Origin of the sequence: Schleiferilactobacillus harbinensis (assembly GCF_008694105.1) — a bacterium.
Classification (GTDB): Bacteria; Bacillota; Bacilli; order Lactobacillales; family Lactobacillaceae; genus Schleiferilactobacillus; species Schleiferilactobacillus harbinensis.
In genome coordinates this window covers 3,037,052-3,094,722 of the sequence record NZ_CP041364.1, presented here as the reverse complement: position 1 = coordinate 3,094,722, position 57,671 = coordinate 3,037,052, and the positions used below count along the sequence as shown (strand labels likewise).

At 53.1% G+C, this 57,671-nt stretch carries 51 protein-coding genes and 2 pseudogenes (2 of these 53 running past the window's edge); 24 read left to right on the top strand and 29 right to left on the bottom strand.

Annotated elements, in window-relative coordinates; genetic code table 11:
- Window positions 1-1,340, top strand: partial view of an adenine deaminase C-terminal domain-containing protein gene (locus FMM01_RS15245; RefSeq protein WP_150393093.1) — the 3' portion only. Its footprint begins 364 nt before the window's first position; the window shows 1,340 of its 1,704 coding nt (coding positions 365-1,704); its start codon lies off the left edge, out of view; the stop codon is at window positions 1,338-1,340.
- 100 nt (window positions 1,341-1,440) lie between these two features.
- Here FMM01_RS15245 and FMM01_RS15240 read toward each other — a convergent pair.
- The 13 genes and pseudogenes from FMM01_RS15240 to FMM01_RS15180 all read right to left on the bottom strand — a co-directional run bounded on the left by FMM01_RS15240 (window position 1,441) and on the right by FMM01_RS15180 (window position 18,306).
- Window positions 1,441-2,446 (bottom strand): annotated as a pseudogene (locus FMM01_RS15240) (aldo/keto reductase).
- Window positions 2,447-2,666: 220 nt separating this feature from the next.
- Window positions 2,667-4,172: a xylulokinase gene (gene xylB, locus FMM01_RS15235; RefSeq protein ID WP_146994878.1), complete on the bottom strand. Its 1,506-nt coding sequence runs from the start codon at window positions 4,170-4,172 to the stop codon at window positions 2,667-2,669.
- A gap of 63 nt (window positions 4,173-4,235) precedes the next feature.
- Window positions 4,236-5,579 carry a xylose isomerase gene (gene xylA, locus FMM01_RS15230; RefSeq protein WP_150393092.1) on the bottom strand — a complete coding sequence of 448 codons (1,344 nt, stop codon included), beginning with the start codon at window positions 5,577-5,579 and terminating at the stop codon, window positions 4,236-4,238.
- Window positions 5,580-5,673: 94 nt separating this feature from the next.
- Window positions 5,674-6,840 (bottom strand): ROK family transcriptional regulator, encoded by a 1,167-nt coding sequence (locus FMM01_RS15225; protein ID WP_150393091.1) that lies wholly within the window; start codon window positions 6,838-6,840, stop codon window positions 5,674-5,676.
- Window positions 6,841-6,927: 87 nt separating this feature from the next.
- Entirely contained in the window at window positions 6,928-8,391 is a 1,464-nt protein-coding gene (locus FMM01_RS15220) for a glycoside hydrolase family 1 protein (protein WP_150393090.1), read from the bottom strand.
- Window positions 8,392-8,404: 13 nt separating this feature from the next.
- Window positions 8,405-10,678 (bottom strand): alpha-xylosidase, encoded by a 2,274-nt coding sequence (gene yicI, locus FMM01_RS15215; RefSeq protein ID WP_150393089.1) that lies wholly within the window; start codon window positions 10,676-10,678, stop codon window positions 8,405-8,407.
- Window positions 10,679-10,690: 12 nt separating this feature from the next.
- Window positions 10,691-11,569 (bottom strand): ROK family protein, encoded by an 879-nt coding sequence (locus tag FMM01_RS15210; RefSeq protein WP_146994883.1) that lies wholly within the window; start codon window positions 11,567-11,569, stop codon window positions 10,691-10,693.
- The gene (locus tag FMM01_RS15205) at window positions 11,566-12,396 is read right to left on the bottom strand and encodes an alpha/beta hydrolase (RefSeq protein ID WP_150393088.1); all 831 of its coding nucleotides are present in this window, start codon (window positions 12,394-12,396) and stop codon (window positions 11,566-11,568) included. The genes FMM01_RS15210 and FMM01_RS15205 overlap by 4 nt, the downstream gene beginning before the upstream one ends.
- Before the next feature lie 14 nt (window positions 12,397-12,410).
- Window positions 12,411-13,874: an alpha-L-fucosidase gene (locus FMM01_RS15200; RefSeq protein WP_150393087.1), complete on the bottom strand. Its 1,464-nt coding sequence runs from the start codon at window positions 13,872-13,874 to the stop codon at window positions 12,411-12,413.
- A complete protein-coding gene (locus FMM01_RS15195) occupies window positions 13,864-14,544 on the bottom strand; it encodes an SGNH/GDSL hydrolase family protein (RefSeq protein WP_150393086.1) in 681 nt (226 codons plus the stop codon). The genes FMM01_RS15200 and FMM01_RS15195 overlap by 11 nt, the downstream gene beginning before the upstream one ends.
- Window positions 14,545-14,636: 92 nt before the next feature.
- Window positions 14,637-16,385, bottom strand: coding sequence for an extracellular solute-binding protein (locus FMM01_RS15190; RefSeq protein ID WP_150393085.1), 1,749 nt, complete (start codon window positions 16,383-16,385; stop codon window positions 14,637-14,639).
- Between the two features lie 13 nt (window positions 16,386-16,398).
- Window positions 16,399-17,313 carry a carbohydrate ABC transporter permease gene (locus FMM01_RS15185; protein ID WP_150393084.1) on the bottom strand — a complete coding sequence of 305 codons (915 nt, stop codon included), beginning with the start codon at window positions 17,311-17,313 and terminating at the stop codon, window positions 16,399-16,401.
- A gap of 21 nt (window positions 17,314-17,334) precedes the next feature.
- Window positions 17,335-18,306, bottom strand: a complete 972-nt coding sequence (locus FMM01_RS15180) for an ABC transporter permease (protein WP_146994241.1) — start codon at window positions 18,304-18,306, stop codon at window positions 17,335-17,337.
- A gap of 91 nt (window positions 18,307-18,397) precedes the next feature.
- Between FMM01_RS15180 and FMM01_RS15175 the strand changes: the two genes are divergently transcribed.
- From FMM01_RS15175 to FMM01_RS15165, 3 genes are all read left to right on the top strand, one after another.
- A complete protein-coding gene (locus FMM01_RS15175; protein WP_190973396.1) occupies window positions 18,398-19,003 on the top strand; it encodes a YesL family protein in 606 nt (201 codons plus the stop codon).
- 236 nt (window positions 19,004-19,239) lie between these two features.
- On the top strand, window positions 19,240-20,403 hold the full coding sequence (locus tag FMM01_RS15170) for an ROK family transcriptional regulator (RefSeq protein WP_150393082.1): 1,164 nt from the start codon (window positions 19,240-19,242) through the stop codon (window positions 20,401-20,403).
- Between the two features lie 33 nt (window positions 20,404-20,436).
- Window positions 20,437-21,981 (top strand): glycoside hydrolase family 43 protein, encoded by a 1,545-nt coding sequence (locus tag FMM01_RS15165; protein ID WP_150393081.1) that lies wholly within the window; start codon window positions 20,437-20,439, stop codon window positions 21,979-21,981.
- On the opposite strand, the gene FMM01_RS15160 is transcribed toward FMM01_RS15165, so the two are convergent.
- Window positions 21,982-22,782 carry an AraC family transcriptional regulator gene (locus tag FMM01_RS15160; RefSeq protein WP_063515745.1) on the bottom strand — a complete coding sequence of 267 codons (801 nt, stop codon included), beginning with the start codon at window positions 22,780-22,782 and terminating at the stop codon, window positions 21,982-21,984.
- Between the two features lie 120 nt (window positions 22,783-22,902).
- Between FMM01_RS15160 and FMM01_RS15155 the strand changes: the two genes are divergently transcribed.
- On the top strand, window positions 22,903-24,930 hold the full coding sequence (locus FMM01_RS15155) for a beta-galactosidase (RefSeq protein WP_150393079.1): 2,028 nt from the start codon (window positions 22,903-22,905) through the stop codon (window positions 24,928-24,930).
- A gap of 55 nt (window positions 24,931-24,985) precedes the next feature.
- Here the strand turns inward: FMM01_RS15155 and FMM01_RS15150 are convergent, their stop codons facing one another.
- Window positions 24,986-26,563 (bottom strand): IS1096 element passenger TnpR family protein, encoded by a 1,578-nt coding sequence (locus FMM01_RS15150; RefSeq protein ID WP_190973395.1) that lies wholly within the window; start codon window positions 26,561-26,563, stop codon window positions 24,986-24,988.
- Between the two features lie 318 nt (window positions 26,564-26,881).
- Between FMM01_RS15150 and FMM01_RS15145 the strand changes: the two genes are divergently transcribed.
- The 6 genes from FMM01_RS15145 to FMM01_RS15120 all read left to right on the top strand — a co-directional run bounded on the left by FMM01_RS15145 (window position 26,882) and on the right by FMM01_RS15120 (window position 34,324).
- Window positions 26,882-27,646, top strand: coding sequence for a DeoR/GlpR family DNA-binding transcription regulator (locus FMM01_RS15145; RefSeq protein WP_027828154.1), 765 nt, complete (start codon window positions 26,882-26,884; stop codon window positions 27,644-27,646).
- Complete coding sequence (gene pfkB / locus FMM01_RS15140) at window positions 27,643-28,557, top strand: 1-phosphofructokinase (RefSeq protein WP_027828155.1); 915 nt, start codon at window positions 27,643-27,645, stop codon at window positions 28,555-28,557. Before FMM01_RS15145 ends, pfkB begins: the two co-directional genes overlap by 4 nt.
- A gap of 17 nt (window positions 28,558-28,574) precedes the next feature.
- Entirely contained in the window at window positions 28,575-30,578 is a 2,004-nt protein-coding gene (locus FMM01_RS15135) for a PTS fructose transporter subunit IIABC (RefSeq protein WP_150393077.1), read from the top strand.
- A gap of 193 nt (window positions 30,579-30,771) precedes the next feature.
- Window positions 30,772-31,014: a hypothetical protein gene (locus FMM01_RS15130; RefSeq protein ID WP_150393076.1), complete on the top strand. Its 243-nt coding sequence runs from the start codon at window positions 30,772-30,774 to the stop codon at window positions 31,012-31,014.
- Window positions 31,015-31,137: 123 nt separating this feature from the next.
- Complete coding sequence (locus FMM01_RS15125) at window positions 31,138-32,565, top strand: MFS transporter (RefSeq protein WP_027828158.1); 1,428 nt, start codon at window positions 31,138-31,140, stop codon at window positions 32,563-32,565.
- 82 nt (window positions 32,566-32,647) lie between these two features.
- Window positions 32,648-34,324 (top strand): ABC transporter ATP-binding protein, encoded by a 1,677-nt coding sequence (locus FMM01_RS15120; RefSeq protein WP_150393075.1) that lies wholly within the window; start codon window positions 32,648-32,650, stop codon window positions 34,322-34,324.
- A gap of 38 nt (window positions 34,325-34,362) precedes the next feature.
- On the opposite strand, the gene FMM01_RS15115 is transcribed toward FMM01_RS15120, so the two are convergent.
- Entirely contained in the window at window positions 34,363-35,307 is a 945-nt protein-coding gene (locus FMM01_RS15115) for a helix-turn-helix domain-containing protein (protein WP_150393074.1), read from the bottom strand.
- Between the two features lie 142 nt (window positions 35,308-35,449).
- Here FMM01_RS15115 and FMM01_RS15110 point away from each other — a divergent pair, with 142 nt between their 5' ends.
- The 6 genes from FMM01_RS15110 to FMM01_RS15085 all read left to right on the top strand — a co-directional run bounded on the left by FMM01_RS15110 (window position 35,450) and on the right by FMM01_RS15085 (window position 39,871).
- Window positions 35,450-36,739, top strand: a complete 1,290-nt coding sequence (locus FMM01_RS15110; RefSeq protein WP_150393073.1) for an MFS transporter — start codon at window positions 35,450-35,452, stop codon at window positions 36,737-36,739.
- Between the two features lie 5 nt (window positions 36,740-36,744).
- A complete protein-coding gene (locus tag FMM01_RS15105) occupies window positions 36,745-37,701 on the top strand; it encodes an ABC transporter ATP-binding protein (protein ID WP_190973394.1) in 957 nt (318 codons plus the stop codon).
- On the top strand, window positions 37,679-38,455 hold the full coding sequence (locus tag FMM01_RS15100; RefSeq protein ID WP_150393071.1) for an ABC transporter permease: 777 nt from the start codon (window positions 37,679-37,681) through the stop codon (window positions 38,453-38,455). Before FMM01_RS15105 ends, FMM01_RS15100 begins: the two co-directional genes overlap by 23 nt.
- 90 nt (window positions 38,456-38,545) lie before the next feature.
- Window positions 38,546-39,046, top strand: coding sequence for a hypothetical protein (locus tag FMM01_RS15095; protein ID WP_150393070.1), 501 nt, complete (start codon window positions 38,546-38,548; stop codon window positions 39,044-39,046).
- Between the two features lie 19 nt (window positions 39,047-39,065).
- A complete protein-coding gene (locus tag FMM01_RS15090) occupies window positions 39,066-39,569 on the top strand; it encodes a hypothetical protein (RefSeq protein WP_150393069.1) in 504 nt (167 codons plus the stop codon).
- Window positions 39,570-39,655: 86 nt separating this feature from the next.
- The gene (locus FMM01_RS15085; protein ID WP_027828877.1) at window positions 39,656-39,871 is read left to right on the top strand and encodes a zinc ribbon domain-containing protein; all 216 of its coding nucleotides are present in this window, start codon (window positions 39,656-39,658) and stop codon (window positions 39,869-39,871) included.
- A 45-nt stretch (window positions 39,872-39,916) separates the two neighbouring features.
- Here FMM01_RS15085 and FMM01_RS15080 read toward each other — a convergent pair whose 3' ends face one another.
- The 3 genes from FMM01_RS15080 to FMM01_RS15070 all read right to left on the bottom strand — a co-directional run bounded on the left by FMM01_RS15080 (window position 39,917) and on the right by FMM01_RS15070 (window position 41,734).
- Window positions 39,917-40,723 (bottom strand): Cof-type HAD-IIB family hydrolase, encoded by an 807-nt coding sequence (locus FMM01_RS15080; RefSeq protein WP_150393068.1) that lies wholly within the window; start codon window positions 40,721-40,723, stop codon window positions 39,917-39,919.
- A gap of 72 nt (window positions 40,724-40,795) precedes the next feature.
- Entirely contained in the window at window positions 40,796-41,029 is a 234-nt protein-coding gene (locus FMM01_RS15075) for a hypothetical protein (RefSeq protein ID WP_150393067.1), read from the bottom strand.
- A gap of 123 nt (window positions 41,030-41,152) precedes the next feature.
- Window positions 41,153-41,734, bottom strand: a complete 582-nt coding sequence (locus FMM01_RS15070) for a TetR family transcriptional regulator (protein ID WP_150393066.1) — start codon at window positions 41,732-41,734, stop codon at window positions 41,153-41,155.
- A gap of 93 nt (window positions 41,735-41,827) precedes the next feature.
- On the opposite strand from FMM01_RS15070, the gene FMM01_RS15065 reads away from it, so the two are divergent.
- The 5 genes and pseudogenes from FMM01_RS15065 to FMM01_RS15045 all read left to right on the top strand — a co-directional run bounded on the left by FMM01_RS15065 (window position 41,828) and on the right by FMM01_RS15045 (window position 46,398).
- Window positions 41,828-42,319, top strand: a complete 492-nt coding sequence (locus FMM01_RS15065; RefSeq protein ID WP_150393065.1) for an HXXEE domain-containing protein — start codon at window positions 41,828-41,830, stop codon at window positions 42,317-42,319.
- A gap of 141 nt (window positions 42,320-42,460) precedes the next feature.
- Window positions 42,461-42,631 carry a fructose-bisphosphatase class III gene (locus FMM01_RS15060; RefSeq protein ID WP_150393064.1) on the top strand — a complete coding sequence of 57 codons (171 nt, stop codon included), beginning with the start codon at window positions 42,461-42,463 and terminating at the stop codon, window positions 42,629-42,631.
- A pseudogene (locus tag FMM01_RS15055) lies at window positions 42,597-42,890 on the top strand (fructose-bisphosphatase class III); the annotation flags it as partial. The gene FMM01_RS15060 and the pseudogene FMM01_RS15055, both read left to right, overlap by 35 nt.
- 230 nt (window positions 42,891-43,120) lie before the next feature.
- Window positions 43,121-43,741, top strand: coding sequence for a hydrolase (locus tag FMM01_RS15050; protein WP_146994262.1), 621 nt, complete (start codon window positions 43,121-43,123; stop codon window positions 43,739-43,741).
- Window positions 43,742-43,857: 116 nt separating this feature from the next.
- Window positions 43,858-46,398 (top strand): AAA family ATPase, encoded by a 2,541-nt coding sequence (locus FMM01_RS15045; RefSeq protein ID WP_150393062.1) that lies wholly within the window; start codon window positions 43,858-43,860, stop codon window positions 46,396-46,398.
- Window positions 46,399-46,458: 60 nt separating this feature from the next.
- On the opposite strand, the gene rsgA is transcribed toward FMM01_RS15045, so the two are convergent.
- Entirely contained in the window at window positions 46,459-47,502 is a 1,044-nt protein-coding gene (rsgA, locus tag FMM01_RS15040; protein ID WP_223849976.1) for a ribosome small subunit-dependent GTPase A, read from the bottom strand.
- 380 nt (window positions 47,503-47,882) lie between these two features.
- On the opposite strand from rsgA, the gene FMM01_RS15035 reads away from it, so the two are divergent.
- Both FMM01_RS15035 and FMM01_RS15030 read left to right on the top strand, forming a co-directional pair.
- Window positions 47,883-49,586 carry a M3 family oligoendopeptidase gene (locus FMM01_RS15035; protein ID WP_150393061.1) on the top strand — a complete coding sequence of 568 codons (1,704 nt, stop codon included), beginning with the start codon at window positions 47,883-47,885 and terminating at the stop codon, window positions 49,584-49,586.
- A gap of 163 nt (window positions 49,587-49,749) precedes the next feature.
- The gene (locus FMM01_RS15030; RefSeq protein ID WP_150393060.1) at window positions 49,750-51,138 is read left to right on the top strand and encodes an MATE family efflux transporter; all 1,389 of its coding nucleotides are present in this window, start codon (window positions 49,750-49,752) and stop codon (window positions 51,136-51,138) included.
- 47 nt (window positions 51,139-51,185) lie between these two features.
- On the opposite strand, the gene FMM01_RS16375 is transcribed toward FMM01_RS15030, so the two are convergent.
- From FMM01_RS16375 to FMM01_RS14990, 9 genes are all read right to left on the bottom strand, one after another.
- On the bottom strand, window positions 51,186-51,341 hold the full coding sequence (locus FMM01_RS16375) for a hypothetical protein (protein WP_162261540.1): 156 nt from the start codon (window positions 51,339-51,341) through the stop codon (window positions 51,186-51,188).
- 20 nt (window positions 51,342-51,361) lie between these two features.
- Window positions 51,362-52,171: an SLAP domain-containing protein gene (locus FMM01_RS15025; protein ID WP_150393059.1), complete on the bottom strand. Its 810-nt coding sequence runs from the start codon at window positions 52,169-52,171 to the stop codon at window positions 51,362-51,364.
- An 86-nt stretch (window positions 52,172-52,257) separates the two neighbouring features.
- A complete protein-coding gene (locus FMM01_RS15020) occupies window positions 52,258-52,692 on the bottom strand; it encodes a hypothetical protein (RefSeq protein ID WP_150393058.1) in 435 nt (144 codons plus the stop codon).
- Between the two features lie 14 nt (window positions 52,693-52,706).
- Window positions 52,707-53,339: an ATP-binding cassette domain-containing protein gene (locus FMM01_RS15015; RefSeq protein ID WP_150393057.1), complete on the bottom strand. Its 633-nt coding sequence runs from the start codon at window positions 53,337-53,339 to the stop codon at window positions 52,707-52,709.
- A 17-nt stretch (window positions 53,340-53,356) separates the two neighbouring features.
- Window positions 53,357-53,902 (bottom strand): hypothetical protein, encoded by a 546-nt coding sequence (locus tag FMM01_RS15010; RefSeq protein WP_150393056.1) that lies wholly within the window; start codon window positions 53,900-53,902, stop codon window positions 53,357-53,359.
- Entirely contained in the window at window positions 53,895-54,686 is a 792-nt protein-coding gene (locus tag FMM01_RS15005; RefSeq protein ID WP_150393055.1) for a hypothetical protein, read from the bottom strand. The genes FMM01_RS15010 and FMM01_RS15005 overlap by 8 nt, the downstream gene beginning before the upstream one ends.
- A 140-nt stretch (window positions 54,687-54,826) precedes the next feature.
- On the bottom strand, window positions 54,827-56,167 hold the full coding sequence (locus tag FMM01_RS15000; protein WP_150393054.1) for a dihydrolipoyl dehydrogenase family protein: 1,341 nt from the start codon (window positions 56,165-56,167) through the stop codon (window positions 54,827-54,829).
- Complete coding sequence (locus tag FMM01_RS14995; RefSeq protein ID WP_027828890.1) at window positions 56,164-57,147, bottom strand: ABC transporter ATP-binding protein; 984 nt, start codon at window positions 57,145-57,147, stop codon at window positions 56,164-56,166. The genes FMM01_RS15000 and FMM01_RS14995 overlap by 4 nt, the downstream gene beginning before the upstream one ends.
- A 1-nt stretch (window position 57,148) precedes the next feature.
- A protein-coding gene (locus FMM01_RS14990) for an ABC transporter permease/substrate-binding protein (RefSeq protein WP_150393053.1) crosses the window boundary here: on the bottom strand, window positions 57,149-57,671 show its 3' portion. Its footprint extends 1,004 nt past the window's final position; only the last 523 of its 1,527 coding nucleotides appear in the window; its start codon lies beyond the right edge, outside the window — the gene reads right to left on this strand; the stop codon is at window positions 57,149-57,151.

Sequence of the window (57,671 nt, the reverse complement as noted above, 5' to 3'; positions counted from 1 at the left end):
TTCCTTCTTCGGTGCCCTCCACCAAGCCAGAGCTGGAGACCACCGGCGGCATCATTGGAGTCGCTGAGACCAAGGAATTGTTGAAGGACCCGCGCATTATTTGTCTGGGCGAAGCCATGAACTTCAAAGGCATCACCTCCGAACCGGATTCGCTGATTCGCCAACTGATCGCGGAATGCCGGCGGGAACGGCCGACGATGCCCTTGGAGGGCCACTGTCCCAAGTACACCGGGGAAGACCTGGCCAAGTTTATCTACAGCGGGATCACGTCGGACCATACACAGCAGACGCCCGCGTCGATTTTGGAAAAGGTCACCAACGGCATGTTTGTCCAGCTGCAGAAGAAATCCCTGACCGCAGAAAATATTGCTGCCGTCAAGGATCATCAGTTATTTGAGAATGTCGCCCTGGTCACCGACGATGTCATGGCCGACGATCTGCGCCACGGCCATCTGAACAAGATCGTCCAGCAAGCCATCAGCCTTGGGCTGGATCTGGTGGACGCCATTTACATGGCCACCTACACCCCGGCTCGGCACATGGGCTTATGGGATCGCGGCAGCATCACCCCCGGCCGGGTCGCCGACTTTATTATTCTCCGCGACCTGCAGGCCTTCGACGTGGTCGCCGTCTATAAGAACGGTCAACTGGTCGAACCGGCTGCGGACCAAAGCCCCGCCGATCCTCACGCGTTCAGCGCGGATCTTCGGCACTCGGTCCAGGCGAAGCCCATTACCGCTGCCGATTTGCAATTGCGCGTACCGGATGACGTCTCAGCAGTCACCGCGAACGTCATCGAGATCGCCGCGGTGGGGACGTTCACCAAACGCGTCCCAGTTAAACTCACTGTTAAGGATCATTTGGTACAGTGGCAGGATGCCGACTTGGCATTGCTCATGATCCAGGAACGTTACGGTCACGGCGGCCATATTGCTTTCGGTTTGGTGAAAGGCGCGCTGAGCCGCCCCGGCGCAGTGGGGGCCACATGGGCCCACGACCACCACAATGTCATGGTCATGGGCACGACTATTGCCGATATGGTTGCTGCCCAAAACGAATTGATTGCCGAACAAGGCGGCTATGTCGTTGCGCAGCACGAGCAGATCGTCGCCAACGCCCCGTTGCCCATTGGCGGCGTGGTCAGCGATGCCCCGATCCCGGTGCTTGGCAAACAAATTGCGGATGTCCGGCAGGCGATGCAAAACCTCGGGTATCATAACACCAACGAAATCATGTCGTTCTCCACCTTGTCGCTCCTGGTGTCACCGGCTTTCAAGATGTCGGATAAGGGATTGTTCGACGTGAAGAGTCAGGTCAAGATTCCACTATTTGCTGAATAAAAATAGGCGCGAACGTCAGCCGTCCTCACCCTTTAATGAACAACTAATCAGTGCTGTCACCGTGGTCTTACGTCACGCTGGCAGCATTTTTTCCTGTCCTCTACTTTTTCTCATCGATCAAGACTGTCCCCGCCGGCGGATTCTGATTCAGGGCGCCGACAATGGGATGGGGCAGGTAAAGGGCCTCCAAATAATCCACATCGGCGGGTGTTAAATGCACGGCCAGAGCGCCCGCCGCTTCTTCCAAATGGGCCGCCTTCGTCGACCCGACAATTGGCGCGGCGACCCCTTTGGCCCACTGCCAAGCCAATGCGATCTGGCTCATGGATACCTGATACTTGGCCGCCAATTCAGCGACCCGTTGGACAATACGATAATCCTCTGCTTCCGTCTTATCGTACTTGCCCATCGCCACTTTATCCGTCCGACTGCGCAGCGTATCGGTACGCCAACCAGTGTGGCTCAAATGTCCCGCCGCCAGTGGGCTATAGGGCATTAAGGACACATTCATCTGCCGACAGATCGGGATCAATTCCCGCTCATCTTCCCGATATAGAAGATTGTAATGGTTTTCCATGGTTTGGAACTGCGCCCAACCATGATCCCGGGCCGCCAGCTGCATGTTATAGAACTGATAGCCATACATCGCCGACGCGCCAATGGCCCGCACCTTCCCAACTTTGACCAGATCGTTCAGGGCGGCCATCGTTTCTTCAATCGGCGTGTCGTAATCAAACCGGTGAATAATATAGAGATCCAGGTAATCTGTGCCCAGCCGTTTCAGCGACCCGTCAATTTCCCGCTGGATCGCTTGGCGGGACAGCCGGCCAGGATTGAAGTAAACCTTTGACGCGAGCACAACTTTGTCCCGGGCAATATTCTGGTGTAATGCCCGCCCTAGGTATTCTTCGCTCGTACCCTTGGAGTAGACATTCGCGGTATCGAAAAAATTGATACCTAACGCCAATGCATCCTTAATCACTTTCTCGCTGGCCGGATAATCCAACGTCCATTCGTGCATCGTGCCGGGGCTGGCCGAAGCTCATCGCGCCGACACAGATCTTTGAAACTTTGATATCGGTGCTGCCTAGTGTTGTATAGTCCATATCAATTAACGCCTCTCTGTAGTCGTTTACCAGTTGCCAATGGTCTTTTCCTGACCATCCTTCAGTGTAACTGGTCCTTGCTGTTATTAGAAATACCAATTCTCAATGACCCGATATAGAGTGCGGTTATCAATTAACTTTGGCATATGTCCCGGCGCAAAAAAACATGGCCCCGTAATGGCGACCATGACTGGCGAACAGAAACGCAGCTGCGCTCCTCTTATTTTGCTTGACGGTACTGTAACAACTGCCGGCTCAGGTCTTTCGTTTGACCATAAACCTGACGATAAATCTGGTGCAGTGCCGCATACCGCTGGGCATTATCTGCATTCGGCTGATAGGTCTGGCCGTAGTGGACAAATTCTTTGGCACAATCCGCAAAGGAAGCGAACCAGCCCAATCCGACAGCAGCCAGCATTGCTGCCCCCATGCCGGGCCCCTGTTCGTTTTCCAACCGGACCACCGGCGTGTTGAACACATCGGCCTGGATCTGCAGCCAGAGCGGGCTCTTGGCGCCGCCGCCGACGGATACGATCGTGTCGTACGTCTGGTGCTGGGCATCATAAATATCCAGCAGGTCGCGGAAAGAGAAGATGATGCCCTCCAGCACGGCGCGGGTGAAGTCGGGGCGCTGATGGGTACCATCAATGCCGATGAACGACCCGCGGATATTGGCATCAGCGTAGGGCGTCCGTTCGCCCATGATGTACGGGGTGAATAGCAAACCATTGGCGCCGACCGTGGATTGGGCCGCCTCGTTGACTAGATGGGTGAAGTCTTCGTGGGCAGCGAAGGTCCGTTTATACCAGCTCAGGGAATACCCAGCGGCCAGCGTCACGCCCATGGAATACGACTGGCCGGTAACCGCGTGATCCTCCATTTGGAGAACACCGTGATAGGCCGTATCCGCCGAAGCCTCGTGCTTGAGGATCACCCCGGAGGTGCCGATACTGCACAGCACCATGTTCGGAGCAATGATCCCAGCCCCTAAGGCCGCGGCCGCGTTGTCGGCGGCGCCGCCAAAGACCCGGGTGGATTGATGCAGGCCGGAAAAGATCGCGAAGGCCTCGCTGATTGGCCCGACTTCCGTCACGGAGTTGATTAGCGGCGGACACATGCTGGCGGGAATATCGAAGGCATCCAGAATTTCTTGACTCCATGCGCCCTGCTTAATATCCAACATCACGGTCCCCGTGGCATCGGAATAATCAATGGCTAGCTTCCCGGTCATGCGATAGCGGACATAATCCTTGGGCAACAGGAACGTCGCGGCTTTGGCCCAAATATCCGGTTCATTCTCCTTCACCCACAAGATTTTCGGCAGGGTAAAGCCTTCCAGCGGCCGGTTTCCAGTGATTTCAATGAACCGGTCTCCCAGTTTGGCTTCGATCTCCTGACACTGGGCCGTAGTCCGGGTATCGTTCCACAGCATTGCCGGCCGCAATACTTTATGCTGCGCATCCAGCAGAACCAGCCCGTGCATCTGACCCGAGTAACTGATTCCGGCGATTTCTTCTGGTTGAATATGGTGGTTCAAAATCAGCCGGACGATAGCCACGGCCGTCCCGTTGACCCATTCGTCCGGGTTCTGTTCACTGTACCCCGGTTGCGGCTGACTGAGCGGGTAGTCATAACTTTCCTGGGCCGCGATGTGCCCCGTCCGGTCCACCGCGGATACCTTTACCGCACTGGTGCCGAGGTCGACGCCAAGAACATACTCTTTCATGTATGCAAGCCTCCAAAAAACGGGCGGGCCGATAGGGACCTGCCCGCTGAGTTGTGTGATTAATTACTTTCCTAAAGTGTCCACGATATAGTGATTGATCGTGTCCTTGATCTGTTCCAAATGATCAGAATGCGTCGCGTCGATCCAGTGGCTCTGCGGCTTGTCCAGAGAATAGTCTTCCAAACTTTGCATGGTTGCCTTGCCGGATTCGATGTCCGCCCCTAAACCAGAATCAAAGGACGAATATCGCTTCTCAACAATATCATCCAAATAATGATCTTCCTTCATCCGTAATGCCACTCGCAGGCCGGCGGCGAAGGAATCCATCCCAACGATATGGCCGTAGAACAGGTCTTCCGGCGCGAAGGAAGAACGACGCGGCTTCGCATCGAAGTTCAAGCCGCCCCGGGGACCGATGCTGCCGTTTTGGACGACTTCATACATTGCTGCCGTGGTCTCATAAAGGTTAGACGGATATTCATCGATATCCCAACCGATCAGCTTATCGCCCTGGTTGGCATCCAGAGAACCCAGCAAGCCGGCAGTCCGGGCAACGCGGATCTCGTGCTGATAAGTATGGCCGGCCAAATTGGCGTGGTTGCCTTCCAAGTTCAGCTTGAAGTCCTTGTCCAGACCGTATTCCTTCATGAAGGCGATCGTCGTGGCGGCATCAAAGTCATATTGATGGGTCGTCGGTTCCTTAGGCTTGGGTTCCAACAGCATTTGAGCGTCAAAGCCGATCTCATTGGCGTAATCTTTCGCCATGTGGAACAGCTTCGCCGCATGGTCTTGTTCCCGCTTCAAGTCAGTGTTCCAGAGGGATTCGTACCCTTCACGGCCGCCCCAGAAGACATAGTTTTCAGAACCGACGCGCTTGCCGATTTCCAGACTGTGCTTCAATTGCGCCGCAGAATAAGCAAAGATGTCCGCATACGGTGCAGTGCCCGCACCCTCAACGAACCGGGGGTTGGTGAACATATTCGCCGTGTTCCAGAGGACTTTCATACCGGTCGTCTTTTGGTACGAAACGATTTTATCAACGATCTTGTCCAAATTCTTGTTGGTCTCCCGCAAGGTATTGCCTTCCGGTGCCAGGTCGCGATCGTGGAAGCAGAGGAAGTCAACGCCGAGTTTTTGGTAAAACTCAAATGCGGCATCCACCTTGGCTAATGCATTGTCCATCGGATCCGTGTATTTGTCGTACGGGCGCTGCGCTGTCCCGTCACCAAACGGGTCCACCAGCCGCTGGTCAAAGGTGTGCCAGTAAGCTACGGCGAACCGCAGCCAATCCCGCATCTTCTTGCCGCCGATTACTTCATCAGGGTTGTAGTAATGGAAACCGAACCCGGACTTCAGGTCGTGGTTGCCGACGTATTTGATTTCTGGCACATGCCAAAATTCTGTCATTGGAAAAGCCTCCAGCTAATTAGTTGGTCTGTTAAACAAACTTACATGATTCATTTTATCGCGTTTGCCATAAAAAGCAACCGCTTTCTAGAATCTAATCTGCAAAATGTAAATCGAAGTCTTCCATATCTAAGACTTGATGCAAAAGTAATGAGCAACCACCTAACATAGTGGCATAACTTGAGTTATTGGTGAGTTTCACAGGCTGTTGAATCCCCAATTGACTGCCCGCACTTTTAATCTGGTCCATTAAGCGGGGAATTGCTTCAATCAATGGCGAATTGATATAAATTGCTTCAGGGGCTAGCGTAGTGGCTACGTTAAAAATGATGCGTGCAATTGCTACAGAAAAATTGGCTAATATGGTTTGTACTTCAGTATCGTTCGCCTGATCTAACTTAACAACATCGTCACGTACTAGATGGGCCAGCTTCTTTTTTTCTTTTATCTGATCAATAATGGCGTCTTCAGAACAGTAGTCTTCGACCTTTTGTCCCTTATCACTTCCTGCAGAGTTGCCGTCAGTGACCATCAGTGATCGACCAATCTCTCCGGCAGTTCCATTGAAGCCACGGTAAAGTTGATTGTTCCAAATAATACCAGCACCGATTCCCTTATGGATGCTAACCATCAGAATATTTTCTTTGCCGTCTGTGCCATTAAAATCGCGCTCGTATATCGCAGCTAAATTAGCTTCGTTTTCCAGAACAACGGGTACAGCATATTTGGCCGAAAAATTGGCCACTAAATCAACCCCCCGTAAGTCAACCCAGGGTGACGTGACAACAGTATTATTACTAACTACACCGTGGACTGAAAAGCAAATACCAAGCAATCCCGTTTCTGTTTGAATCTTCTGGAACGCCTTTTGAATCTCATTATCAATGGCTGCCAAAATCTGTTGAATAGCTTCACCACGGGTACTGATACGGTGAAAATAGACGACATCACCATTGAAATAATTGGCCATTACGTGTAAGTGGTTGAAACCCAAATCAAAGCTCAAAAAGTATCCGTGACGAGCATTGATTTTCAACATTACTGGTCGGCGACCGCCAACTTTTGTTGACTCGCCAGCACCAATTTCAACGGTATAACCTTTCTTCTCCAGTTCGCTGTAAAGACTTGATACGGTAGATTTGTTTAGTCTAAGTTGCCGGGCAATGTCCACTCTGGAGATTGCCTGATGATTGAACATCTCGCGCAACACCAGTTTGGTATTGCGCTGATGTAACAAATCTTGCGTTTTAAGTTGTTTCATCAGCTTACCCCTTTCAAATTGCGCTTATGTTAACCTGTACCGTTAGTATATCTTTACAACCAACCCAGTTCAACTAACCGAACAGTACTATTGTTCGGTCAACGTAGCCCCATTTGATCGAATCACATTTTGATACCAGTAGAAGCTGTCTTTCGGAATACGAGTCAGCGTCTTTTCAGAGGTGTCATCCCGATTTACGTAGATAAAACCATACCGTTTGGCATACCCATTCAGCCAGCTCAGCAAATCAGTGAACGACCAGGCACAATAGCCCAACACGGGCACCCCATCTTGCAAAGCGCCATACAACTGCACGAGATGGTCGCGTAGATAAGTAATCCGATACGGGTCATGGATTTCACCGGTCGGCGTCAACTGATCGTAGGCACCCAATCCATTTTCAGTCACAATAATCGGCAGCTGGTATTTCTCGTAAACACTGCGCAGAGCCACCCGGAAACCGACAGGGTCAATTTCCCACCCAAACTCAGTTTTCTGCAGGTGCGGATTCTCAACTGACGTAAATAAATAGTGCTCAGGACTGTCTTGGTCATGATCAGCCGCCATCATATACGGGTCAATCGCCGCGAAGGTCTTTTCTGCAGTTGTATCGGTCTCCGCGACCGCGGGCCGGGCAACCGTCCCGCCGTGGTAGTAATTGATGCCCAAGAAATCAGGCTGAGCACTGGTCAGCAGAGCGGTATCCGCATCTGTCACAGTTGGTGCGATACCCATTTGCGTGAGCAGGCGGAAGATTCGGACCGGATAGTGGCCCCGGCAATAGATGTCTAGCCACCATGCGTTGTTGAATTCATTGGCATTCAGTGCAGCCAGCACATCGGCGGGATCACTCGTGGCTGGGTATACTTCACCATATCCGAAGCTCGGGCCAATCTGACCAGTGGGAACGAGCTCATGGAACAAATTAATTGCTGCGGCATTGGCTAAATTAACGACATGGTTGGCCGCATACATCCGTTTGATATCCGTCACATTGGGTGGATGACTAGCCCAACGGTAGCCTAGGCCGGTAAATACGTTTTGTTCATTGAAAGTCACCCAATACCGGACATCTTTCCCAAAACGGGTGAAGAGGACGCGGCAATACTGAATAAACGCATCGATTGTTTGGCGGGACTCCCACCCGCCGTATTTATCCTGCAGGGCCTGGGGCAGGTCCCAGTGATATAAGGTCAGAATCGGCTCAATTCCACGATCCTTTAACGCTTTAATCAAGCGGGCGTAAAAGGCAATACCGGCTTCATTCACTGCGCCTTCACCAGCGGGCAGGATACGACTCCAGGCGACACTGAACCGATACGCCTTCATGCCTAACTTTTGCATGAGGTCGACATCTTCGAGATAACGATCATAGTGATCAACAGCGATATCGCCGTTGGTCCCGTTCTTCGTCTTGCCTGGAATTTTGGCAAAGACATCCCAAATCGATCGGCCTTTGCCATCCCGATCATAGGCCCCTTCGACTTGGTACGCGGCGGAAGCAGCCCCCCATAAAAAGTCCTTGGGAAAAGTGATTGTCTCTTTTGTCATGCTGATCTCCTTTTTATTCTGGCTGCAGTGTATTGCCCACCAAGCGATAGCGGGTCTCGTCATGTGCCGTATGCCAAACGACAGTCCCAGCTGAAATTGTTGAGTTGCTGACCCTTAAGTGACTATCTTGACCGCTCAAGGTCACTTGCGCAACGGTTGCGCCATGCTCATTCGGCAGCAGCACTGTTACTGTCTGTGCCGGTTGGCCGTAGACATGAATGATTGGATTATCAGCATACTGATACACGGCAGTTTCATCCGTCTGGCCAAAGGCAATCGCGGCGCCCGGCCGGACTAACAGCGGCATCGTGAGATAGTCATAATGTTCGGTATACCACCGGCCAGGGGCATAGGCCTGACCAGTGAGCATGTTCAGCCACGGCTGGCCATTTGTATCCGGCACATAGAAGCGTGCTTCTCCGTTCGGTGAGAACACCGGCGCCACCAGCAGATCATCACCCAGCATGTACTGGGTATCAATGTCCGCACAGGCCGGATCATCTGGGAACTCTAGCACCATCGCCCGCATCATCGGCACTCCGGTTTGATGAGTACGGTAGGCTTGGTGCAGCAAATACGGCATCAGTTTCATTTTGAGCTTCGTAAATTTGCGCGATACGGTCACCGCTTCATCGCCATACAGCCAGGGCACCTTATACTGTGAGCTACCATGGTAACGGCTATGGGAAGACAGCAGCCCGAATTGAGTCCACCGTTTATAAAGATCTGGCGAAGCCTCATCCTCAAAGCCGGAAATATCATGGGACCAGAAACCGAATCCGCTCATTCCAAAGGAAAGGCCGGCCCGCAGGCTTTCAGCCATGGACGGGTAGTTTGACGAACTGTCCCCACCCCAGTGCACGGGATATTGCTGGCCGCCAACCGTGGCACTGCGGGCAAACAGCACCGCATTGTCGGCACCCTTTTCCTGCTTGATGATGTCAAAAACGGCTTGGTTATACAACTGAGTATAGTAGTTATGCATGCGCTCCGGATCGCTGCCATCGTGGTACTGAACGTCCGTGGTGGGGATGCGTTCGCCAAAATCGGTTTTGAAACAGTCAACCCCCATATCCAGCAATGCCTTTAACTTACTCTGATACCAAGCCGTGGCCGCTGGATTCGTAAAGTCCACGATGGCCATACCGGCCTGCCATTTATCCCATTGCCAAACAGACCCGTCCAGTCGCTTAATGAAGTAGCCATTGGCTTGGCCTTCAGCAAAAAGCGGTGACTTCTGCCCGATATACGGATTAATCCAAACACAAATCTTCAGCCCCTTATCGTGCAGCCCGCGCAGCATTTGTTCCGGATGGGGGAATTTATCCTGATTCCACTCGAAGTTGCACCACTCCAGTTCTTTCATCCATAAACAATCAAAATGGAAAACACTCAATGGAATGTCCCGCTTGATCATGCCATCCACAAATTCATTCACTGTTTTTTCGTCATAATTCGTTGTAAATGATGTTGACAGCCATAACCCAAAGCTCCACGCTGGCGGCATGGCTGGCTTGCCCGTCAAGTCCGTATAATGAGTCAGCACATCTTTTAAGTCTTTCCCGCCAATCACGCTATAGGCGAGACTTTCCCCGGGCACACTGAATTGCACCCGCGAAACTCGTTCTGAACCAATCTCAAAACTCACTTTGTCCGGCGAATCGACGAACAAGCCATACCCTTGGTTGCTTAAATAAAAGGGAATGTTTTTGTAAGCCTGCGTGGTACCAGTACCGCCATCCTCATTCCAGATATCGATGCTCTGGCCATTTTTGACGAAATTTGAAAAACGTTCGCCCAGTCCATAGATCTTTTCACCAACATTCAACACAAACTGATCACTCAGATGCCGCCGCCCCTGATCGTCAATCACGATGGCTTTACCGCGACTACTTGATTCCGCGATGCGCTTACCTGCATAGTAATAAGTGAAATCAATGGTATTGCCTTTTTTAATCACCAGTTGGGTTTGATCACTGGTAAAAGTATAGACGGCCGAACTCTCCTGAATCGTGACCGGGGTGTCCGTGGTATTCAGGTGGAAATGCGGGCCACGGTCAATTTTGCCAGCATAATTCACTAACCGCGTGGTGATGATATTCGGCCGCGGGCTGGTGACTTCAATCGTGAGCAAACCGCCATCCAGCGTCATCCCCATGTTTTGAATCTGCTGAAAAGGAGCGTACAGGGTCAATTTTTTATTTTCAATCTTGGCCGTATAGATGTTAGCGGCATACTGGACTTGATAGCCGTCCCGTACCAACCAACCACCGTTCATAAACTTCATGTTGTTATCCTCCTAATATTTTCCGAATCGTTCCGTCATAATGGCGTAATAGGCCCCATACAAACCCGCATCATTGTGGTGTGCACAAGTCCCCAACGGTACTTGGAAGTCATCCCAAAACCGAATCGCGTGTAGCGCCCGGTGCACAATCGGCAGCAGTGCGGGATTCTGACTGATCCCGCCGCCGAGCAAGACCCGTTGGGGATCTAACGTGGCCACGAGGTTAAAAATTGCCGTTGCTACCCGCTGGCCCCAATCTTCAATGAGTTGCGCCACCGCTGGTTCCTGCTGTTCCGCAATAATCTGCCGCCCATCCACTGAAGAAGCAGTCATCCCAAAGTGCGTCGCGTAGTGTTGCACTAAAGCGGACGTCGACGCGTAATCGTGCAGAGTCCCTTCTGGGTCGACATCGACATTGGTCAGCATCATGCCGAATTCACCCGCCCGATAATCGTGGCCGCGCAGAATCCGGCCATTAACGAAAATACCGCCGCCGACGCCGGTACCTAAAGTGATCACTACAAAATCATCAACATCCTGCGCATTGCCGCTTAATTTCTCTGCCATGGCCGCACAGTTGGCATCATTCTCGAGCCAAATCGGCAACGGTTTGACCAACCGGCGATTAAGCTCCTGACCGATCGCCTGACCATCTAAATAGAATAAATGACCGGCTCGGATAGCCCGCTGCTGCTTGGTATCAATGAACCCGGGAAAACTCAGGGCAATCCCTGCCAGGTCAGGTTGGTCCGCAACTACCTGCGCCAGGTTGGCGTAAAAGTCCGCCGCCGTACGCGGGGTGGGGATTTTTGCCACCCGGCCCAACCGCCCGTCATTGAATACCCCATACTTGATAAAGGTGCCGCCCACATCGAAGGCTAAGACATTCATGGCTGCACCCCTTTCAGAAAAGTGTCCTGGAGCCAATGGTCAAACAGCAGTGGCCAACTCGCCACCTCGGGTTCTATGCCATACCCATTGGGAATCGCCGTCTCAGCCGTACCTAAGCTCAACCCATGGCCGCCCCGGGGATAAATATGCAACTCGGCGGACACCCCGTTCTGGTGCAGCTTTTCCGTAAATTGCAGGGCATTTTCCACGGGCACAAGGTCATCTGTGATCGTATGCCACAAAAATGCTGGCGGTGTATCTGGTGTAATGTGTCGCTCCGGACTAACCTCCGCGAGGGCCTGAGAATCATGGTCACGATCACCCAGCAAGTGGTCAATGGACCCGCGATGAGCATAGCGGCCCGCGGTGAGTACGGCGTAAGCCAAGGCTACGCCATCTGGGCGCATGCGCTGGGGATCATCGCTTAAATCGGCCAGCACCGGTTCTGCATACATCGTGGCGAGGCTGGCGGCCAAATGCCCACCAGCCGAGAAACCGAGTACAATGATCGGTTGCAGTCCAATATGCCATGCCTGAGCGTTTTGGCGAATGAGCAAAAGGGCATGGGCCGCCTGCCGCAACGCAACCGGGTAAAGCGCCGGGTAGACGGCGTAGCGGAGAATAAAGGCATGATAGCCCAGGCCAATCATTTTCAACGCGACCGGTTCCGCCTCACGTTCAGAAACAACCTCGTAACCGCCGCCCGGAATAATCAACACTGCCGGACGGGTCCGGTCCCGTCCCATCTCGTCATTGTTATCGATCACATACCCAGTTAAGTGTGCGGTGAAGGTACCCTCAGTAATTATCTGTTCAATATACTGCATGCCCTTACCCCTTTCTACTGCATAATAATTTTGAATCCAACTGGGGCCGTACTTTCAGTCAATACGGGATGGACCACGATGCCGCTGGGCTGATTGTCAAATGGAATCGGCCCGTAACCCAGCTGTTCGACATGATCGATTAACCCATGGAACTGATTGACCCGCGCGTCATTATCCGGCGTAATCATGGTGAGCGTGATGGTCTGCCCGGCCTGCGGCGCTAACGAAAAGGCGTATAACGCTCCGTGGTTCGCTGTGTAGCGGATGTCTTGAGGGGTGTAATGAATGGCCTGCTGATCCTGAAAATCACCATCCGCCGCGGGGGTTGGCCCTTCCTGTGCAAAACGCCAGGGTCGGCTGCCATAAATTCCTTCGCCGTTAACCGCCAGCCAGCGGCCAATGTCTGCCAAGATTTTCCGATCGCCCGGAGCAATGGACCCATCAGCTCTCGGCCCAACGTTGAGCAGCAGATTGCCATTTTTACTCACAGTATCAATCAACGTAATCAGGATTTCGTTGGTACTCTTATAGTCCAGCGTAGTCGTGTACGACCATGAATTCCGAGCAATCGCCGTATCAGATTGCCATACATACGGTTGGGCATCGGCAAAGCTGCCGCGCTCCAATTCAGGGATGCCGGTGCCGAATGCAAGGGCATCCTGTTTGTAACAGATTGCCCCTTGTAACCCGGCATGGGCCATGGTGTTATAGTAAAACGCCGCAACGCGCTGCAAGGTGTCATGAAACGCTTGATGCGCAATCCACCAATCAAAATACAGTAATTCGGGATGATAATTCTCCACCAATTCGCAAACCCGCAATTCCCAGTCCGTCAAGAATTCCTCAGTTGGATACGGTTGGCTGAATTGATTCGTCGGCCGATCCGGTTCCGGCATCGCTGGCCAATAGAAATCGCCGCGCTTGAGCGGCTCCTGAATATCGCTAGAAAAGTCTTGACCATGGCCCATAAACCACCAATGCTCAGCCCGATGATTCGAGGCGGCAAAGTGCATCCCGTGATCAGTCGCCGCCTGGCGCAGTTCGCCCAGGATATCCCGTTTTGGTCCCATCTCTACAGCGTTATAATGGGACAACGCGCTGGCGTACATTTGAAACCCATCATGATGTTCGGCGACTGGCATGTAATACTTAGCCCCCGCCCGTTGGAACAGGTCCAGCCACTCTTGAGCATCAAATTTTTCAGCCGTGAATTGGGGAATGAAGTCCTTGTAACCAAATTCTTTTTGCGGGCCATACGTCCGCACGTGATGTCTAAATTCTGGATAATCTTCAATATACATATTCCGGGAATACCATTCATTCCGATATTCTGGGATTGTATATAACCCCCAATGGGTGAAAATGCCAAACTTGGCATCCCGGAACCAGCCTGGCAACTGGAATTGGGCCAGTGATAGCCAAGTCGGCTGATAAGGGCCCTGGGCCAGCACCTCGGCAATATGCTGTTTAGTGATCATCAAAGGTGCTCCTTTCCCAATCAAAACCAAGCGTCTGCAACCATGTCCGGGCGACCAGCATGTGCCCCTGCACGTTGGGATGCACCCGATCGCTGGTCAGAATATAACTGGATTGTTGCGTCAAGAAATGATCCACGGCTGCTTGGACGTCCACATAAATCAAGTGGTTTTCCCGGGCCAGCCGTTCAGCTATTCTGCGATAAGCATCTACCATATGCCGCATTGGATCTTGCCGATTGGGTTCAATCATGAAGGGACTCATGATCATCATTTGCTTAACACTTGGCTGGGTTTTAGCAATGAGTTCCCGGTACGTTTTTTCATAGAGATCCTGGGACACGATGTTTGGCGCCTGTAACTGCTGGAACGGGGCATCGAAGAAACGCCACACGTCGTTGACCCCGATCATGATGGAAACATAATCCGGTTCCATGGCCAGGACGTCGTTGTCCCAACGATTTGCCATTAAGGCAATATTATCGCCCGATACGCCTTTATTGACGACCATGATCTCTTTGTCTGGATAAACCGCCGTTAACAACGCATTAATCTGACTGACGTACCCGTCACCAAACGATCCCCAGCCCGCCGGAATAGCGTGATAATCCCGACCGACATCAGTCACCGAGTCGCCAGCGAACACAATGCGACTATTCTTTTCAAAAAGCATATCAATTCTTCCTTTCACCCAGCCACTATGTAAAACGGGACCGGAACCTTGGTCCCAGCCCCGCTTAATCTTACCGATTTTTTTATACCTGACTATTCCCGGTTCTTATATTCTTTAGTGATGGCGACCCGTGCTTTTTGCTGGTCTTTAGCGTTTTGCATATCTACTTTTAGTACCTTGGCATAGTCCAACCCATTGACCGTGGTTTGCATCTGCTTGAACAAACTATTGAATTCACTGTCCGACTTAGCATAAACCATCTTCCAGGAAGAATTGACAATTTGAGTCTTAATCTGACCGCGCAACGTGGACACTTGCGATTCTTCATCAGGTTGAACATAACTGGCACCAGGTGCCACTAGAATCTTATTGTTCTTCTTCAAATAGTCCATCGTGGTCTTCGCTCCACCCATGTGAGCGGACCAGTCCTTATCCAAAGGTGTTGTGTTCTTGGCCAAAGTCGATGGCCACATGTTGGCATTATATGCATATCCCGTGTTGGGATCGATATCCTGCACTGATTCAGTCGGGTAGTTCAATGCCGCCACCCCGTCTTTATAGGCGCCGCCACCATAATTCTTAGGCACGTTCGCACCGCCGCCGAAGAAGACTTTGTTCCCAAAATCAGTTAAGGTCGGCTTGCCATTAACCAACTTCCAAGTCAGTCCTTTGATCCCAGCTGAACCATTGGTCTGGGCACTCGAGGCGTAAACCCCTTCTGGACTGTAGAGCCAATTGATGAATTTTACTAACCGGGCCTTGTTTTTTGCTTTCGAACCAACGGCGATGAAAGTTGACCCACCGTTAGGTGTCGCCCCATACGAGAAAATCTTCATGTCTTGCACGGGCGCAATCTCAAATCCGCGACCAGCCTCTTTATTCTTATCAGTGTTGTACGCAGCTTGACCTAGCCATGGCCAGAAGGAGAAAAGGACCTTCCCTTGTTGATACTTGGCATACATTGTATCGTAATTCTGAGTGGACGATTCAGGATCGACCAGCCCCATCTGGTTGGCTTTGTTAAAGAACTGCAGCGCCTTCTCGTACTCACCATTACTTTGGGTGATGGACTGGTAATCAGAACCGTCTGCCTTCGCCAATACGAAGCCCATCTCGTCATATCCATAAAACGTTGTTGGCTGTTTAGCATTATTCATCATGTTGCCGTCCCAGTCCTTGAACAGGGACATTGCGTAGATCTTTTTATCCCCAGTCTGCTGCCGAGCTTTATCTTGCATTTCCTTCAGAACAGGAAGTAAATCACTTAACGTTTTGAGTTTAGGATAACCTACTTGTTTATAAAGATCCCAACGAATATAGGGGCCAAAAGTTGGATCATTGCCCTCTGAGGGCTCTGTTGGTGAGGCCGTAGAAACGCCGGACGGGACACCCCAGATACCGCTCTTTTGATCAGCAATTTTGTTCAGCTCTTCGGTGGCCGCTTTATACTTTGTAATATATTTCATATTTTTGGCATAAGGCGTCATGTCCACAATCAACCCGGATTTAATCAACCGTTTGGCCCGGCCGCTGCCAGACCCCGTGATGATCAAATCGTCCAAGTTGCCAGCAGCAGACCGCGTATCAAACAATGTGCTGCCGCCACCCGCCACGTTTGGGGCAATGATGTTTAACTTCATATTGAATTTGTCTTTGACCAGCTTACCAAACCAGCCCCCCTGCGTGCCTTGATAATTTGCCAAATCATCGTAAACCGTAACGGTCATCATTTTACCGTCGTCTTTGGTGTCGACTGCGCTGCTCTCTTTTTTGCCGCAACCAGCAAGTACCGACCCAATGGCCAATGCAGCGGCCAACGCTAAACCAAGTTTCTTCTTCATTACGAAATTCCTCCTAACCTTTTACAGCACCTAGAAACATGCCCTTGACAAAGTACCGCTGGAACAGCGGATAAATAAACATGATTGGCAGGACAACGATAATTGACACGGTCATACGGATCGATGTTGGCGTTTGTTGCGTTGCCAATGCGGCCATATTCAACGCACCGCCAGTGCTATTCTTGACCGCTGATGCCAGCGAACTGGCTTGGTTAATGTATTGATATAGCAAATATTGCAGTGAATAAAGCTTTTGATCCGTGATATAAATCAATGTGTCCTGGAATGAATTCCATTGACCAACCGCGGAGAAAATGGCCACCGTGGCTAAGATTGGCGTACAACTGGGCAGAATGATTTTGAAGAAAATGGTGACGATACCCGCTCCATCAATCTCTGCCGCTTCCTGTAAAGATCGCGGAATAGATTCAATAAATGTCTTCACCAGGATAATATTAAAAGGTTGCACAATGGCCGGTAACACATAGACCCAGAAGGTATTGGTTAAACCCAGGTTTTTCATCGTGATGAACATGGGAATAATCCCGGCGTTGAAGTACATCGTGATCACAATGAAGCGGTACCAAAATTTACGATGCCATAAATTAGGCTGTGTGAACATGAAACCCAGGAAGGCACTGGCCATCACTGTCAGAGCGGTACCTAGAACTGTTCTGGCCACTGAAATTAGTGTCGCGGTGGATAACCCTTCCAGTCCTAACACAGCGGTATAGTTTGACCAGTGGATACTCTTAGGCAGCCAATTGATCTCACCATTCGCGCTTAACGTGTTGGAAGAAATACTATTGATAAACAGGTAGTAAAACGGATATAAGCACACCACCGTAAAGAGCACGAAGAACAGGATATTGAACACCCGGAACACGCGCTCACCAGGAGTGACTTCATTCTTTTCAATCTCAGTCAAAGTGTTTTTCTCCTCTCTGGACTAGATAATGGACTCGCCGCGAGTCTTCTTAGACGTGAAGTTGACAATTGCCAGTAATGCAACAGAAACCAAGCTCTTCAACATACTGATGGCCGTGGCCAAAGACAAACTGTTATTCCCCATCCCGATGTTGTACACATACAAATCAAGGACTTGAATGTGCTTCAAATTGAAGGCATTTTGGAAGACGAAGTATTGATCCATCCCATTACTCAAAAAATTGGCAATTGAGAGCATCAACAAGACAAAGTACGTCGGCATCAAGGCAGGAATGGTGATGTTCCGGATCAACTGAAACTTATTCGCCCCATCAACGCGGGCTGCTTCATAAAGCTCTGGATCAATCCCAGCAATGGCCGCTAAATACATAATTGATCCCCAACCAAGGCCTTTCCATAATCCCCAGAACAGCATTTTGATCCAAGTAAAGCTGTCGCTGTCCAAGAATTTGAGCGGTTCAGTAATCAGATGCAAGTTTTGCAGCAACCCATTGACCATCCCACCGGAGGAGAACATCGCGAAGGCAATGGCGTAAACCAGTACCCAACTGATGAAGTTCGGCAAAGTCGTTAGTGTCTGAACGACGTTCTTGAAATGCTTGTTATGAATTTCATTCAACCCAATGGCAAAGATGACCGGGAAGAACGACGTCAAAATATTCAAACCGCTCATCGCGAACGTATTGACTAAAACTTGGCCAATCTCGCGCAATTGAGCTGGATTTTGGACCATCATCTTGAACCATTGCAACCCAACGAATTCGCTTTGACTCAGTGGAATCGGCGGCTTGTAATCAAAGAATGCATATACCCAGCCGAATAACGGTAAGTATGAAAACAGAAACGCTAAAATCAAGAAGGGGATGATTAATAAAAACATCTTTTTCCCTTGTTTGCGCTGCATCTTGCTTAATCCGCCGCGCACCTTTTTCTTCCGTGCTGGCTTGATGCTCTTGTCTTCTGCGGCCTGCATGTTATTCCTCCTATCAACCCCAATGACCTTGCACTGGCAAAAAAGCTTGTATATGATGAACTGGTTACTTTGCGAAAGAGAGGCTTATAAAATGCACTTCAATATCGAAAGCCCAGTTTGGAAATTTATGGGAACGCTTGCAAAATTTACCGGTTTGAATCTCCTGTTCGTCCTCACCTGTATCCCCGTCATCACGATTGGATCAGCCCGGACAGCATTGTATGCCACCATCTTCAACTATCAAGATAACGACGCAACACCATTATTTCGCACCTATTGGAACCGACTGAAAAGTGAGTTTCGCCTCAGCTTGGTATCCACACTGATTTTTCTCGGACTCTATGCCATCTTGATCTTCAATCTGGTCTTTTGGCTGCGAATCAAGTCTGGGGCGAGTGCGATTGTTTTACCACTACTCGTGATTATGACCGTCATCGTGTCTTTCACCTTTGAGTATCATTTCCCACTGCTCGCCCGTTTTCAAAATACATACCGGCAAACGTGGAAGAACTCGCTGATGCTGCCGTGGATGCGGTTTGGCAACACCCTGCTTCTGCTGGTGATTGATGTCGCCGTCTTTTCCCTCGCCTATTTCTTACCGCTATTACGCGCCCTACTCGTCATCGTCGGCATTGCCTGGACCGCGTACCTGAAATCTTTCGTCTTTCTACGGGCGTTTTCGGTCAATCGATCTTGAACCTTTGCAATCACCGGCTGGTGATATCAGATTGAATGCCTTCTTAGGTTAGTTAGTATGATTTACCAACCGACACCAGTAGTGTACACCATGGGTTTCCAAAATGGAAGCCCTTTTTTGGTTGATTAGACAAGTTTTTGGGCGGATAATAACGAAGTGCACAATAATTCGCCTTTTCATCCTGAATTCATGTAGTATGTTAGTTGGTAAGTAATACTAACGAAAGGAGAAATTTTATGGAAAGAGTACCCAGTAAAAACCTCGTACGGCAAATCAACGAACACGATGTACTGCAAACAATTTTTAATGCTGGCCCAATTTCCCGCAGTCAAGTCGCCCAACAGCTTGGGTTAAACAAGGTCACCGTTTCGGACATCTTTAACGATTTGATTGACCAGGGCTTGATCATCGATGTGGGTGAAGGGGCCAGCAGTCAAAACGGCGGCCGCAAGCCTACCATGATTAAGTTCAATGCTCGTTACGGCTATATCGTCAGTTTTGACTTTGGGGCCAGCTATATCGATCAGCTGGTCACCTATCTGGACGGCAGCATCATCAGTTACGCCCATTTTTCCGTCACGGATATGACCGTGCCCGACCGGTTGGCCTTCATCGCCGAAAGAATTGAAAAAGTGGATGTTCCCTTCGCCATGCACCAGCTGATTGGCATTGCGGTCTCCGTACCCGGGATCGTCGACGACCAGCAGATTGTTTATTCCCCATTCGCCGAATTAGTCGGCACGGATATCGTTGGCTTTTTACACACCCGGTTCGCGGTGCCGGTGTTGTTGGAAAACGGTGCAAATTCCGCCGCGATTTATGAGCGAGACTTCAATGGCGCCCCCAACGCGGACACTAATCTAGTAGCCATCAGCATCTATCAGGGCATCGGCGCCGGAATCATTATTAACAACACCCTGTATCGTGGTTACCGCGGCGAGGCTGGCGAAATCGGCAATATGGTGCTGTACGAAACGCCCCCGGCCGCAACTCCTAAAACAATTGAGCAATCTTGTTCCGAGGATGCCGTTCTCAGTCAGTTGCAGGCTGCAAAAAACAATAGCTTCCTTGCCCGTCAAGATCTCGTGACCCTTTATCGCGATCACGACGCAGACGCCACGGATATTTTGGATCGATTTGCTTTTTACGTCGCCAATATCGTGCAAAACGTCATTGTCTCCTTTGCCCCCAGCCGGGTCGTTTTGAATTCGGGTATCCTCGCGGAACTGCCTGAGCTGTTGTCTGAAATTCAAAGTCACATTCACTCTTTAACGGGCGAATCAATTCCGGTCACGATTACGAATGATGTCCGCAATGCCATTGTGCTCGGCGGGGCTTCCTTAGTGGCCCATCACATTTTGCATTTAGCAGACCGCCAATTATTGTTCCGGACCCATTAGTGATGATTCCTATATAGAAAGAAGCGGTGCTCTATGGCTGCCACCCATTACCAAAACCCTGTCATTCAAGGGTTTTCTCCCGACCCATCCGTATGTGTCGTCGGTGATGATTTTTATCTCGTCAATTCAACTTTTTCCTATTTCCCCGGCATCCCGATTTTCCATAGCCGCGATATGGTGCACTGGTTACAAATCGGAAATGTCCTCAGTCGATCATCCCAGGTCAACCTCACCGGTAACAACATTGCCGCGGGGATTTTCGCCCCTACGATCCGCTACCACCAGGGCACATTCTATGTGATTTGCACCAATATCGGTCACGAAGGCAACTTCGTCGTTTCTGCCCAAGACCCGGCCGGTCCCTGGTCCGATCCCGTCTTTATCACTGAGGCAGACGGGATCGATCCCAGTCTGTTCTTTGCCCCTGATGGCCGTATCTATTACACTGGTACCCACGATCGGGCCACCGGCGCGGCCTATCCCGGTGATAATGATATTTATCTCGCCGAACTCGATCCCGCCACGTGGCAAATCAAGGGACCCAAGCACCCGGTGTGGCATGGTGCGCTACGGGGATCTGCTTGGGCCGAGGGGCCGCATTTATATTATCGGCATGGGTATTATTACCTCATGATTGCTGAAGGCGGCACTTACCACCATCACGCCATCACCATTGCCCGCAGCAAAAACATCACCGGTCCTTATACCGGCAATCCGGATAATCCGATTCTAACCCACCGCCATCTGGGGCAAGACTATCCAGTGGCTAACGTGGGCCATGGCGATTTAGTGGCCAGTCCCAATGGCAGTTGGTACCTCGTCTGCCTGGCCAGCCGCAAGGTTGCCGGCCGGGTTAATTTAGGCCGCGAAACGTTCATTGCCAACGTGAGCTGGGCAGACGACTGGCCGGTAATCAATCCTGGTGTCGGCCGGTTATCAACCACCGGCACGATTGATTTACCCCCAGCGCCAGTACAGCAACCGACTGCCACCATTGTTTTCGATCAGCCGCTGGATCCCCGGCTTCTTTTTCTGCGCAATCCAGTGCCTGCGAACTACCAGTATCCCGGCGATCACACTGTACGGCTAACTCCTACTACTGTAGACCTGACTGCGCCTGCTTCCCCAACCTTCATCGGTGTCCGCCAACGCAGCATGACAATGCTCTTCCGCGTCGAATTCAGCACCCTACCGGCGACTGCCAACCAAGTGGGCATTACTGTATTTCAAACGGATCAGTACTATATTAAGTTCTTCGTCACCACAGAAGCCGGGCAGTCATCACTGAAAGTAATCCAAGCAGCCGGCGGTGAGGAGACGACTATCAGTTCCTGGCCAGTACACACGGCCATCCGCACGCTGTGTTTCCGCCAAAATGGGCAGACCCTATCCTGCGGTTACCGCAATACCACTGATCCTACTTATCACTGGCTGGATATCGCTGTGGATACCCGTTCGTTAAGCACAGAAATCGCTGGTGGTTTCACAGGGTGCGTGAATGCCGTCTTTGCGGTGGGACCAGACAAAACACCGATTGTCCTGCGGTCGCTTTCAACCGATGCCCCGGCAGTGAACTGATCAACGGCTGCGCGCCTGCTGAAACTTCTTCGGCGTCTGCCCGGTATACGCCTTGAACGCCTGAATAAACTGGGAATTGTCCGTAAAGCCCACCTGCTCGGCCACTTCGTACACATTCCACTCCGGGTGCGTCATCAGCAGCGATTTAGCCTTGCGCAGCCGCAGCTCTTGCAAGTATTGCAGCGGTGTCTGGTGATAGTACCGTTTGAAGATACTGGTTAAATACTGCACCGTATAGCCGGTCTTGGCCGCCAACTGGGTATTCGTAATTTTTTCCCCGCTATGGGCGTCCAAATATTGCAGTACCGGCGTGACGATGCCAATTTCCGCCATGCCCCGGGCGCCGATTTCCACGTCCTGCCGCAGCAAGAGCAGAAAGGTGAACAGCAGCTCGGCAATCACCCGGTCCTGTACCGCGGAATTGGCCAGGGTCGCGTAATGTGCCGCCACAAAACGCGCGGTCGGCTGGCTCAGATCGGTAATGACCCGGTAATCGCCCATCCCCAGCGGCGTCACCAAATTCGCCACCAGCGCCCCGCCAAAGGTGAGATACGCGGTCTGCCAATCGCCGGAACCTCGGTAACTGTGGGGCACGCCAGGGCGAATCAAGATCCCGGCCCCCGCCGGCAGCGTATACGTCGTCCCGCCGATGGTCACAGTACCCTCGCCGCTGGCGGTTTGCAGCCAATGGTAAAACGGATAGCCCTGGGGCCGGAAGATCGCCTCCTGCCGCCATTCGTAGCCGATACTTTCACAAAACAGGGGATAATCCTGATTCATATGGGTAAACACCAGGCGCATCGTCCTTGCCTCCTTTTCACTCATCTTCAAATTACCATACTTTTACCTAAATTTCTCGCTCTCATTCCAGTCTGATAGCGCTTAGAATGAAGGCATCACTTAAGCAATGGAGGATTCCTAATGACCCAAACACCATTTAAACAATTCCTATTCGGCGGCGACTATAACCCCGAACAGTGGCCCAAGGAAATCTGGGCGGAGGATATGCAGATTCTCACCGACGTGCACATGAACGAAGCGACCATCAATGTCTTCAGCTGGGCGCAGCTGCAGCCTAGTGAAGAAACCTATGATTTCAGTACGTTAGACGCCATCGTTGAGACACTGACCCGGGCCAACTTCAACATCGTGCTCGCCACGTCCACCGCCGCCCTGCCGGCTTGGCTGGTGACCCGGTACCCCGAAGTCACCCGGACCGATTATGAGGGCCGCCGCGCCCGCTTTGGCGGCCGCCACAACGCCTGCCCCAGTTCACCGATTTTCCGCTTCTACGGCGCTAAATTAGCGGGCAAACTGGCGGAACGTTATGGCCATCTGAAAAATGTGGTCTGCTGGCATATTTCTAACGAATACGGCGGTTATTGCTACTGCGACAACTGCGCGGCGGCCTTCCGGGTTTGGCTGCGCCAAAAGTACGGTACCCTGGATGCCTTGAACAATGCTTGGTATACCCACTTCTGGAGCCATACCTTCTACGATTGGTCAGAAATCGTCCCGCCCAACGCGCTGAGCGACGGCATCAACCACGATCACAATGTCGTCCTTTCTGGAATGGGCATCGACTGGCGCCGATTCCAGTCAGAGGCGCTGCTGCAGAATCTGAAGGATGAAAAGGCGGCAATCCGCCAATATGATCCAGATACGCCGATCACGACTAATATGATGGGCACCTTCAAGGACCTGGATTACTTCCAGTGGGCGAAGGAACTGGATGTCGTGTCCTGGGACAGCTATCCGGCTTACAACACGCCCCACAGTGAAGTCGCCATGCGCCATGATTTGATGCGCGGTCTAAAAGGCGGCCAACCGTTCATGCTCATGGAGCAAACCCCCAGCCAGCAAAATTGGCAGGCGTACAATGCGACGAAACGGCCGGGTCAGATGCGGGCGTTGAGCTTCCAAGCCATCGCTCACGGGGCCGACACGATTCAATACTTCCAGTTGCGCCAAGGTCGGGGCGGCACCGAGAAATTCCACAGTGCCGTGATTTCCCACGCTGACCACGACGAGACCCGCATCATCCGCGAGACCCGAGCCCTGGGCAGCGAGCTGGCCAAGGTGGGACCGCAGTTAATGAACGGCCGGATTCAAGCCAAAGTCGGCCTGATCTTCGACTGGGACAATTATTGGTCCCTGGAATATTCATCCGGCCCCAGTGTCTCCTTGACCTACGTCGACCAGATCAAGCGGTACTATGCGGCCTTCTACCGGCAAAACACCGCCGTGGACCTGATCCCGACTAATCTCTCCGCCGACCAGCTGGCCCGTTACGATGTCGTTCTGGCCCCAGTCTTGATCATGGTCAAACCCGGCGTCAGCGACGCCATCCACCAGTATGTGGCAAATGGCGGGACCTTTGTCACCACCTACATGAGCGGCATCAACGATGAACACGATAACGTCATCATGGGCGGCTATCCCGGCCCGTTCCGGGATCTGTGCGGCCTGTGGGCGGAAGAAATCGATGCCCTGCCGCCGCATACAGCCGTCCCGGTGCAATTCGGCGACACTGAGACCGGCGGCAGCATCGTCGCCAATGTGTCTCACCTGGAAGGGGCTGAAACGATTGCCGCTTATGGCGGTGCCGACTATTACGCCAACACCCCGGCCGTAACCGTCAACACCTACGGGACCGGCCAAGCCTACTACGTCGGGACCGTTCTGGATACCGCCGGGATGGACGTCCTCGTTGACCGCTTGATTCAAGACAAGCATCTGGATCATTTCACGACGCCCGCCGATGTGGAACTAACCACCCGCCACTATCCTGATTATGCCCTGCATTTCCTGATCAATAATGGCAATCAGACCGAAACGGTCGATACCAGCCGCTTCGCTGGGATGCTGACATTGATTGGCGATGGCCCGGTGCAGGCGACCACCGAACTCGCCCCTTATGGCCTGCTCGTGATTCAAGAAACGAAATAAATTCTGAGCCTGCCCAAAGGGGCCGCGCAAATTACTGCGCGGCCCCTTTTCTCAATTAATCATCATCATCGTCATCGTCCGGCTCTTCCCATTCGCCGTCGTACCCGTCGTCGTCATCGCCGAGAAAGTCGATGCCCATGGTCTGATAATAATTATCTACAGCGTCGAAGATGAAGTTCTGGGCCTTGTCATAGGCCTCATCATCGTCGTTCAAACTGATGAACAATACCTGCATGGTCGTCATCCACGCCTTGCGCCGGAAGATCGTGCGGGGGTCGGCCGGGTCGACCCGCCGTTCAACTTCCATGGTTACGTCCCGCACCAATTGCATGAAGGGCGCCGGCTTCATCACTTGCGCTTTGGCCAGGTCATTCAGAATCAAGCCCATGGACTCCGCCTCGTCGCCGAGGAACGGATCCTGCAAGTGCCAGAGGATGATCAAGAACGTATCCTTCAACTGGCCCAACACTTTGGGCGGATAGTCCGGATGCATCACCGCCGCGTAAAGGAAGCGCAAGCCGCAGGCCAGCGCGGTCAAGTTGCCCGGAAAAGTAATTGCCAGGTGATTTTCCTGGCGGACATAATCTGTTGCCCACTGGAAAAGGGTGTGGCGCTGTTTGGCGGTGAGAAAGGTACTCATCATGTCCCCCACCAAAATGCCCGCATATACCGTGGCCGTGTCCCCCCGGGCGGCTAAACTGTGATCTTCATCGGGGAGTTTATCGATATCCAAGAACAATTTGTTATCCTTCATTAAAGCAGCGGCGGTTGCTTTGCTCTGGGCATCTGTGAAGCCCCCGTCAGCGAACCCTTGAATCAGCGTGTTGACCGCAGTCGCCCGGTCTTCTGTCGCTCTAACGCCCAGATGACTCACGGCAAAATCAATATCCTGCTGGTCAACCCGGGGCGCCTCCGCCGGTTTCTCCGCGGCGCCTCCGCCATCGTGGCGGTTCAAGAAATTAGCCAGCGACTCGCTCTGCTCTTTCGTTAAAGACTGGCCGGAAATCAAAGCGTTCAGCGCATCCATCTGGGGCGCCAGTTCAGCCATATCGATATCCCTTTCCGGCGTCGGTGTCCGCCGAACGAACGGCTTGGTCTTAGGCGGCAAGGCGGCGGGGGCAACCGGTGCGTCTGGCGCCATGGCCGCGCTTAAGGCCTGATTAATTTGTTTGCGATCATACGGGGTATCCCGCCCGCCCCGGGTCTTAGGCATCGCTTGCCGGCCGCCATTAACAAAGGGCGGCGTCGGCCGATCTGCGATCGCGGCGGCGGATAAAACATCTTCCAGCGTGATCATCAGCCGCCAATTTTTGACATTCGGCGTTTTTAACAACAACTGGGCCTGTCGAGAATCATGAATAACCGAATAAACGGTGGTGGTATCCTCGGGATATTTGGCCGTCAGCACTTCGCTGGTCAGCCCAGTTGCAGTGGGTGCTTTGACTCGCCGGTGGAACTTAGGGGTCGCGTTCTCCGCTGGCCCAAAGGAGGTCAAATCAAAAACAGCCTGAATCACCCGGCGCAAATCGGCCAGGGTGTATGTTCCCGGAATGACCACCCGCCGCCAAATTGGCGGATGCGCGTTTTCCAACGTCATTTTAAGCTGCAAATACTCTTTGTCTATCTTCGCCATAAGCCATACCCTCCTGCGCATACGCCGCATTATCCTAACGTTCAGTGTAGCAGAGCCGCCGGGCAATGTCAGCGTCCCGCGGACTCGGTCTAGGCCAATGATGGCTTTTGACCGTTTAAGCCATCAATTACTGCCAAAACCGCATTCTCGACAGTTGGCCGCCTCGGTAGAGATGATGATCAAATGTGTATTTCGTTGTATAAACCGCATTCCCGCGTGCATTCTGACTGTATTTGACTGTTTTTGACAGATTATGCTTGCCTTTCTGAGTGGGAACGATTACACTATACAATTGAGTGAGGGAAAGGGGAACGACCGATGCTGACGAATCAACGTCACGAATTGATCTTGCAATTATTACACGAGTCCGGATTCTGCCAGCTGCAAGACCTGGTCAGACGGACCCATACCTCAGAATCCACGGTGCGCCGGGATCTGACCGAGCTGGCCCAAGTGGGCCTGCTCGAACGGATCCATGGCGGCGCGCAATTGCGCCAGCGGGCCGTGGAAGATGAGCGCATGGCCCAACGGGAACAGGCCCAGCCCACGGAGAAGCAAGCAATTGCCGATTATGTGGCTAGTGCCTACCTGCGGGACCATCAGGCGCTGTTCCTGGACGCCGGGACCACTGTCGCCATGCTCATTCCCCACCTTGCTGAACGCCAGGACTTGACGGTGTACACCAACAGTGTGCAGACCGCCAGCATGTTGGCCGATGCGGACATCGCCGCTTACATCCCCGCCGGTCAGGTCAAAGCCGAAACCAAGGCCATTGTCGGGGCCGGGGCCGCCCGCTTCTTGGGCAGTATCCACGTCGACTTTGCTTTCCTCGGGACCAACGGGATTTCGGCCAAAACCGGCCTGACCACCCCGGACCCCGAGGAAGCGACCATTAAGCAAGTGATGATCGATGCTTCCCGGCAAACCATCGTTCTGGCGGATCACACCAAGTTTACGCAGCAGGCGCTCGTCACCTTCGCCCGGATCGGCGAAGTGGATCGCATCGTTACCGATACGATCCCCGCGTCCGCCCGCCATGATTTTCGTTCATTCACCCATATTAAGGAGTTGACCCAGCATTGATTTATACGATCACGGCGAACCCTGCCATTGATTATGTCCTGCACCTGGACCAGATGACCCTTGGCGTCGTTAACCGCGTGCCCCAAGCCGACCTGCTGGCCGGCGGCAAAGGCATCAACGTATCTCAGATCCTCAACCAGCTGCAAGTCGCCAACACCGCCCTCGGTTTCGTCGGCGGCGAAGTCGGCAAGATTTTGGAGAAACAGCTGGTCGCTAAGCACATTAACGACCACTTCACCCGCATCGCCAACCAGACGCGGATCAACGTGAAGATCAAGGCCGGTGAAGAAACCGAACTGAACGCCGCCGGCCCGCACATCACGGCCGCGGAAAAGGCCAGTTTCTTCAACGAGTTGGCAGCCATTCAACAAGGCGATGTTGTTATCATCTCCGGCAGCCTGCCGGCCAGTCTCGACAAAGATTTCTACAATGAAATCATCGCCCGCGTGCAGCAAGTCGGCGCCGACTTTGCCATCGACACTACCGGCGAACAGTTGCAGGAAAGTTTACCGAAGCATCCTTTAGTCGTTAAGCCGAACCACCATGAATTGGCGGACCTGTTTCACACCACGTTCAAGAGTGATGCCGACTTAATTGCCCACGGTCAGGAACTGCTGGCCCAGGGTGCCCAACATGTGCTGGTGTCCATGGCCGGCGCAGGGGCTTACTTAATTACCACGGACCATGTGTATCATTCTGCCGCTCCCAAGGGTGTGGTCAAGAACTCCGTCGGCGCCGGTGATTCCATGCTGGCCGGTTTCGTCGGTACGTACACCCAGCACCACGACCCGGTGGAAGCCTTCCGTTACGGCTTGGCTTGCGGCAGTGCGACCGCCTTCTCCGAAGACATCGCCGTTCGCTCCGCCATTGACGCGTTATTACCGACAATTCAGATCACAACGATCAATTAAAGATAGGAAGTGTCATTTTGAAAATTCAAGATTTATTGATCAAAGATGCGATGATCATGGACCTCAAGGCCACGACAAAAGAGGCCGCCATTGACGAAATGATCGATCGTTACGCCCAAGTCGGCGTAATCACCGATAAGGCCGATTACAAGACCCACATTATGCAGCGGGAAGCAGAATCCACCACGGGGATCGGCGACGGCATCGCCATGCCCCACGCCAAGACTGATTCGGTGAAGAAAGCCGCCGTCCTGTTCGCCAAGAGCAACGCCGGTGTTGATTTCAACGCCCTGGATGGCCAACCCGTGCACCTGTTCTTCATGATTGCCGCCCCGGCCGGCGCCAACAATGAACATTTACAGGCCCTGGCTGCTTTGTCCTCCCTGCTGATCAATCCCGCGCTGGTCGCTTCCTTGAAGAAAGCCGACACCCCGGACCAAGTGATCAGTCTGTTCAATGACGCTGAAGCAAAGAAAGAAGCTGAAGACGCCAAGGACGAACAAGAAGCCGCTGCAACCCAAGCCGCTGTCGGCACAGCCGATGCCGCCAAGTCTGCTGAACCGGCCGCCGATATTAAAAAGCCCTACGTGGTCGCAGTTACGGCGTGTCCCACTGGGATCGCCCATACTTATATGGCCGAAGCAGCCTTGAAGCAGGAAGCCAAGAAGATGGGTGTCGACATCAAAGTCGAGACCAACGGTTCCGAAGGTATCAAACACCGTTTGACGGCCAGCGACATTGACCGGGCTGTCGGCGTTATCGTCGCAGCAGATAAGAAAGTCGCCATGGATCGTTTCTCCGGCAAGCACTTGATCAACCGCCCGGTTATTGACGGTATCAACAAGCCCCATCAATTGATCGAAGATACACTGGCTGAACGCGGGCCGATCTTCCATGGTTCTGGTGATGACAGCGCTGCAGATGCCGGCACAGACGACGAAGACAAGCAGTCCTTGGGCCGCCAGATCTACGCCAGCCTGATGAACGGGATCAGCAACATGTTACCCTTCGTCGTTGGCGGCGGGATTATCATGGCCCTGTCGTTCCTGCTGGAACGTATTCCTGGGGTTGGTCCTAACTCCATGATCTTCACTTTCACCAATGGGCTGGGCAGTGCCGCCTTCAACTTCCTGGTACCGATTCTGGCTGCCTACATCGCCGAAGCCATTGGCGATCGGCCCGCCCTGCTGCCCGGGTTCGTTGCCGGGTGGATGGCCAATAACGTCGGCTTCTCAGTCATTGCTTCCAAGAACGGGGTTGCCGGATTCCTAGGCGGTCTGGTCGGCGGGTTCCTCGCCGGGCTGACCATCCTGGTCCTGAAGCGCTGGTTCAAGCATCTGCCTAAGTCTTTGGACGGCTTGAAGCCGGTCTTCATCTTCCCGATTCTGAGCTTACTGGCCATTGGTCTGATGATGTACTTCATCATTAACCCGATCTTCACTGCACTGAATCTGGCCTTGATCGGTTTCCTGGAAAACATGGGGACCACCAACACGATCCTGGTTGGTACGATTCTTGGCGGGATGATGGCTATCGATATGGGCGGCCCCTTCAACAAGGCCGCATACGTCTTCTCCATCGGTGTCTTCACTGCCTCCAAGCAGACTGACGGCCGCTGGATGGCTGCCGTGATGGCCGGTGGGATGGTCCCGCCGTTGGCTATTGCCTTAGCCACCACGATTTGGCCGAAGAAGTGGACCCCCGCCGAACGGACTTCTGGTCTGTCCGACTACCTGCTGGGTCTGTCCTTCATCACCGAAGGCGCGATTCCCTTCGCTGCCGCTGATCCGCTGCGGATCATTACCTCCAGCATTATCGGCGCCGCCATTGCCGGCGGTCTGACCCAAGCCATGGGCGTCAACGTACCAGCACCCCATGGTGGGATCTTCGCCTCGTTGTTGGCCAATAAGCCGTTGCAATTCTTGCTGGCCGTGGTCATCGGATCCGTTATTAGCGGCGTGATTCTCGGACTGTGGAAGAAGAACCGGCCGGATAATGGTCTGGATGAAGTCAAAGCATAATTTCTGAATTGATTTGAGAAAGTCGTCAGCCTGCGGGTTGGCGGCTTTTTCGTGCCATAAAAACGGCAGACAGCGAACAAAAATGTAAGTTTAATCGGTGGACCTGGTGTTACACTCTAATCAGTGAAACATGAATTGGTATGGCGAGGTCTCAACAGGCCGTTTTTCAACGGAGCAAAAGAGGCGTACTTCAATGTTGCAGGAAAAAAGCAAGGATTACGCAAAGGCCCATCCGGTACTGGCCAAGTGGTTCGTCCAGATAGCGTTGGGTATGGTACTGCTGCCCTTTGTGCTGGTCATTCTCTGGCTCGCCCCCTTGGCGTTGGATAAGTCCACCGCAATGACGGTAACCGGCTTAACCATTGTGGTATTCGCCAATGTCATCTGGTTTGGGGCGGTCTACTTGACCAAGCACGGGTTCCGGTTTCGCAGGTAAGTGAAGATTCGTTAGCTCCGGCACAATGGCCGGGGCTTTTTTAATCCCACCAGTAAGCACCAGCGCCCCTCTTTTTCGTTATTCGGCGTAAACTCTGCTTAACAGAAAAAGGGGTTGAGTACGATGGCGGCTGTGCCGAGTAAGAAGAAGCAGTACCAAATTATCGGTGTATTGGGGTTATTTTCGCTGTTAACGGCGCTGGCGGGTTCGAGTACGAATCTGGCCCTGCCGCGGATCGCAATTGATCTGCACGTGGCCAGCAGTACGGCCACGTGGATCGTGCAGGTGGCGCTGATCACCACAACGATTTTGCTGGTGATGTTCGGCCATTTGGGCGATCTATTGTCGAAAAACTTGGTGTTCACCGCCGGCGGGTTATTATTCACTTTTGGTTCGCTGCTCACCGGCGTGGCCTTTGATATCGTCACGATGCTGGTGGGCCGGTTTATTCAGGCCATTGGTGCGGCGATGGTCATGGCGAACAGTATGGGCATCGTCACCGAGAACTTCAGTGATCAAAACCGGGCGGAGGCTCTGGCCGCGATTGCCATGTTTGTCTCGGTGGGGTCCATTTCTGGGCCGGCCCTGGGCGGGTTGATCATGTCCTTTACCAGCTGGCGCTGGATCTTTCTATTGAATGTCCCGCTGGGTATCATCGGCGCGGTCATTGGTTATCGGGTATTACCGTTACCGCACTGGCATTGGCAGGATATCCGCACCGCCACTGCGGGGGCGAACTGGACCGGCCAGAATCTCTTTACACTGGGCATTATCCTGTTCTTTCTGAGCGGCTCGATTTTCCAGAACGGCTTAAGCCGCTGGCCCCTGGGATTAGGGCTCTTGGTGGTCGGGACGGCACTGACGGCGTGGGCGTTTGTACAGGATGACCGGGCCAAGAAGCCCTGGCTGGCACCAAGCCTGGCGCGCAACCACAATTTTATTGTATCCGTCGTCCTGCTCGGTTTGGCCATGCTGGTCAATGCTGTATCGAATATTCTGTTGCCGTTTTACCTGCAAAGCTTCGGCGGGATGAGCCCCTTGGGCAGCGGCTTGATTATGGTTTTACAGGACGCTACGATGCTCTTGATCACTCCGCTGGTGGGCTGGCTCGCTGACCATTGGGATCGGACGAAGCTGACCATGGTTGGCCTGGCCGTGCTGGTGGTTTCCCAACTGGGCTATATCACCTTCCCCGCCACCATCACTTTATGGCGGATCATTCCGCCCATCGTCCTGAACGGGATCGGTATGGGCTTGTTCTTGACGCCGAATAACGCCATCACCATGGGAGTCGTGGCGCCGGAATTGACCGGGGTGGCTGGGTCCTTTAATTCCTTTTCCCGCACCCTGGGGATGACCATGGGCATCTCGCTGGGGTCCGCCCTGCTCTTCTTGCAGCTGCCGGGTGTGCGCCAGATCACCCCGGCCCTAGGCGCCCATTTTATGCATGCTTTCGCCGTGGTGTTCTGGATCGCCACTGCGATTTCGTTCATTGCTCTGATTGTCGTGGCTTGGCGCGCTTGGCGGACACCGAAGCAAAGCACAAACTAATTCTGCTGTTATCTTGCTATTATTTTCCTCTCCGCGTATCATTCTAACCATACCGCAGTATGTGCTCGGGGAGGGATTTTTCATGCACTCATTCAATTACATGCGCCGCCAACCGCTGCGCTTACTGTTTTACCTGATCATTGTTCCCATCGCCGCCCTCTCAGAAGTGGGCCTATCCTGGGTCTTGCAGGTGATCACGGACGTGGTTACCGGCAAGCAGCATTTTGACTATGCCTGGCTGTGTGCCGGCATTCTTCTATACATTATTGCCCGGGCTCTGCTCAGCTTTGCCCAGAGTTTCCAGCGTTCCCGCCTGCTGGCCAACGGCAGCCGCATGCTGCGCAATGACCTCTACTCAGCCACCCTGGCCCGTTCGCTCAATCAATTCAGCTGCCATGACCACGGCTTCTTTCTGGCCAAGTTCAACAAAGAAGTCGAAGTCATTGAAGATACCTATTACGGTACAGCGCTGCGCGGGTATTATCTGATCTGGCAGCTGGTCTTCGCCCTGGCCGGCACGATTCTCATTAAGCCCTTGGTGACGGTGGCCATTATCTTGTTATGTATCCCGTCCATGCTCGTGCCCATGTTTTCCCAGAAGAAAACTGGCCCGGCCCAAACCGCTGTCGTGGACGCTTCCACCGGGTACAACAACCGCGTAGAAGATTTCATCAACGGTTTTGGTACTGTGAAGTTCAACGCTGCCGGCAGCCGGTTTGGCAATCTCTTCACTAATGCTACCGCTTGGTTGGCGAAGAAAGAAATCCACAATCAATTCGTGATCAAAGTGATCAGCGAACTCCTTAACTTCTTCGACAACATTCAGTACATCGGCACTTGGCTGCTGGGCGGCTACCTGGTCCTTCGGGGCAGTATTACCCTGGGCGAACTCGTTGCTTTCTCCCAATTGATGGTCTTCATTTCCTACCCGCTGTTTTCTGCCGCCGACATGTTGTCGCAATTTTACGGCGGCCGAGCAGTAGTGAAAAACGTGACCCAATATCTGCAGGACGCGGCGCCGGAAACGCCTAAGGCCCACTTACCCCAACAGATCCAGGCGATTGACTACCACGAGGTCGGATTGACGGTTGATGACCAGCCATTACTGCAAGGCGTGGACCTGCATTTGGCCACGGATCGAAAATACTTGATCGTCGGTCAAAGCGGCAGCGGCAAGAGCACCTTGATGCGCCAGCTCTTTGGCTATTATCAAGGTTACACCGGCACGATCACCATTGATGGTATTGATCTGCGGGATGTCAGCTTCAGCGACATCACCAGTCATCTGACTTATGTAGATCAATCCACCTACCTGTTCAACGCGACTTTAGCCGACAACGTCACGGTGTTCCACGACATCCCGGCGGACAAGATCCGCCAGGCCGTGGCCCAATCCGGGTTGCAAGACTTATTAGCCAACAATCCCGACGCCTTGCAGCGGATGCTCAGCGACAAGTCAACCGCGATCTCCGGCGGTGAACGGCAGCGGCTGGCGCTGGCGCGGAACCGGTTGAAGGGGCCCATTTTCACCATCTATGACGAGTTGACCAGCGGCCTGGACCCGCGGATCGCCACTCAGATTGAAGACGACCTGTTTGCTTCGGAGCAAGGCCTCGTGCTGATCACCCACCGTTACAATCCGACAATTTTTGCCAAGGCGGATGACATTATCGTCGTTAACCAAGGGCGAATCGTGACGGTTGGACAGGATGATAGTGTGGATGTCCAGCATGCGCTGCAGCAGCTTGGGTTTTTATAAGAAGAACGGCTTTGTCGGCAACGGCAAGGCCGTTTTTTCTACCCTAATCCACCGCTCAACAGAATATAGCCGGCCGTGGGGTCCTGGAGAATATTCTCCAGCTTGGTCGTCCAGTTTTGCTCACTCTGCTGATCGTGCAACACATGGAAAATAGCAATTGCACTGCGGCAGATGCGTTCCCCAGCATCCATGTGACCCCGAGCAATCATCAACCAGCCGGAGAAAAACATGGTTTCGACTTGACCGGTCAAAGTACCGTCACTCTTCTGGGACTGCAGTATCGTCAACACTTCGCCCGCCCGGGGTAAGTCATGCAGTGCTAGCAATACGGTGAAATCTGATGCCAGCAGCCAATATTGCAACGGGCCGAACTCCTTGCTGATACCCAACCGCTGGGATTTACGATAGCCAGTACGCAGCATCTGCAGGTTATCAGCCGGCGCATAGAACATACTGGAACCAATAAACAGCTCAATTTCAAATACACCCCAATCATCCACATTCAACAGATAGTGCCGTAATATATCGATGCTATGTGTATCGGGGGTATGCTTCAAAAATCCGTACATAGCACGATAATAAGCCAACATCAACAGATTGTATTGGGTGGCATTTTCTTGGAAAGCAGCCGCTCGTTTGGCAATCACCGGCAAAATATCCGCAACGGTCTGCGTGCTGTATTCGGACTGATGCAGAAAGTCGTGATCAAACGGCAGGTCGCGATCCGCCATTACTCCGTGAATGGCTTCCCGCGGCGTCTTTTGCGCCGCCGCGAGGGCAAAATCGTATTCAAAGAAAAACTCTTTGCGGGTCACGTGGATGGCGGCCAGCAGCGGCGCTAATTTAGCCAGGGTGATATCACTCAAGCCCCGTTCAAACCGGGAAATCGTCGCAATGCTAATGCCGGTATCCCGGACTACGTTTTGCAAGGTAATATTCTTATTCTTACGCAAACGCTGATAAATACTGCCATACGTCACCATGCAACCGCCATCCCCTCAATTTGATTTACTTATCCGTAAATTTGCTCCATCCTAGCACGGCCAACCGGCGATAATCAAGACAGTTACAGAAATGGATCGGCCGATCCTGCTCAAGACACCATTTTTGAGGAGGACGATATCCATGCACGTTTACCTGACCAACAAACCTTACCGCAACCTAGTGACGGCGAACTTCTTCAACGCCATTGGGTCTGTATTATTCAATATTGTCTTTATTATTTACGCTGGCAATTTACCCTATAAGACCCTAGCGGTCACGCTAATCAGTATCGCCGATTTCGTGCCGACACTTTTTGAAATCCCCAGCGGTTATCTGGCTGATCGCACCACCCAGCGGCTGCGGCTGACGATTTGGCTGCGCAGTATTCAATTCGGCCTGTACTTACTGCTGGCTGGTTTAATTGCGGTCTCTCAGGCGTTGTGGGCTTTTATCGTGCTTTTGCTCATCAACGTCGCCTCCGATGTCATTTCCAGCTACACTGGCGGGTTGATCATGCCGTATTACAAACACTTCGTTGGCCGCAGCGATTTGAACGACGCCGCCAGCTTTGAAAGCGGCATGCACAGTACCATCAGTATTATCTTTCAAGGCCTAGGAGCAAGTTTGATCGTCCTGCTGCACCAGAATTATGCCTTATTTAGCATCATTAACGCCATTTCGTTCCTCATTGCCGGCGGTTTGTTACTACTGCAGCGCCAGGTCTTTGCCCAAGCGGATCAGCAGGATACTAGCGCCGTTCGACAGGCGCGACAGGATAAAATGGCTAGTGAGCCCTTTATCACCAGCACCTGGCATACTATGCAACTGGTGCACACAGATAAACCGCTTTTTCTCATTATTATGCTGATTCTCGGGATCAATATTCTGCTCAGTGCCGTTCACGATTTGACGAATGTCCTGCTCACCACCCAGAAGCAATTGTGGCTGGGCAGCTTTGGCGCCACCATTGCCATCATGAGTATGGCCAGTGCGGTGGCTTCAGCCGCTGGGGCATTATTCAGTCGGGATGGGCTGCAAAAGTTCAGTATGCCGACATTAATCAGCCTGGCGACCGGGGTAACGGCCGTTTATGGGGTGAACATGTTCACTCTTCAGAACTTCTACGTGATGGTCAGCTTATCGGCAGGCGAATCGTACCTCGTCGGGAAGATATCGCCGCGCCTATCCGCTCTGGTTATTGGCAACATCCCCCAGGGCCGATTAGCCGCCACGTCCAGCCTGGTTTCCTTCCTCATTTCCATTGGAATCCCAGTCAGTCAAGCTGTTTTTCTGCCTTTGGCCAATCTGGCTGCGCCGGCGCTGACTTGGCAGATTTTCACTGCCTGCACCGTCGGCGGCGTCGTAGCCGGCGTGTACGCGAGCCGATATTTACATCGGCTGACGGCCCCGGCGGCCATGGTCCGGGGGTGATGGGGATGCTGCTATCAGTTAATCATTTAGGTAAAGCCTACACGATCCCTCATGCTGCGCCCTTTGCGGCCGTGTCCGACGTCTCATTCACTGTCGCCGCCGGGCACATCGTGGGGTTTCTGGGTCCAAATGGAGCGGGCAAAACCACCACGATCAAGATGCTGCTAGGCCTCATTACCCCCACTCAGGGGACGATTCAAATCAATGGCCAACGACCACTGCAGGCGCTGTGTTCAGTCGGTGCGGTACTGGAAGGCAGCCGCAATCTTTATTGGCGGTTATCACCGGCTGAAAATTTTGATTATTGGGGCGGTCTGCGCGGTATCCCCCACCAAACGGCCCGTCAGCGCGGCTTGGCCAATCTGGCCCGGTTTGGTCTGTCAGCGAAGGCCAACCAGCCCGTCCGCGAGTTAAGCCGCGGCATGCAGCAGATCGTCGCGATTTGTTGTGCCCTGATCCATCAGCCCAAGCTATTGCTGCTGGACGAACCGACGCTCGGACTGGACCTGCCAGCGGTCGAAAAGATTCAGACAATCATCCGCCAACTCGTTGCTGAGACGCAGTTAGGGGTGCTGCTGACCACCCACGATATGGGCGTAGCCCAGGCGCTAGCCGATGACTTACTGATGATTGATCGGGGAAAAATTGCATTTCGTGGGCGCACTGCCAGTGCCCTGGCTGGATTTTCGCCAGAAACCTATGCCTTGGCATTCACAACACCGCCCAGTCCAGCGGTGATCAGCCAGCTCACTGCTCTGGGCACCCTCAGTCAGCTGGCGGCAACCACGCTATTGATTACGTTGCCAAATCCCGCCTACCTGTCACAGCTGCTCGGCGTGCTGAGCCGGTTGCCGCTCACCGCCATCACTAAAAAACAGGCTGACCTGGCCGCACTCTTTAAACACGTCCTGGCGAGCCCCAAGAAAGAAGGTGAAGACCATGCGTATCGCCCTGCAAAGTGAATTGCGGCGCACCCTGCTCCTCATGCGGCGGTATCCCACCGAAACCGCCGCCCAGATCATTCTCGCCGTCGTCAGTTTCTACGCGCTTGCCCTGGGCGGCCGGTTCATGGCTGGCGGCACCCTGCTGGGGACCCGGATGACGGACTTAATTATCGGTTACGTACTCTGGATGCTGGTTCTCAATACCGTGGGTGACATGGGTTTCGGTATCGCCGAAGAAGCTGAAAACGGCACACTGGAACAGCTTTTCCTATCACCATTGGGACCTCTGCGGCTGTTTCTGATGCGCGCCGTCATCACGCTTGGCACGTCTCTGGTTTTTATCATCTGCGTGCTAATTGGTATTCTGCTGCTGACAGGCATTCGTTTACGCCTGGAATTGGTCCAATTAATCCCTTTTAGTTTAGCTTTGCTCGTGGCGCTGGCGTTAGGTCTGCTGGTCGCCAGTTTAGCGATTGTATTTAAACGAGTATCCCAAGCCCTATCGATTATCCAATTCGGCTTCGTGTTCCTGCTCATGATTCCTTTCGATACCAGCGGCCCCTTGCTGGCCTTTGTTGGTCACTTTGTACCATTGGTGCCAATGTTTTCGCTGCTGCGCCAGATGCTGCACCATCCTGCTGGCTTTGCTGGCGGCGGCTTACTTCTGTTTTGGAGTATGGTGAATACACTGGTGTGGCTGCTGGTCGGTCTTATTACATTTCAGCAGGCTACCAATGCGGCGCGTCATCACGGGACGATTGGGCATTATTGAGGTTCTCAGAGTCCGAAAACGGTTGCTTAAATAAATTGAAATTCGATATAATCACAGAAACTGTAATCTCTAGAAATGAGGCGAGTTTCCATGGCCCACCAGCAGCAGATCGTTTGGCACGACATCACGTTCCATTATGATGACCGGGCGATCCCTTTATTACGGCCTGATGATCAAGAATTATTATTCACCAATCTGGAACGGGACGAAGTGATCGTCTATTTTCAACTTGGTAAAAGCGGTCAAGTGCTGGCCTATCCTAAGTACGGCGGCAATCTTACATTTGTGACCATGCACGAATTCCGGGTCGGTCTCAATCTGGATAGTGTCCTCAATAGGCCTGCCGCCACACCGCCAACCTATCAGCACATGTCATTCCATCAATACACGATCATCTATGATCAGCGGGCCACACCCTTCATCCAGGCAGCTGGTGCTGATTTAGTATTTGTGACCCGCCTGCGTGACGAAATCAATGCGCATCTTCAAGTTGACCACAATGGTCAGCTCAACGTGTCGCCCGGCTATGGTGTCCGATTTGTGTTCACCGGCGCTGACGAAATGACCGTGGCCCTGACATTGGATGACTAATGGTAAAGGGGGCAAAGCTTTGGCTTATCACCAAATTCTCTTCCAGGATCTGCTGATCCATTATCCCGACCAAGCCACTCCGTTCATGACACCGGCCAGGGATGAACTTCTATTTACCAGCCCGCATAAGGACGACCTTTACGGAACTGTACGCGTGGCTTCTGACGGATTCGTTTTTGCCGTGCCGAAATACAGTGGTGTGTTTTCCTTTCTGACACCGCGAGAACTCCAGTTGGATATCAGCTTTCCAGTTAACCAGTTTGTGCTCAGTAATCCGCCAGCCAATGCGGCTCTACTTTTCCACGGTATTACTGTCAATTACGATCATCAACTCATTCCCTTTCATCGCGCTGATGACAACGAATTGCTCTTCATCGATGGCACCTATGACATGATTGCGGCCTACATCCGCATCAATCCAGACGGCAGCGTGCTCACTTTTCCTAACGGCGGCGCGCGCTTTGCCTATGTTAATGATCACGAGATCACGGTGATTGCTACCACTGATGATCCCGCCGACTAGCCGGCAACCCCAAAATAATCCTGAAGAAACCTCTTCCATTCTCGTCCCACATATGCCATGATAATGCGCAAAGAAGGTGATTCTCTATGGATAAGCAGCAATATGTCTGTCCCAAATGCGCCAACGAAACCTACGAAGCTGATCAGTTTCAAGCCACCGGCGGCAACTTTGCCAAGATCTTCGATGTTCAGAACAAGAAGTTCGTGACCATCAGCTGTACCCGGTGCGGGTATACGGAGTTGTATCGGGCGACGTCCAGCGAAGGCTGGAACGTGCTGGATTTCTTACTGGGCGGCGGGTAGTCAAAAATGCGTCCTGGCCAATTGAATGGTCGGACGCATTTTTAACTACCTTGTTTTTGCTAAGACATGCTGCTCAATGTAGGCCAGCACGCCGCTAGCGGTATTAGCCGGGGCCACGGCGTCAGCCGCCCGCCGGATCGCCACCGCCGCGTTCGCCATGGCCACCGAATGGCCGACATAACGGAACATGGACAGGTCGTTAGCCCCATCGCCAAACGCCCACATTTCTGCCGGCGCAATGGCCAAACGCTGGCTGAGCTGATGCAGTGCCCAGGCCTTGTCCAGGCCTGGTTGAATCAAATCGATGATTCCCGTCCCGCTGGCGGTGGGGACCGCTAACCCGGCCAGTGATTGGCGCAAAGGTTCGGCTAGTTTGTCCATCGCCTGGGGATCGCCAATCATATCGAATTTCACAATATCCTGAGTATACGGGGCCAGGTCTGGTACGGCCGTCACATGGGGATAGTAGCCGCGCATGTTCGCCGCAAATTGCGGGTCGGCGTCCTGCCGAATCCAAACGGTCTCAATCCCGCAGACCGCCACCTGGGCAGCGGGATAAGCCGTCATGATCTGCAGCATTTTAGTCACTGTCTCTGGCGCAAACGTAGCCGCGGTTAGCGGTTCGCCGTGGAGCTGAATCTCCGCACCGTTTTGGCCGATAAAATCAACGTTTGGAAAATCAGCAAATAACCGCTGCATCTTGATCGTCTGATTGCCGCTGGCCGCGACGAACCGGATACCGCGTTCTTGTAACTGGGTGTAGACCCGTTGAAACCGATCATAATCAAACGTGCTGTGGTCATCCAAAAAGGTGCCGTCCATATCGGCGGCAATCAAGCGTACAGGTGTCATGGTGTCCTCCAATGTTCGTGAATATTATTACATTGTACCATGGCTGGCCACGATTTTTTACCTGAATTGCAATCAATCGGGCAGGCTCAACCCGTGTTCAGCCCAATTGATACAATCAGGACACACAGCATGACAATGCCGATAAAGATGATCGAAAGAATCAATAAAATCACCGCTTTTGCCATTTTTGATAAGCCCGCTGATTTGAGGATAATCACAAACAGCACGATCACCAAAAGCAAAATTACGAGCGGCACAATCAGGAACGGTCCCTTTACTTTGATCAAGTTGTCCATAAAATTCCACAGATCCGTGTCCTCACCTCTTAGTGTTCTTTACGGCAGAAGTATTTCTCAACAGCGCACGGCACACTATATAGTAACCGCTTTCATTATACCGTCCGATGATACTGTATGACAATGCATATTTTTACTCCTGCCGTTGCATGTGTGTGGCCGTTGTTTGTGCCTGAATTTCGGTTAACGCGGCCGTCAATGCACCACCAATCTGCTGTGGTGTGGGCAATACTTCATTTCTAAAAACAGAGTCCAGCAGAATCCAAAAACCACCCAACGAGTAAGTAATCGCATAACGGTAAGCCATTTCCGCTTCAGACGATGTATACTGCCGCCAGGGCACGCTGATATCCAGTACCATGTCTACCACTGCCGACAGGTGCTGCGTTAATAACGGCACAAACAAATCGCGGCGAACTAAGATCTGTATTTTTTGCCGTTGCGGCCAGATGAATGCAATAAAATGATTAGGAATCTGATCCGGTCGAATTGGTGTCTGAAAGCTGGCCCGATATGCCGTCAGCTGCTGGTCAAACATCGTGTTCAAAATTGCCCGGGGACTGTCGAAATACCGATAGTAAGTACGCCGAGAATACCCTGATTCCAAGGCCAGTTGCGATACCGTCACATCAGTCCAGTCTTCCGTCTCCAATAGTCGAAATAGGGCATGAATAAACGCCTGCTTGGATTGATTGATCATTGTCTCCCGAACCATGGCACAAATTCCTCCTCTTTGCGGCACATACCGCTATCCTGTTCTTTCTATCAAAGAAAGACAATATACTAGAGTCAAAGGGAGGTCAAATCAATGACTGCATTCACTTCATATTGGTTATTACCATTGTTCTTTATGTTTCATGATTTTGAAGAATTGGTTTTTGTTCCCACTTGGCTGCGCCGCCAGCCCAACCGCCGGATTCTAGGCCGAATCCCTTTTGCCGGCGTTGACCAGGCAGATATTTTAGCGGTCGGCATCTGGGAAGAATTCGTCCTTTATTGGGTATTCAGCGCAGTGGGGTATTGGCTTCATACCCCTTTGTTAATCGTCGCTGCCACGATTCCCTACCTTGGCCACCTAGTTGGTCATCTTGTTTTTATTATTATTGTTCGGGGATATGTCCCAGGCGGAGTGACAGCTGCTTTGGAACTACCCTTTGTTACATGGTATCTGATCCGTCTCGTTTTGCTGGTCAACGCCCCCGTTAGTGCTTGGTGGTTGAGCATTGGCTTGATGACCCTTTTGTTTTTCGGCAACCTGTTGCTTATCCATTTCGTCATGTCCCGGATAGCGGCCAGCTAATAGCCCCAAAGTGGATAAAGGTCTAGTCCACCGATATACTTCCATATCAGCATTAAGCTTCTCTCTAAATTAAGCTGTCCACCTTTTTTCTCCCAATACTTGCTATAATGGGCACATCACTAACAAAGGTCGTACAACCTCATGCAAGAATTGGAAAAAGCCCTACTGTGGGAAAAATATCCCACAAAAGAAGCCGTCACCACCGAAATCATCAACTTGGAAGCCATTCTCAACCTGCCTAAGAGCACCGAAGCCTTTATGAGCGACATCCCGGTCGCCCATTCTGGCAGATGGCAAAATGCTGATCATTGACGGCGGCTTTGCCCGGGCCTATCAGCCCACTACGGGGATTGGCGGTTACACGCTGCTGTATAACTCATATGGCCTGCAGCTGGTCACTTTACAACCCTTTACGACGCGGGCTAAAGCAATAGCCGAATTGAGCGATATTGTAACCACCAAGCGCATCGTGGAGCAAGCGATTGCCCGCAAGACCGTGGCGGAGACGGATGTGGGGACGAAGTTGAAGGCGCAGGTGGCGCAGTTGTTGGCGTTGTTGAAGACGGATTGAGCGACGGTCGCCTAAACGGGCTCAGGCGACCAGAAGCTAGGGGATAGGGACGGCAAGGCAAAAACCCAAAACCGGGGTTTGTGCCTTGCCGTCCTTATCCCTACGCTTCTGACCGGTCGCCTTCGCCCTCTCTCCAAGCATATTTCTTCCATTCTCTGCTTCACCCTCCTAGAATGAACTTGATTCCGGTAATAGCGGATACATTTTCAAAAATATTGGGGGTATTTTCAATGACAAGTTTTCCGCGTCGTGACCCGGTGGATGACCAATTGTTAACACCGGAGAATTCTGCTCTGCTCGTGATCGACTATCAGCCGACCCAAATCAACTCCATCGCTTCAATGAATCATTTCCAACTGATCAATAATATCATCACTACTGTTCGGCTGGCCCAGCTGTACAAGGTGCCGATTGTGTTGTCCACAGTCAACGTCACCTCCGGCCGCAACAAGGACACGATTCCGCAGTTGAAGTCTGTCCTGGGGGACCAGCCGTCAATTGACCGGACCAGTATCAATGCCTGGCAAGATGAGGACTTCGTCAAAGCGGTCAAAGCCACTGGCCGCAAGAAATTAGTTATCGCCGCTTTGTGGACTGAAGCCTGTTTAACCTTCCCCACCCTGGACGCGATGCGTGAAGGCTACGACGTTTATCCCGTCGTTGATGCCGTGGGCGGCACGTCCACGATTGCCCATGAAACCGCGCTGCGCCGGGTTGAACAAGCCGGTGCACAACTGGTTTCCAACGCTCAGCTGGCCTGCGAATGGCAGCGGGATTGGAACCGGGGGGAAACGGTGCCCGGTTTCGTGAAGATCTTGCTGGATGCTGGCGACTTTATCAACCTTGAGTAATTGATTTTTCTTGAAGCAGGTCAAGTAGGCCTGCTTTTTTCGTCCGCCAGATTCCGTTATACTGGAACTACGTAACATACGTTTGCCCAGACAAGCAGAAAGGCGGGAAGATCGCGATGCTCTCCAGTAATAATGAATTGTTCAAAAACGTGCCGCTGCGCATCACCCGCCAGCTCTTTGAACGGGCGGATACGGATTATCGGGTCTATGCCGCCAGCATGCTGGACCCGAAGTTAGAGATCCCCGTGGACCAGCGGGGCGAATTGACGATTACCGGTGAGATGGCCCATTACGACGAGGGTACGGTCACTAAGATGGATCTGCTTTACGATGAACCAGCCAGCCATCGATATAATAAACCATCCTATCAATTGAAGGCCGTGCACTACGGCCTGCCGGAGGACGCGCCGGGGCAGTGGGCCTTCCTGACCCAAGCTCTGGCCAAGAGCCCCGCCACCTTGGGCAAATTGGTGGATGCCGTACCGCCTAACGAGAAAATTCTGGACCTGTTATTGAATGGCAGTCTGCTGGATAAAAAAATCACCGGCGTCGGGGAAAAGACCTTGCTCCGGCTGCAGGCCATCGTCAAGCGCAATACCGATTTGAGTCTGCTTATGGCGGCGTTCGGCGACCGGCTGACGCCCATTGCTTATCAGCATGTCTTTGACCACTTCGGCGATGCCAAGCGGGCAATCAAGCAGATCAATACGGATCCTTACATCCTGATCGAAGTCGGCGGGATCGGCTTCAAAACAGCGGACAAGTTTGCCCTGGCCGCCGGGATTCCCCGCAACGACCCGCGCCGGATTCAATTCGGTATGCAGTATGTCTTTGCCACGGAGATCCTGGCCAGCGGCAATACCTTTGCCTCCATCAAGTTCTTCGTGGCAAAGTGTACTGACGCCTTGAGTGTCGCCCCAGTGGACGTGACCCCGCAGTTGACACCAGAAGCCGGCTGGCGCAACGGATTCGTGGTCAATACCAAGTACCAGCTGGTCACCACCATGGCAATGTACGTTAAAGAAGCCGATCTTTTTCAAGGCATCATGAAAGCTGAGAAGCAGCGCTGGCCGGTGCTGGAAGAAGAGAAACTGGCCGCCGCCATCACTGAATTTGAAGCCAAACACCGCGTCACCCTGGATGACCAGCAGCGCGCCTTTCTCACCACCGCCAACACTCGGGGCATCACCGTCCTCAATGGTGCCGCCGGCACGGGGAAGACTTGGATCATCAACGTCTTCGTGCAGATCATGAAGGCCCACAATAAGAAATTGACCCTGATGGCGCCCACCGGCCGGGCAGCGAAAGTACTGCGGGATTATACCGGCCATTACGCCGGGACGATCCACGCCCGCCTAGGGTTGATGCCCGGTTTCGAGTTTGCTGCCTATACCCGCCAGGGCAACACGGACGCCTATGGCAAGAGCGACTTCATTATTGTGGATGAATCGTCGATGCTGACGACTGATCTGGCCTGGGAGCTGGTCCGGTCGGTGGTGTATGAAAAGCGCCACCTGATTTTCGTCGGCGACGCCTTCCAGCTGCCCGCGATCGGGCCCGGCAACTTTCTCAACGACCTCGCCCAATCCCCGGCAGTCGCCACGATCACCCTGAAGCACGTCTACCGCCAGGGCGCGAAGTCCGGCATTCTCGATTTGGCCAGTACGATTCGGGAACGGGAACCGCTGCCCTTCAATGCCGCCCAGCCAGCCTATTTATCAGGCAGTCTGCGGCTGTATAACCAGCGGGATGAGGCGACGATCGCTAATACGCTGATTGCGGCCTATCATTCCCTGTGGGCCGGCAACGGGCATGATACGAATCAAATGCTGCTGCTGGTCAACCGTAACAAGGGCACGCTGGGCCGGATGCAGATGAATGCCCGGATTCAGCAGTTTGCCTGCCCCGCGGTTCCCGGCCAGCCGGAGTACGTCGCCCCCTATGTCAATCCAGACACCGAGGAACCGGACACCTTCCGGGTGGGCGACAAAGTGATGGTGCTGGCCAACGACAGCCGGGCGCAGAAGGTGGACCCGAATACCAATCGGCGCATTGTCGCCACCAAAGACGACGAAGACGATGTCGCCGCCAGCGACCATGTGGATTACGAAACCACCGTGATCACCAATGGCGACACGGGCCTGATCACCCATATTGATGGGCGCCGCCACTTCTTGGTGGTCCAGGTGGACGATGATTATGTCTACTTTAGCTTTGGCGGCTTGACCAACAAGATTGCCCTGGCCTACGCTGTCACGGTGTATAAGTCCCAGGGCGGCCAGGCAGCCCACGTACTGATCGGTCTGGCGCCTTCCGGCAGCATGGTCAACGCCCAGTCCTTTTACACCGCCATCACTCGGGCGGAGGCCAGTGCGGACTGTTACGGGGACTTCGGCATGCTGACCAGCCGCCTGCAAATCGTGCCGGTGGAACACCGCCATGATCTGTTGAAGAATTTCTTGTCTGGGCGACTGGATGTCGATACCTTCGGCCAGCAGCCGGTGGCCGCTATGCGGGATGTCCTCGCACCGCTGCCCCAAGCCGCGCCGGTGCCGGCAGCGGATAAACAAGCGGCACCCAACAAGCCGCGTTTGACAGTGGCTGTGGACCCGGAATTATTAGCCATGCTGAAGCAAAAGAAACAAAATCACAAATAAATGGCAAGAACCCGGACAGGCCCTGATTTTTCAAGGCGTGCCCGGGTTCTTTAATAACTGCTATTCGGCATACCGCCGTTTATTGGCCCGGTGCGTCAGCACTTTGGCCCGCTGGGCGGTCTGCTTGGCCAAAAAGGCATTCTCCCGCTGTAATTTGCGATAACTGGCCAACCGCTGGGGATCCAGCGTGCCGTCTGCGATGGCCGCTTGCACGGCACAGCCCGGTTCCCGCTCATGGGTACAATCCCGGAAGCGGCACTGCGCCGCTAAGGTCTCGATGTCCTGGAAGCTCTGGGCGATCGCCCCCGTATCGGTGGTGTCCCACAATTGCAGTTCCCGCATCCCCGGGGTGTCCATGAGCAGGCCGCCATTGGGCAGCCGCAAAATCTCGCGGCTGGTCGTCGTATGCTTCCCGTGATCGTCGCCAGCCCGGGTATCATTCGTGACCTGGACGGTTTCGCCCAGCAGCCAGTTGGCCAGTGTCGACTTGCCGGCCCCAGAGGAGCCCAGCAGCACGACGGTTTGGCCCTCTTGAAAGTACGGCAGAATATCGGCCTGACCCTGATTGGTGATGGCACTGACGGCATGGACCGGCAGCCCCACCGCGCTCTCTTCGACCTGGGCGATCTGCTCTTGGACATGGTCCGTTAAGTCGGCCTTGGTCAGCACCACCACCGGGTTCGCACCGCTGTCATAAGCTACCGTCACATAGCGCTCTAAGCGGCGCAGATTGAAGTCATGGTTCAGCGCCATAACGATAAAGACCGTATCCACGTTAGCGGCGACGACCTGGGCATCGGTGGTCAGCCCCGCCATCTTCCGGGTGAACTGAGAAAACCGCGGCACAACCCGCTCGATCAGCACCGGGCCGTTCGCTGTCAGCCGGCAGACCACCCAGTCGCCCACGGCGGGGAAATCCGCCCGGGACACCGTATTAAAGCGGAACTTGCCGGTAATCTCAGCACTCCGCGACCCCGCGGCCGTTATCACTTGGTACAATTCCTTTTGCTCACCGATCACCCGGGCTAGTTGGGTCTGGTCCGTGACCGGTACGGTATTACGAATACGGTCGGTGAGCCCGTAAGTTGTTAAATAATCTATCACTATTTCCCTCGCTATCTTTAATGTCTCAGCCAAAATAGCGGGCAATTATTCGATTTTTGGGTATAAAAATACACCTGGCAGAAAAACTGTCCACTATCGTTCGTCAATAGTTGGGCCGCTTAGTTGCCAAGTGCTGATGGTGTTCACTAAATGATTAATCAGCCAAGGAATAAGCGGCGCCCAGTACAATGCTCTTCTTTGTTGTCTTTGCCATAGTCGCCACGTCCTTTCAAAATTGATTAACCCCAGTCTAATGGCTGGATGAGGACCTTGTCAAGGCGGAAAAAATATTTTCTCGTTGATTCGCCAATTGAAAGGCTTGCATCTGCCCCCCAGTTCCGCCAAAATGAGAGTATTCAACGATTGGAGGAAACCACCTAATGGACTTCAAAGAAGCACCCTACACCCGCCCAGACTTTGACCAAATCAAAACGAGTCTGGCCACTTATACCACGGCCTTAAAAGGGGCCGATGATCCGGATACAGCATTAGCGGCCGCCACCGCGGCCAACCAGCTGATCAATGACTACACCTCGCAGGCCATGCTGGCCCAGATCCGGCACTCCATTGACACCAATGATGAATTCTACAATAAGGAAGACGACTATTGGAACACCAATGGCCCGTTGTACGAAAACGAAGAACGCAAGTACAAGGCCGCCGTGGTCGCCAGCCCTTACCAAGAAGTACTCGGCCAGATCTATCCCAAGCCGGACATCATGAGTATGCAAAACGACTTGAAGATGGCCAACGAGGCAATTATTCCCCTGCAACAAAAGAATAATGCACTGGTCAGCGAATATGCAAAACTCGTCGCCAGCGCGCAAATCGACTTCCAGGGCGAAACCTTGACCCTGGCCCAACTCGGTCCGTACCGGGAAAGTGCTGACCGGGCCACCCGCAAGGCAGCGACTGAGGCCTATTGGGGTTTTTTTGCCGAGCATGAAGCCGACTTCGACCAGATCTACGATGACATGGTCAAAGTGCGCACCGAGATTGCCCATACCCTTGGCTATCCCGACTATTCCGCGCTGAGCTACGTCTACATGAATCGCTTCGGCTACGATGAACCCATGGTGGCGCAATACCGCAAGACGGTCTTGGAAAAAGTCGTGCCGTTGACCCAGAAGCAATATACCAAACAAGCCAAGCGGTTAGGGTTGGCCAAGCTGGCCTACTACGACTTGCCCGTCGCGTTCAAGAGCGGCAATGCCAAGCCCACCGGCACGCCCGATGAACTGGTGGCCACCGCGCAGCAGATGTACAACGACCTCTCGCCAGAAACCGGCGATTTATTTGCCTTGATGGTCAAGAACCACCTGTTTGACCTGCTGGCGAAAAAAGGCAAGCAAAGCGGCGGCTATTGTGAATACATTCCGTCCTTGCAGGCGCCGTTTATCTTCGCCAACTTCAACGGCACCTCCGGCGATGTGGATGTCCTGACCCACGAGTTCGGGCATGCCTTCCAAACCTATTCTTCCCGCTGGATCAAGGACGGGCTGAGCACCTTCCCGACCTTCGAAGCCGCAGAAATTTTCTCCATGTCCATGGAATTCATTACCTATCCGTGGATGAAGGGCTTCTTCGGCGCCGCCGAGGAGAAATACAAGTACAACCATCTGGAAGCCGCGCTGGAATTCCTGCCCTACGGCATTCTGGTCGACCACTTCCAGCATGAAATTTATACTCATCCAGAATGGACACCAGCAGAGCGCAAGGCGTGCTGGCGCGATTTAGAGAAGCAATACAACCCGGAACGGGATTACAGTGAGAACGAGGCGCTGGAACGGGGGATTTACTTCTTCCGCCAGGGCCACATTTTTGAATCCCCGTTCTATTATTTAGACTATACCATCGCCCAAGTGTTGGCTTACCAGTTCTGGAAACGGTTCAATGTGGACCATGATCCCCAGGCCTGGGCGGATTACACCACCATGGCCAAGGCTGGCGGTTCCCAGACCTTGATGGAACTGATCCAGACCGGTCATCTGGCGTCACCATTTGAACCCGGCGCGCTGGACGACACCTTGACGGCGATTAGTCAGGCGTTGGATGGTGTTGATGATCAGGCGTTAGACAAGTAATTGACGGTTGGAAAAGCGGCGAGTGATTCTTTGAAAAAGAATGACCCACCGCTTTTATTATGCCCAATGATCACATTTCCCACCAAAAATAGAAAACGGTTACGCACGGCCCCGTTAACTTCGCTACAATAGAGATACTACTTCCCACGAAAGGATTTTCACTATGTCCCGTATTCGCCAGCGCGGCAGCGCGCTGCTCACCCGCTTCTTCTCCGGCAAAGACATCAGCTACCGCTTTGTCTTCGCCCTGCTGATTCCCGTTGTCATCGACCAATTCTTTTTGGTCAGCTTCAACTTCATTAACACGAGTATGATCTCTTCCTCCGGGACCGCCGCAATCAGCGCGGTGAACATGGTTGGCAGTGTGAATATTTTTCTCGTCCAATTCTTCGTCGCCATCGGATTGGGCGGCACGGTGTTAATCTCCCAGCACTACGGTCATAAGGACTATCAGATGCTGGCTAAAATCGTGAATGGGGCCGTCTACGGTGCTGTCCTCGTGGCTATCATCCTCGCCGCTGTCTTTATGAGTTTGCATCGGCAGATCCTCGCCCTGCTCTTCGGTCACGCCGACCAGGCCGTTTTGGACGGTGCCGCGACCTATATGGTGGGGATTTTGCTCAGTTATCCGTTCCAAGCCGTGGTAGAAGGGACCAACGGCAGCCTGCGCGGGGTCGGCCGGACCAAGACCTCGCTGCAGCTTTCCCTGACCATGAACGCTATTTATTTGGCATTCAACATTTTATTTGTCAGTATTTTACAAATGGGGATCATCGGTCTGACGATTTCGCTGAACATTTCCCGCATCCTCGCCGCCGGCTTAGCCATCTGGATGCTCTACCGCAACCGGGCAATCTTCAATTTGCGGATGCGCACACTGAAGCACCCCAGTTTTGCCATGATTCGGAAAGTCATCATTGTCGCGATCCCCTTCGCCGCCGAGTCAACCTTCTTCAATGGCGGCAAAATTATCATGCAGATGATGATCGTCAGTCTGGGCACGAATATGATCGCCGCCAATGCCATCGGCGGGTCCTGGATCCAATTGTCAGAAATTATGCCCAGCGCGTTAAGCACCGCCCTCGTCCCAATTGTGGGCCAATCCATTGGCCGGCGGAATATCCATGATGCCCGCAAGCTGACCAAGTCCTTTGTGGTGTTGGGGATGATTCTCTTTATCACCGTGGACTTATTGCTGCTGCCGCTCTTTCCGGTCGGTATTCAGCTCTTCAACCCGCCAGCCGCTATTGTGCCGGTGATCTTCCAATTTTATCTGATCACGATCGTGATGCACTGTTTGGTCTGGAGTCTGAGTTTCGTCCTACCCTCAGCCTTGCGGGCCGCCGGTGACGGGCCGTTCACCACCACCGTCTCGCTGCTTTCCATGTGGCTGTTCCGGATCGGCGTTGGCTATTATGTTGGTATCGTCATGGGGTACGGGTTGGTCGGCATCTATCTGATTATGTGTCTGGAATGGGGCATTCGCGGGTTCATCTTCCTGCTCCGCTTTCGGGGAGAGAAATGGTACCAGAAGAACTTTATCAAAGAGTGAAAAAACAAGCAGTTATACTGGCCAAGTTCCCAGTACGACTGCTGTTTTTATTGGTCATCTACTTCGAGCAGTGCATTCAGCTCTGCGGTTGTCTTCGCGCTGGGCAAGTGGTGATCTGTCAAATCATCAACCACTTCTGCCAACGAATCCAGAACCTCCTGATTTAACGCATCGCCATGCTGGTGCTTATTCATATCATTCAATACGCTTCACCCATCCCGCCTTATTTATTCACCACTTGCATCAAACCGGCATCCCGCTTCACAAATTGTTGGCCGCCTAAGTCGTAGTACTCAGCGCCATTGATATACCGGTTGCCGTAGGTGCGCCACTGACTGCCAGCCGGCAGAAGCCGAATTGGTTTCAAATCACGGTCATAAACGGCCGCGCCCCAAGTCGGGTGCGCTGGGACAGCGACAGTAAAAATACCAGTATATTCTCGCAGGCCTTGCACCCACTCGCCACCGCCGAGATCATATTTCGGCGGCTCATATTGATCGGACGAATAGGCAACGTGGAAATACTGCCACGCTGAGCCGGCGGTAAAATGCAAATATCCAGACCATGTTGAGCGACTGGTTTGCGGCGTCCCCTTATCAACGGGCAGCGGCATAATTGGGAACGAAGGTACATAAACTACCCCGCGCTGCGCAACGATCCTGTAGGTCGTATCTCGGTTGTTTGGAAAAGTCCGAACATAAAGGCCTTCCACCCACTGATCACCGCCAACGTTATACCAGGTTTCGTCGGAATTATAAGCGGGTACTGTAACCGTCCCAGAATATTGCCAGCGCGAGCCATAGGGTAAGATGCGCCCGGCGTAATGCCGCTTGGTGCCATAGCCATGCCACAGAGCAATCCCCGTGTTATCAATGTTGACGACCCGCAGCGTACCGCTCTCTTCCGAGATAGTCGAAGGGCCTTCGCTGTCGGCCTGGACAGGCTGACTGACCCCAGGGGTTGCGGCATACGTTGCCCCCGCCGCAAACAGAGCGATAACAACCGCATATACCCGCCAAAATTTTATCTTCATTTTTTGGACATCTCCCTAGTGCAAAGAACAGACACCAACCATCTCAAGCATAATACCACGTACTTATCCCCAGCCAACAATTCAAGCTAGAAACCCACAAGAAATTGCAAGCCGATCCGCAGACCCAATAAAATTCCCATCGACTCCAGTACCGCCCAATCCAGCCGCTTCTGAATAAACGGCACAACACTCACCGCAATCAGCACCAAACAACTGCCAAACCACAGGAAATCAAACGGTGTCCACCACAGCGCAATGCCCCAGGTGAGCCCGGTCAAGATAAGAGTCACCATACCCAATTGCCGATACACGATACGCTGATACCCCCGCCGGGAAGCCCGGGTCACGATCATGGGGTAAAGACCGGTCAAATCCCGCAGCGTACTGCCCACAACCAGCGCCGTGCCGGCGACGATGGCCGTTTCGACGAGCTGCTGAAACGGCATATCGTGGGCCCAGCCGAAGAAAAATGGACGGACTTGGGCCGGCCGCAGATTCACAAATTGTGCCAGCAGAAACACCACGATCCCCCAACTTAGGAGGGAATAGATGGTACGCCGTCGGATTGCCGTGTCAATCGCCCTCCTTCAAGCTGATAATTAGCGGTGTACGTGATGGGCGTATACCGGTCGTGGGAGGCAATGATCACCGCTTTACCGGCCGTCCGCAATTCTGCCACCAAATTCACCAATTGAGTCAAAGCTGCTTCATCCAAGCCGCGGGTCGGTTCGTCTAACAAAATCAGGTTCTGGTCCTCCATAACGGCCTGGATAATACCGGCTTTTTCCCGCATCCCAATGGAATATTTCTTCATCGACTGGCGGCTGTGCCAATCCAAGCCGAACCGCTGGGCCAAGCCGGCCATCACCGCAGGATCGCTATGGTGGTTAATGGTCGCTAGAAAAGTGAGGTTTGTCTTCAACGACTCGCCTTCCAGAAACCCGGGATTCTCAATCAAGGCGCCGATGTGTGTGTTTTCGCCCAGCTGAAAGGTCCCGGAAGTGGCTGGAATGATCCCTGCTACGATTTTCAGCAGCGTCGATTTACCCGAGCCATTGCCGCCGGCAATATGCACCACCTCGCCGCTGTCCACAGTCAAAGAAACATCCTGCAATACCTGCTGGGCACCAAAACTTTTGGAAATTTGCGCCACAGTTAATAAACGCATCGTAATCCTTCTTTCTCTTAGGTCGGGAGATTGAACGGCGCAATGAAACGCGGCAAGAGGGGATTCAGCAGTACATAATGGACCACGAAGTTCACCCCGAACGCTAAAATCACTGCCACGGTTGGCGGCAGTTTCACCAAAGTCAGCGCCATCAATCCGACAAAGACGAGGTACATCAAGGCGTTGACCGCGAAGAAAAGCCAAACCACCCATACGTCAACATGCGTCCAACCAAACGCCAGCGATTCAATCGTGTACAGACTTACGGTATAGACCAGCCAATCAATCAGCAGCGTCGTCAAAACAATCCGATGATACGGCCGCTGACCCAGCCGGACCGCCACGAACGTATTGACCGCGCGCAGCCGGCCCAGCTGATAGGCCATTAATAAAATGAAGAGGACATTGCTGGTTAACGTCACACTGTTTCCAATGACCAACGTCACTACCATCGGCGCCCAGTGGGTTAAACTGAGCAATGGCGCAATCAGGATAGCCGTGAGCAGCAGGCCCACCGCCCAGGGATTAAAGGCTTGCCGCCAAATTGGCCGGGCATCAGCCATGACCCTCACCGCCAAACTTCAACCAGGCCCAACCGCCGGCAATAATCAAACCGGCATAAAGCAGGACGGTAAAGAAAAAGGAAGTCAACGGCGCCGTACTCATGCCATATCGTCCGTAGCCAACCTGTTGTTGTAAATCAATGAGGTTAGGCAGATACAAATGGCCAAAGAATTGGCGGGTCAGGGGGATACTGCTCACAAAACCCAACCCCAGATACAGGGTAAAAGAAATGACCAGACCAGAGGCCCGGAAAAGAAACGGCCGCTTGATCCAGAGACCAATCATTAAGACAAAGTCCGCCATTAAGGCATACCCTGCCGCGTGGGTTAGGATATACACGATTAAACCAATGGTCGGGTCATCAAATAGGAAGAACATCATCCCGAGCCGACTGGCAAGCGGCAATGTCGGATAGATTACCCGAATCGCAACAACCGTACCGACTAAAGCTGTCGTCAACATCAGAAAAGTATACAGGAACGTGGTCAATAGCATTTGGCCAAGCAGCCAAGCCTTTGACCGCCGTTCAATGACTAAGTGGGCCAACCCGGAATGGAGAGCGGTAATCCAATAATCCGTAATCAAAACAGTCGTCCCAATAAACAGGATCAAAGGGACGTAAAAGGCAAAGTTCAAACTGTAATTATACCCAAGCAGAGCCAAAACACTGCCGTCATGCACTGGGCCCATATATCCTGAGGGCCGGACGCCAAAGCCAATCAGCAATCCCACCATCAGCGCTGTTCGCCACCACAGTTTCTTAATGCGCCAAAATGGTAACATCCAATCACCTCCAAAAAAGCCCCCGCACCTGGTACGGATTTCCTGTACCAGGTGCGGGAGCTCCTGTTCACTGGTCTTCCCAGCTGAACAATAAGCGATTGAGAAAAATAATGCAAGCGTTTGCACTTGCTTAAGCGGCGTTAGTGATACAAATACGATAAATCACTGGCCACACTCGGATACACCGGAATCCACTGCTGCAGCGCACTGGCCGGTTTCTGCTCCTGAATCAGCACCGTCAAGTAATTGAGCAGCTCTTCGGCATCCACCGCCAAGACGACGGCCCCTACGAGACGATGGGTATTTTTATCGGTGATCGTCGTCACCCGCGCCGTTTTATCCTGAATCCGCTGGTACGTATACCAACCGCTTAAGTCTTGTTCTTCAACAGTATAACGGTCCGGCGCTTGCGCGGTCGTACCCAGGCGTACACCGACCTGACCGAGTTCCGGGCTGGCGAAGACGATATGGGGCACCACCGGATACTGAATGGCGGCCGTGTCCTGCCCCAAAATCTGGCCGACAACATAGCGGCCTTCATAGCTGGCCACTGGCGTTAGCTTCGGCTGATTCTTGGCGATCACGTCGCCCACGGCGTAGATGTTCGGCTGAATCGTCTGCAAGTGATCGTTGACCGCGATGCCGCCTTTCACCGCCGTTAAGCCCACAGCGGCTAGGTTGAGATCCGTATTGGCGGGTCGGCCGATGGCACTGAAGGCCCGCGCCACCGCCAGGGATTGGCCGTCACTCAGCTGCAGCGCCACGCCATCCGCCGTCTCAGTGACTTTCTCCACAGTGGTATCCCAATGGAAAATAATCCCCCGCGCCGCCATGATCTTGGCCAGCCGCTGGGTATAGGTCTCGGGAAAGTCCCGCAGCAAGCGGTGATTGTGCTGAATCAGATGAACCTGGGCGCCAGCATTGGCGGCAATGTTCGCCAGTTCCACCGCTACGTAACCCCCGCCAATAAAGGCCATGGTCGGCGGCAGGAGCGGCAGATCCAGAAAGTCGGTGCTGGTCCCTAGGAGATCGCCGCCAGGAATATCCGGTTTCAGAGCATGGGCGCCGGTGGCAATAATGATGAACTCAGCGGTGTACTCTGCTTCACCAACGCGAATCGTATGGGGGTCTAAGAAAGCAGCAGCCCCGTGGATCGTTGTCACCCCGCTGCCGGCCAGCCCCTTTTCGGTCCCACTGGGCACACCATCGGTATAACTGTGCTTGAACGCCATCAAGGCCGGCCAATCAATCTCAGCCGCGCCAGTCAGCCCATGCTGGGCATAGCGCCGATCCTGCACTCGGCTTTCAACGACGCCGTAAAGCATTTTCTTCGGGTCACAGCCGCGGTTGGGACACGTCCCGCCCCACAGGTCGCTTTCGACCACGGCCACCTGTTGCTGCTCGGCTAAACCAAAGGCCACGGCGAGACCGCCTGGGCCGCCACCAATAACGATCGTATCAAAATGCTGTGTTTCACTCATTTTATATCCCTTTCCGAGGTATGAACCAATACGATATACTGCAACAAACCGGGCGCATCCAAGGCATAGGTGTGCCCATCCGCTGGATTTTCCACCGCCAGGGTTTCATTAGTACCCAACCGCGGGGCAATCGCCGCCACAGTGGTCTGGCTGGTGACACCGGGGGTCGGCGGCTGAGTCGTGGTCGGCAAGACGCCGCTAGCCAATACTTGGGCCAGGGTGTCCGCCCAGACGACGTGCCCCACTTCGGCACCGGCAAAGAAATCGGCGATGAAATTGGTCGCCGGGTGCTGCTGGATCTCAGCGGGCGTGCCCACTTGGTGGATCACGCCGTTGTGCATCACCGCAATGCGGTCGCCGACTTTCAACGCTTCGTGCATGTCGTGGGTCACAAACACGATCGTCTTATGAAGCTGCGCCTGCAAGCGCAGAATCAGATCCTGCAATTGATTACGGGACAGCGGGTCCAGCGCGCTGAATGGCTCATCCATCAAGATGACCCCAGGGTCGGCGGCCAAGGCCCGGACAATTCCCACCCGCTGGGCTTCGCCGCCGGACAAAGCATCGGGATACCGCTGGGCATATTCCGCGGCGGGCAGATCAACGGCCGCCAGCAGCGCCTCAGTCCGTTCCTGAATCCGTGTTCTGCTCATTTTCTTCATTTCGGGAATCACCGCAATGTTTTCTGCCACGGTCATGTTGGGAAACAAAGCAATATGCTGCAGGACGTAACCGATGGACCAGCGCAGTTCCTGCAGCGGATAATCCGCCACGGGCCGGCCAAAGAAAGTGATTGTCCCGGCATTGGGCTCTTCCAGCCGGTTGATCATTTTCAACGTGGTGGTCTTGCCTGAACCAGAGGGACCGACCAGCACAAAAATTTCCCCGGCAGGGATGGTTAAATTGAGATCGCTGAGGATCGTTTGGCCAGTGAAATTTTTGCGGACATGGTGGAATTCAATCGCGTTTTGCGCCGCCATCTCAATCACTCCCTTTCAGCAAGCCGTGCTGCTGCAAATACTGCCGGGCCACCTTAGCCGGCGATTCATTGCGCACATTCACGGCATAGTTCATCTGCTGCATCTGCTCATCAGTGATTTTGCCGGCCAGCTTATTCAAACTGCGGACAATTTCTGAATGATCCTGGGCAAATTTTGTCCGCATCAGCGGCGCCCCCTGATACGGCGGGAAAAGATGCTTGTCGTCGGTCAGCGTCTGCAATTTGTACTGCACGATCTCGCTGTCAGTCGAATAGACATCCACGACATTGACCTTATTGTTGTTGATGGCGGTATAGCGCAGGGCCGGCTCAAAGGAATGGGTCGGAAAATGCAGCCCGTAGACTTTCTTCAAGCCCTGATAGCCGTCGGGCCGATCAATGAATTCCAGCGTGAAGCCGCCGGACAGCTGGCCGCTGATCTGGCGCAGATCACTGATCGTGGTCAGCTGATGCTGCGCGGCGAAGGATTTCTTCACCGCCACACCGTATGTATTCTGGTACCGC

Bases quoted from the DNA above. Each gene is read 5' to 3' on its own strand.
- FMM01_RS15210 (WP_146994883.1), bottom strand. From the start codon at position 11,569: ATGAATGTCTTAGCCTTCGATGTGGGCGGCACCTTTATCAAGTATGGG.
- FMM01_RS15195 (WP_150393086.1), bottom strand. From the start codon at position 14,544: ATGCTTTTTGAAAAGAATAGTCGCATTGTGTTCGCTGGCGACTCGGTG.
- FMM01_RS15170 (WP_150393082.1), top strand. From the start codon at position 19,240: ATGGAAAGAGTACCCAGTAAAAACCTCGTACGGCAAATCAACGAACAC.
- FMM01_RS15015 (WP_150393057.1), bottom strand. From the start codon at position 53,339: ATGCGTTTATTAACTGTGGCGCAAATTTCCAAAAGTTTTGGTGCCCAG.
- FMM01_RS15200 (WP_150393087.1), bottom strand. From the start codon at position 13,874: ATGATCACTAAACAGCATATTGCCGAGGTGCTGGCCCAGGGCCCTTAT.
- FMM01_RS15115 (WP_150393074.1), bottom strand. From the start codon at position 35,307: ATGGTGACGTATGGCAGTATTTATCAGCGTTTGCGTAAGAATAAGAAT.
- FMM01_RS15065 (WP_150393065.1), top strand. From the start codon at position 41,828: ATGACTGCATTCACTTCATATTGGTTATTACCATTGTTCTTTATGTTT.
- FMM01_RS15150 (WP_190973395.1), bottom strand. From the start codon at position 26,563: ATGGCGAAGATAGACAAAGAGTATTTGCAGCTTAAAATGACGTTGGAA.
- yicI (WP_150393089.1), bottom strand. From the start codon at position 10,678: ATGAAGTTTATGAACGGTGGTTGGTTGGTACGGGACGGCTATCAAGTC.
- FMM01_RS15050 (WP_146994262.1), top strand. From the start codon at position 43,121: ATGACAAGTTTTCCGCGTCGTGACCCGGTGGATGACCAATTGTTAACA.
- xylA (WP_150393092.1), bottom strand. From the start codon at position 5,579: ATGACAGAATTTTGGCATGTGCCAGAAATCAAATACGTCGGCAACCAC.
- xylB (WP_146994878.1), bottom strand. From the start codon at position 4,172: ATGAAAGAGTATGTTCTTGGCGTCGACCTCGGCACCAGTGCGGTAAAG.
- FMM01_RS15105 (WP_190973394.1), top strand. From the start codon at position 36,745: ATGCTGCTATCAGTTAATCATTTAGGTAAAGCCTACACGATCCCTCAT.
- FMM01_RS15025 (WP_150393059.1), bottom strand. From the start codon at position 52,171: ATGAAGATAAAATTTTGGCGGGTATATGCGGTTGTTATCGCTCTGTTT.
- FMM01_RS15225 (WP_150393091.1), bottom strand. From the start codon at position 6,840: ATGAAACAACTTAAAACGCAAGATTTGTTACATCAGCGCAATACCAAA.
- FMM01_RS15035 (WP_150393061.1), top strand. From the start codon at position 47,883: ATGGACTTCAAAGAAGCACCCTACACCCGCCCAGACTTTGACCAAATC.
- FMM01_RS15000 (WP_150393054.1), bottom strand. From the start codon at position 56,167: ATGAGTGAAACACAGCATTTTGATACGATCGTTATTGGTGGCGGCCCA.
- FMM01_RS15070 (WP_150393066.1), bottom strand. From the start codon at position 41,734: ATGGTTCGGGAGACAATGATCAATCAATCCAAGCAGGCGTTTATTCAT.
- FMM01_RS15130 (WP_150393076.1), top strand. From the start codon at position 30,772: ATGTTGCAGGAAAAAAGCAAGGATTACGCAAAGGCCCATCCGGTACTG.
- FMM01_RS15100 (WP_150393071.1), top strand. From the start codon at position 37,679: ATGCGTATCGCCCTGCAAAGTGAATTGCGGCGCACCCTGCTCCTCATG.
- FMM01_RS15120 (WP_150393075.1), top strand. From the start codon at position 32,648: ATGCACTCATTCAATTACATGCGCCGCCAACCGCTGCGCTTACTGTTT.
- FMM01_RS15045 (WP_150393062.1), top strand. From the start codon at position 43,858: ATGCTCTCCAGTAATAATGAATTGTTCAAAAACGTGCCGCTGCGCATC.
- FMM01_RS15080 (WP_150393068.1), bottom strand. From the start codon at position 40,723: ATGACACCTGTACGCTTGATTGCCGCCGATATGGACGGCACCTTTTTG.
- FMM01_RS15005 (WP_150393055.1), bottom strand. From the start codon at position 54,686: ATGTTACCATTTTGGCGCATTAAGAAACTGTGGTGGCGAACAGCGCTG.
- FMM01_RS15160 (WP_063515745.1), bottom strand. From the start codon at position 22,782: ATGCGCCTGGTGTTTACCCATATGAATCAGGATTATCCCCTGTTTTGT.
- FMM01_RS15085 (WP_027828877.1), top strand. From the start codon at position 39,656: ATGGATAAGCAGCAATATGTCTGTCCCAAATGCGCCAACGAAACCTAC.
- FMM01_RS15125 (WP_027828158.1), top strand. From the start codon at position 31,138: ATGGCGGCTGTGCCGAGTAAGAAGAAGCAGTACCAAATTATCGGTGTA.
- FMM01_RS15110 (WP_150393073.1), top strand. From the start codon at position 35,450: ATGCACGTTTACCTGACCAACAAACCTTACCGCAACCTAGTGACGGCG.
- FMM01_RS15180 (WP_146994241.1), bottom strand. From the start codon at position 18,306: ATGCAGGCCGCAGAAGACAAGAGCATCAAGCCAGCACGGAAGAAAAAG.
- FMM01_RS14995 (WP_027828890.1), bottom strand. From the start codon at position 57,147: ATGGCGGCGCAAAACGCGATTGAATTCCACCATGTCCGCAAAAATTTC.
- FMM01_RS15220 (WP_150393090.1), bottom strand. From the start codon at position 8,391: ATGACAAAAGAGACAATCACTTTTCCCAAGGACTTTTTATGGGGGGCT.
- FMM01_RS15010 (WP_150393056.1), bottom strand. From the start codon at position 53,902: ATGGCTGATGCCCGGCCAATTTGGCGGCAAGCCTTTAATCCCTGGGCG.
- FMM01_RS15205 (WP_150393088.1), bottom strand. From the start codon at position 12,396: ATGCAGTATATTGAACAGATAATTACTGAGGGTACCTTCACCGCACAC.
- FMM01_RS15060 (WP_150393064.1), top strand. From the start codon at position 42,461: ATGCAAGAATTGGAAAAAGCCCTACTGTGGGAAAAATATCCCACAAAA.
- FMM01_RS15030 (WP_150393060.1), top strand. From the start codon at position 49,750: ATGTCCCGTATTCGCCAGCGCGGCAGCGCGCTGCTCACCCGCTTCTTC.
- FMM01_RS15175 (WP_190973396.1), top strand. From the start codon at position 18,398: ATGCACTTCAATATCGAAAGCCCAGTTTGGAAATTTATGGGAACGCTT.
- FMM01_RS15155 (WP_150393079.1), top strand. From the start codon at position 22,903: ATGACCCAAACACCATTTAAACAATTCCTATTCGGCGGCGACTATAAC.
- FMM01_RS15165 (WP_150393081.1), top strand. From the start codon at position 20,437: ATGGCTGCCACCCATTACCAAAACCCTGTCATTCAAGGGTTTTCTCCC.
- FMM01_RS15145 (WP_027828154.1), top strand. From the start codon at position 26,882: ATGCTGACGAATCAACGTCACGAATTGATCTTGCAATTATTACACGAG.
- FMM01_RS15095 (WP_150393070.1), top strand. From the start codon at position 38,546: ATGGCCCACCAGCAGCAGATCGTTTGGCACGACATCACGTTCCATTAT.
- FMM01_RS15190 (WP_150393085.1), bottom strand. From the start codon at position 16,385: ATGAAGAAGAAACTTGGTTTAGCGTTGGCCGCTGCATTGGCCATTGGG.